Below are 50,670 nucleotides of genomic sequence, written 5' to 3'. Positions count from 1 at the left end.
AACTCCCGTTCGACGTGGGCCTAACGTGGTGCGCCTCCCTCGGTTCCGCAGGGGGCGTTCACATCTCGTTGACCAGATGTGAAACTACGTGACTGTTGTGCCCCAGTCGCGCGCCTTTTGCGCCGGTGGTTAATGCTTTGAATCCGCAAATTTTGCTGCGAACAGGCGCTGAAACGATCGCTTGCGGCGTCAGATGCTGCCGACCGTCTTCAGCCGGACGCGCGGATGGATTTCCGACTGCGACAGGACAGGCGTCTGCGACCGGAAGCGTTCCACGATGCCGCGCACGAACGGGCGGATTGACGCGGATGTGACCAGAACCGGTGCTTCGCCATCGCGCGCCGCCTCCTCGAAGCGTTCACGAATGAGTGTGATGAATTCCGACAGCCTTGAAGGCTGCATAGCCAGCGTGCGGTCGTCGCCCTGGCCGATCAGGGAATCGGCAAAGGCCTGCTCCCATTTCGCCGACATCGCGACCAGCGGCAGATAGCCGGATGGCGTTGTGTGCTGTGCACAAATCTGCCGCGCCAGCCGGGTGCGGACGTGCTCCATGATCTGTGCCGGATTGCGGGTGAAGGCGACGGCGTCGGCCACGCCCTCCAGAATGGTCGAGAGGTCGCGGATCGAAATGCGCTCGGCGAGCAGCATCTGCAGCACACGCTGAATGCCCGACATCGAAATTTGCGCGGGTACCATGTCCTTGAGCAACTCGGCCTGCTCTTTCGGCAATTCCTTCACGAGCTTGGTCACCTCGGCGTAGGAAAGCAGGTCGGCGACATTGGCTTTGAGAAGCTCGGTCAGATGCGTCGAGAGCACGGTCGCCGCGTCGACCACGGTATATCCCCTCACCGCCGCGTCTTCCTTGTGCACGGCATCGACCCAGGTTGCCGGCAACCCGAAGGTCGGCTCGGTGGTGTGGATCCCGGGCAGGTTCACCTGGCCGCCGGCCGGGTCCATGACCATGAACTGGCTCGGCCACAGCTTGCCGGCACCGGCCTCCACTTCCTTGATTTTGATGACATAGGTGTTGGCGTCGCTCTGGACGTTGTCGAGGATGCGTACCGCCGGCATCACGAAGCCCATCTCGATCGCAAGCGCGCGCCGCAGCGCCTTGATCTGCTCGGTCAGGCGGTCGCCCCCGCCGTCGTTTGCATTCACGAGCGGCAGCAGCGCGTATCCCAGCTCGATCTTGAGATCGTCGATCTTCAGCGCGCTCGAAATCGGCTCTTCGGCGGGGGCGGCAGCGGAGGCGGCATTTTCCTCGCGCCGGGTCGCTGCCGCGAGTGCCTTGTGATGCTTGTCGAGGTGGTAGGCGAGCGCGCTCGCCCCGCCTCCGAGAAGCAGAAACGGCAGCATCGGGATGCCGGGCAGAAGCGCCATGATCAGCATGACGCCCCCCGACATGCCGAGCGCCTTCGGATAGCCCGACAGCTGCTTCATCAGCGCCTTGTCGGCGGCGCCGGAGACGCCCGATTTGGAGACCAGCAGGCCGGCCGCGGTCGAGACGATCAGCGCCGGAATCTGGGTGACCAGGCCGTCGCCGACCGTCAGCAACGTGTAGGCCTTGGCGGCATCCAGAAATCCCATATTCTGCTGCGAGACGCCGATGATGATGCCGCCGATCACATTGATGAACACGATCAGAAGGCCTGCGATGGCGTCGCCGCGCACGAATTTCGAGGCGCCATCCATGGCGCCGAAAAAGCCGCTCTCGTCCTCCAGTTCCTTGCGCCGCTTGCGCGCCTGATTTTCATCGATCAGACCGGCGGACAGGTCGGCGTCGATCGCCATCTGCTTGCCCGGCATGGCGTCGAGGTGAAAGCGCGCGGCGACTTCGGCGATGCGGCCGGAGCCCTTGGTGATGACCACGAAATTCACGATGACCAGAATCGTGAATACGATGATGCCGATGACGAAATTGCCCGCCATCACGAAATTGCCGAAGGCTTCGATCACATGCCCGGCGGCCGCCGGCCCCTCATGGCCATGCGCCAGGATCAGGCGTGTGGAAGCCAGGTTGAGCGCAAGCCGCAGCATGGTCGCGATCAGCAGCACGGTCGGGAATGAAGAGAATTCGAGCGGCGTGTGGATGAACAGAGCCGTCATCAGGATCAGAACGGACACCGTGATCGAGACCGCCAGAAACAGGTCGAGGACGACCGGCGGCAGCGGCAGGATCAGGACCACCAGAATGGTCAGAACGCCGGCGGCGAGCAGCAGATCGCCGCGCTTGGCGAGTGACGCAATCTTGCCGATGGCGGGCAGCGTGAAGCGCCCGCGCGATGGAGCAGCCGAAATGTCGGACATCGGAAACCGGAAGACCCCTCAACCCCTAGGCAATATCTGCCCGGTTCATGGTTAGGGAACCGTTAACAAGGGTGCCGTAGCACCGGGGAACAGTTAACATCCGGACCAAAATGGGGAACTTTGATGGCCGAATCGGAAATTGGCGCGTTCGATGCAGCCGCAGCGCAACAGCTCCTGGCCGACGTGTTCGCGCCCTGGGTCCAGGATCTCCAACTGACGATCGAAGCGATTCACCCGCCGGGGACCGAAGGCGGGGCCGGTGCGACGCTGCGGATGAAGTTTTCCGAGCGGCTGTGCCGCGAGGGTGGCGTGATCTGCGGGCAGGCCCTAATGTCGCTCGCCGACACCGCGATGGTATTTGCGGTGGCATCGGCATCGGGCCGCTACCGGCCGATGACCACCGTGGACCAGACCTCGCATTTCCTGAAACCGGCATCCAACGCCGATGTGCTCGCCGATGCGCGGATCGTGCGCATGGGCCGCACCATGGCGTTTGGACAGGTGATGCTGGCATCGGCCTTCGATGTGAAGCCGGTGGCCATGGTGTCGAGCGCCTACGCGCTGATGTAAGTGATCACGCGCTCATCAACGACAGTTGAAAGCGACGGATTTCCTCAGTCTTTCGAGAACCATATCGGGCTTGTTGCATCGCAAGAGGCGGGTCACACGGTCGCCGCGGCTTGAAAGCACCAAAGAAGTGCTTTTAATTTGGGGCTATGGGACCTGCTGCTACCAAAGTCCAAGCCTCCGCGACGCTGCGCTATGTGCTCGCGCCGGATTCGAGCGCCGCAACGGCGCTGCGCAATACCCTCGCCGAATACGGCTTGATGCTGGAAATCATCAGCGAGCTTGCCGCCAGTGCCGGGTCCAATCTCGTCACGCTGCATGCGCTCGCCTACGAGACGGTTCGAAAGCGCACGCGCCTGCCGTCGCGCCTGGTCACGCTGGGACTTCGCGATTTTGCGGCACGGCGCGCCGGAGACGAGGTCGCGGGCATCCCGCTCGATGACAAGCTCTACACCCTCAAGAGCGCGTCCGAATTGTCGATCAGCACCGTGGCCGGCCGCGTCATCGTGCCATTCGACGTCGCCGGCTACACCGATGGCTGGAAAGGTTCGCTGCCCGCCCGCCTGGTTTTTGACCACGGCGTCTTTGAACTCCGGATCGGCGTCAACCCACATATTTCAACCGAGGAGAAGACCATGATTCACGAAGGCATCCTGTCGCGCATGGGCCGTCTCATCGCAGGCGTCACCTATGCCACGATCGAGAAAGCCGAGGGCGCGAACGGCGTGGCGATCGTCGAACAGGCGATCCGCGAAATCGATTCTGCTGCCGAGGAGGCGCGGGCTGAACTTGGAAAATCGCGGGCCGAGGAGCACCGGATCGCGAGCCGTCGCACCGAAATTTCGGAAGAGATCGCAGCGCTCGAGGAGAAGGTCCGCTTCGCTCTCAAGGAGGGCCGCGAGGATCTGGCGAAGGCCGCGGTGGCACGTCAGATCGATCTCGAGTCGCAGGTCGCGGCGATCGAGAAGGCGCTGGCCGATGTGGCGGAGCGGATCGAGGAAGGGCAGCAGGCGATGCAGGCGGTGCTCGCGGCGCGCCGCGAAGCCGAAGCGCGCCTGGCCGATCTCAGGCGCAGCGTCCAGAAACACGATGCCGATGGCGGCACGACCGGGCGACGCTCGTCCCCCGATCTGACCGTGGCGAAGGCGTCTGCGGCCGTCACGCGCGTCACCGGCGTGCCCGGCGGATCCGCGAGCGGCAGCGCCGAACTGGAGGAGCTTGACCGCATGCACCGCGAGCGCGCCATCGCCGAACGGCTCGCTCGGTTCAAGACCACCGGCTGACCCGCCATGCAGCTTCTGCTCGCACCTGAGGCCCAGCCCTTCGCGATCGCGGCGCTGATCGTCCTTGGGCTGACGGCGGTGGAGTTGGCCGGCATGCTCATCGGATATCCGGTGAGCCAGTGGTTCGATCACGCGGCGGATGCCCATGGCGACGGTCACGGCTCGGCATTCGGCGTCCTCGACTGGCTGAATGCCGGCCGTGTCCCAATCCTGATCTTGATTCTGCTCGCGCTCGGCTCCTTCTCGCTGATCGGCTTTGCCATTACCGCGGTCGCGCAGGGGACTGCGATCCCGTTTCCGGCTGCGATATTCAGCGTGCTTGCGCTGGCCGCGACATTGCCCGTGGTGAGAACCACGAGCCGATGGGTCGCGCGCATCATTCCGCGCGACGAATCCTATGCCGTCGACGAATCCGACTTCATCGGTCGTATTGCGGTCGTCACGATGGGCCCGCTCGATGCCGGGCTGCCTGGCCGCGTGAAACTGCAAGACGCTCATGGAAACTGGCATTTCCCGCGCGCCCGCGCCGCCAGGGGGCACGGCCCGATGGCGGTCGGCGCGAATGTGCTGCTGGTCGACCGCGACGGAACGACATTTCTGGCCATCCCGGCTCCTGACGATCTCCTCAATCGCTGACGAGGCTTGCTATGGACACTCTCACTGCGCTGCTGCTTCCCGCCGCAATCGCGGTCGTCGTCATCCTCGCGATCGGACTGATTCTGGCGCGGCTTTACACCCGCTCGACGCGTGACGAGGCCTATGTGCGCACCGGCCTTGGCGGGCAAAAGGTCGTGCTCGATGGTGGCTCGCTGGTTTTGCCGATTTTTCACTCGATCGCACGCGTCAACCTGAAGACGCTGCGTCTTGAAGTCCGGCGCGGCGAGAACGAGGCCTTGATCACCAAGGACCGCATGCGCGTCGATATCGGCGCGGAATTCTACGTCCGCGTCAAGCCGGACGCGTCCTCGATCGCGCTCGCGGCGCAGACGCTGGGCGACCGCACCAACGATGCCACCGAGTTGCGTGAATTGATCGAGGCGAAATTCGTCGACGGCCTGCGCTCGGTCGCCGCCACCATGCCGCTCGATGCGCTGCAGGAACAGCGCATGGATTTCGTGAAGGCGGTGCAGGAGGCGGTGGGCGCCGATCTCCAGTCGAACGGTCTCGAGCTGGAATCGGTGTCGCTGACAAGGCTCGACCAGACCGACATCAAGCACTTCAATGCCAACAATTTCTTCGACGCCCAGGGGCTCGCGGCGCTGACCCGTATCACCGAGGCCCGCAAGAAGGAGCGCAACGAGATCGTGCGCGACACGGAAGTGGCGATCGCGCAGAAAGACCTTGAGGCGCGCGAACGCTCGCTCGCGATCGAGCGAACCAAGCGGGAAGCCGAACTCAATCAGGAGCGCGACATCGCCAACAAGAGCGCGGCGACGCGCGCGGAGGCGGCGCAGGCCGAACAGGCGGCCAAGCGGGCCGAGGAAGAGGCACGGATCGCCATGGAGCAGGCGGTGGCCGAGCGCGAGGCATCCGCCAAGCAGGTGCGCGAGACCGCCAACATCGTCGCCGTGCTGGCGGTGCAGCAGAAGGACACCGAGGCAAAGCGCGATATCCAGATCGTGGCCCAGGAAAGCGCGATCGCGGTAGCCAACAAGAGCCGCGAGGAATCCGAGGCCAAAACCGCGGCCGAGCAGGCGAGGGCGCTCGCCATTGCCGCCGAGGAAAAGGTCACGACCGCGCGCGCGGTGGAGATAGCCGAGCGCGAGAAGCAGATCACCGTGATCGATGCGAAGAAGAAGGCGGAGACCGAGGCGACCGCGGTCACCGTTGCTGCCGAGGCCGAAAAGCAGGCCGCGCTCGATCAGGCCGAGGCAATGCAGACGCTGGCATCGGCAGAAGCCGAAGCCGCGAAGGTCAAGGCCGCGGGCGTGCGCGAGATGGGCAAGGCGACCGCCGAGAACGAGCAGCTTCTGAACGAGGCGCGCAACCGCCTGAGCGCGGCGATCATCGAATACGAATTGATGCGCGAGCGCATCAAGGTCATCCCGCAGGCGCTGGCGGAAGCGGTGAAGCCGATCGAGAAGATTTCCGACATCAGGATTTTCGACACCGGCGGCATGCTGGGTCGTGGCGGCGACGGCAACGGGCATGGCAACGCGGTCGGGCTGGGTGACGGCATCGCGGGGCAGTTGCTTGCCTATCAGGCCAACAAGCCGGTCCTCGATCGGCTTCTGAAGGAGGCCGGCTTTGTCGGCGCCGATCCGATCCAGGCATTGCTCGGCGGGATCGAAACACCGGCAACAGGACCGGTGACCGCGACACTCGGCGATGGCGGGTCGACGCAGACGCCGAAGCCAAAATAGACGTGCGCGCTGCTACCGGCTCAGGCGTGCAATCTCGCGCTTCACGCCGTTGCCGACATCGTCCATGAAAGTGCGCACGCGCGCGGTATCCTTCAGCGAGCGGTGTGTGACGATCCACATCTCGGTAACGAGGTCGGCAACGCGGCCGAGAACGGGGACCAGTTCCCCGTCTTCCGCCGCAAGATAGATCGGCAGGAGCGCGATCCCCAGTCCGGCGCGCGCGGCGGCGTATTGGCTTACGAAGCCGTTGGCGCGAAACCCGAACGTGGCGCGCGGCACCTGCCGCTGCAGAAAGGCCCCCGCCTTTGTCTGCGGCGCGTTGTCGGCCCATCCGATGAGATCGTGGCCGCCGAGAGCGGACAGGATTTTCGGTCGCGAGCGCCGTGCCAGATAATCCCGTGCGGCGAAAAAGCCCCAATGAATATCCGCGATCTTGCGCCCGAACAGATCGCCTTCCGCCGGCCGCGTGGCGCGGATCGCCACATCGGCCTCGCGGCGCGCCATGTCGACCTGACGGTTGTCGACGGACAGTTCGACCACGATGCCGGGGTGCCTATCGCGAAAGGAACGGATCAGCGGCGTCAGCACCTTGAGACCGAGCGTTTCTGAGCAGGTGACGCGCAATTGTCCGCTCAGCCGCGTGTCGCGTCCGGTCAGATCGCGGTCAAGCGCCAGCGCCTCGGTCTCCATCCGTTCGGCCGCTTCTATCAGACGCTGACCGGCTTCGGTCGGGCGGTAGCCGGTGGCGAGACGCTCGAACAGCTTCGCGCCGATCGACGCCTCGATCGCGTTCAACCGCCGGAACATGGTCGAGTGATTGACGGACAGCGCCGTGGCAGCGGCGGCGAGGTTGCCGCTGCGGCCGATGGCGAGAACGAAGCGCAGGTCGTCCCAGGCGAAGGTCATCGAATCTTGCAATTTTGCAAATACGATTGGCAATGCTGCTTATAGAGTTGCGAAGGAGCAAAGGCTAGCTATCCGGCCATCGCAACCGCTTTCTTCAATGGCTGGAGAACCCCCATGACCCACACATCCGAATACGGCGCATTCATCCTGCGTCTTGCCCTTGGCGCCATGTACCTCGCCCACGGGCTGCTCAAGGTTTTCGTATTCACGCTGCCCGGCACGGCGGGGTTCTTCGCCGCGCAGGGCTTTCCGGCCTGGACCGCCTATGTCGTGGTGGCCGCCGAATTGCTGGCCGGCATTGCGCTGATCGTCGGCTTCCAGGTGCGGCTGGTCGCGCTCGCCGGCCTGCCGATCCTGTTCGGTGCGCTTGCCGTGCATCTGCCCAATGGCTGGGTGTTTTCGGCAGCCAATGGCGGCTGGGAATATCCCGGGTTCCTGATCGTTGCCTCGATCGTGCAGGCGCTGATCGGCGCCGGTGCCTATGCCTTCAGTCCGGCATGGACGGGCTTGCGTCCGCTGCAGGCGTGACGGCTATCTCAGGTCCGGAAATACGTGCCGCCCGTTGCCGTCCAGCGGCAGCGGGTCGGCGCGTCTGACGTGTTTCAGGTCAAGTGCGGCGTAGAGATGCGGGAACAGCGCGCCGCCGCGTGAGGGTTCCCATTTCAGTGCGTTGCCAAGCGCGTCCGCGTCGACATGCAGCAGCACCAGATCGTGCTGGCCGCCGAAATGCTTCGCCGCGGTTTCGGCGGCTTGCTCGGCAGTCGAGAAATGGATGTAGCCGTCGGTGAGATCGATGGCGGCGCCGCGGAAGACGCCGCTGCGCTGCGCGTCGGCCCACAGCGAGACGGGGAGGATTTTATAGATGGTGGGCATGGTGCTCTCGTGTCCCGGACGCGGTGCGGCGCGAAGTGAGCACCGCAGAGCCGGGACCCAATCATACCAAATGGGTCCCGGTTCTGCATCGCATCATTGCGCTTCGCTGATGCTGCGACGCGCCCGGGACACGAGCGCGGTCGTGTACTACCCCGCGAACCGCATTTCTCCGCCATGAGGCGGCGTCACCGGCACGCCGTCGTCGGCATATTCGTTGAGCTTGTTGCGCAGCGTACGAATCGAGATGCCCAGGATATTCGCCGCGTGCGTCCGGTTGCCAAGACAATGCTTCAGCGTCTCCAGGATCAGGTCGCGCTCGACATCGGCCACGGTACGGCCGACCAGTGCGCGGGTCACCTGCTCGGCGGCAACCATCGCATGCGTGACCTGCGCGGATGATTGCGGTGCGTTGAGCCGCGTGCCGTCCGGGGTCATGAGCGCGTCGGCGCCGACCTCCGCGCCGCTGGTGAGCAGCACGGCGCGATGGAGCGTGTTCTCCAGTTCCCGCACATTGCCAGGCCAGCAATTGAGCGAGAGTGCCCTGCGGCCCTCCGCCGAGAGCGGTCGCGGCGGAAGCCCGTTGGCTCTGGAATACTTGTCGATGAAATGGTCGGCCAGCGCCTGCACATCCTGAGGCCGTTCGCGCAGCGGCGGAATGCGCAGGTTCACCACATTGAGCCGGAACAGCAGGTCCTCACGAAACGAGCCGGCGCGCGCGGCTTCGGCGAGATTGCGGTTCGATGTCGCGATGATGCGGATATCGATCGGGACAGGCTTCGTCCCGCCGACGCGGTCGATCACCCGCTCCTGAATGGCGCGCAGGAGCTTCGCCTGCAGCCGCACATCCATCTCCGAGATTTCGTCGAGCAGCAGCGTGCCGCCATTGGCCTCCTCGAACTTGCCGATGCGCCGCGCGACCGCGCCGGTAAACGCGCCCTTCTCGTGCCCGAACAATTCGGATTCCAGCAGCGCCTCCGGGATCGCTGCGCAATTGACGCTGATAAAATGCTTCTTCGCTCGCTTCGAGCGGGTGTGCACGTAGCGCGCCAGCACTTCCTTGCCGGTACCGCTTTCGCCGGTGATGAGCACCGAGGCATCGGAGCCCGCGATCTGCTGGGCGAGCCGGACCACATGGCCCATCGACTCATCCCGCCACACCATCTCGCGGTCGTCGTTGGCGACCGCGGCAAGCACGGCGGCAATCATCTCGGGATCCGGCGGAAGCGGGATATATTCCTTGGCGCCGGCATGGATCGCGGCGACCGCCGCCCTGGCGTCGGTCTCGATGCCGCAGGCGACGATCGGTGCATGGATATGCTCGGCGGCGAGCCGCGCCACGAGGCCGGCGATGTCGAGTGCGACATCCACCATCAGTAGATCGGCGCCACGCCCGGACCGCAGCACCGCCAGCGCCTGATCGGCATTGTCGGCGTGGGTCACCGCGGCGCCCTTGTCCATCGCGTATTTGGTGGCGAGCGTGAGCTGGCCCTTGAGTGTGCCGACGATCAGGAGACGCATGGCTTTGAATCCTACGACCTACCGGTTGGAAGAGACCGAATCACGAATCGCGAATAACGAGTAGCGTACAGCGAATGACGAATCGGCGAAGCTCGTGTGATTACCGGCATTTGTGGTCACCAATCGCCGCTCTCAGTTTTCGCAATTTCCATCATCCTTTGTCCGCCTTGATGATTTCCGTCATGGTGACGCCGAGCTTGTCTTCGACCAGAACCACCTCGCCGCGCGCGACGAGGCGGTTGTTCACGTAGATATCGATCGCCTCTCCGACCTTGCGGTCTAGCTCGAGCACCGCACCGGGGCCAAGGCGCAGCAATTCCGAAACGTTCATACGCGAGCGGCCGAGCACCGCGGAGACGCGCACCGGTACGTCGAACAGCGCCTCGAGATCGGCTGCGGTCTTGCCGCCGGATTCCGCGTCGCCCGCGGTCGCGATCGCGATATCGCCTTGCGGCACCCCGCCATTTTCCAGATTTGGGAATGGAACAGTGTCACTCATCGTCGCTGCCTTTCAACTCCGCCTGCACGGGCGCGGCCCGCGCATCGATAAACCGTCGCACCGTTTCGCCGATCCATGCATCGGCGGCCGCCCTGTCGCGGATCATGCCGCCGTCTGCCCATTCGATCCGGCAATCGCCGACAGCGATGTCGGGCTCCGCCAACACCAGCAGCCGGCCGTCAAAGCCGGTCTCGCGGGCGATGCCGGCAAGCCTTAACTGCGCTTCGGCATAAAGGACGTCGTTGAGGCGAACGACCACATGGGGCGTGGTTACGAGTTCGCGGAAGCAGCCGGTCGCCAGCGCCTCGATCTCAGCGAAAGGTTCGCGCGCGATCAGTGCGTCGGCGAGCTTGCGGCCGGTCGCAACTGCGACCTCGACGGCTTCGGCTTCCACCCGAAGTTCGACATTGGCAAGCCCGCGCGTCAGCATGGACAGCGAGTGAGCGATGCTCTCCATCGCCAGCGCGAGCCGCCGCGCATTCTCGCCCGCGGCCTCATGCTGGCCGGCGGCAAAGCCGTTGCGATAGCCGCGGGTCTCCGCCTCGGCGAGCTTCGACTGATGGTCTGCGAGCGGCACCGTGTTCGATGCCTTAGGTGCGGCAAAGTCCAGATCGAACATGAATTTTGCGGGCGCGCTCATCAATAGACTAGCTCCTCATCGCCGCGTTGCTTGGAGATGATGAGTTCGCCTTTCGCCGCGAGATCCTTGGCGAGATTGACCAGCAGCACTTGCGCCTCGTCCACGTCTTTCAGGCGCACCGGGCCCAGATTTGCCATGTCGTCGGCCAGCATCTTGGCGGCGCGCGAGGACATGTTGGTGAAGAAGAACTGCCGCACCGCCTCGTTCGCGCCCTTCAGCGCGACCGCGAGCTTGTCCTTGTCGACGTGACGCATCAGCGTCTGCGCGGAGCCGGCGTCGAGCTTCACCAGATCGTCGAAGGTGAACATCAGCGCCCTGATGCGTTCGGCGGCATCCCGATTGTCTTCTTCCAGCGTGGTGAGAAACCGTGTCTCGGTCTGGCGATCGAAATTGTTGAAGATTTCAGCCATCACCTCATGCGAGTCGCGACGCCGCGTCTTCGAGATATTGGACATGAATTCGGTGCGCAGCGTCTGCTCGACCCGGTCGATGACTTCCTTCTGGACCGACTCCAGCCGCAGCATGCGGTTCACCACGTCGAGCGCGATGTCTTCGGGCAGGATCGAGAGCACGCGCGCGGCGTGTTCCGGCCGGAGTTTCGAGAGCACCACCGCGATGGTCTGCGGGTATTCGTTCTTGAGGTAATTGGCGAGCACGTCTTCCTGGACGTTGGAGAGTTTCTCCCACATGTTGCGGCCGGCCGGCCCGCGAATCTCGTCCATGATGCCGCCGACCCGATCCGCGGGCAGGAATTGCTGCAGAAGCCGTTCGGTCGCCTCGTAATTGCCCATGAGCGAGCCGGAAGCGGAGAGGCGGCTGACGAATTCCAGCAGCAGCTCCTCGACCATGCCCGACTCGACGGTGCCGAGCGTCGACATGCAGATAGAGAGCTGGCGCAACTCGTCATCGTCGAGCAGCCCCCAGATCTTGCCGCCATATTCCTCGCCGAGTGCGAGCATCAGCACCGCCGCCCGCTCCGGCCCGGCCAGGCGGCGGCTCGGCTTCGGCGCCTCGGCCTGACGGCTCGCGAGACCGGCCATGATCTCGGCAAGATCGCTCTGGGTCAGTTCGGATTTTTCCTGCACGCTCGCCATGTCTTGCTACGCCGCCTCATGGAGCCAGTGACGGATGATGGCGACCGTCTCGTGCGGATTGCGATCGGCCAGTTCGCCGACCTTCTGGACGGATTGCGCGTGCACCTGGCCCTGCACCTTGGCGATATCGATCATTGCCGAGGTGTGATTGGAAATCGCCACGTTCTGGTCGCTGCCGACGATTGCGACATTCGGCCCGCCCGATGCGGTGATTGCACCCGCCGCGCCGGCGGTGACATTGGCGCCGCCCGTGAGCAATGCGCCATTTGGCCCGACGATGGTCCCGTCCGGCAGCACGGTTCCTTGCGGCAGGTCTGGCGTTACGATCCGGCGCACCAGCGGGCGGATCACGAAGAACAGGACGATCAGGCCGAGAATGCCCATCACGAGCGTCTCGATGCCGCGCATGATGTCGTCCTTGGTCAGTTCCGGAAAATCGAGCCAGCCTCTCGGGGCGCTCGCGAGATTTTGCGGCAGCTCTGCAAAGCGTAGATTGACGATTTCCACCTGATCGCCACGTCGCTGGTCGAAGCCGATCGCCGAGCGCACCAGCGCCGCGATGCGATCGAGCTCCTCCTTGTCGCGAGGTGCATAGACCGACTCGCCGCTGCCGTTCTTGGTGTAGGTGCCGTCCACCAGGACCGCGACCGAAATCCGGTTGACACGGCCGCCTTCGATCACTTCGGTCTTGGTGGTGCGGGAAATTTCGTAATTTACGATTTCCTCGCTCTTGCGGTTGTCGCTTTTGTTGCCGGCTTCGCCGGGCTTGGCCTGGGCGCCCGGCAGTTCGTTGCCGACCGTCACCTGGCCTTCGCGCGCCTCATGTGAGGCTAGCGTCTCCTCCCGGGTCTGGCTCGATCGGATCACCCGGCCCTCGGGATCGAACTTGTCGGTAGTCTGGGTGATTCGGTTGAAGTCGAAATCGGCGGTCAGCTGGACGCGCGCACGGCCGGGACCAACGACCGACGACACGATATTTTCGACGCTCTCGCGCAGGCGGCGTTCGTAGGCGGTCTTGCGTTCGTCGGCACTGCCGCCCAGGCCGGACAGGTTGTCGTCGGCGCCGTCGGCCAGCAGGCGGCCGCTTTCGTCCACCACCGAGACCCGGGTTGGTTTGAGCCCGTTCACCGCCGACGCCACAAGATGACGGATCGCGCGAACCTGCTGGGCTTCCAGCGAGCCGCGCAGCTTCAGCACGATGGATGCGGACGGCTCCTGTCGTTCGCGGGAAAACAGCGGGCGCTCCGGCAGCACCAGATGCACGCGCGCGGATGCCACCCGGTCGATCGAGCGGATGGTGCGGGACAACTCGCCCTCGAGCGCACGCAAGTGATTGATATTCTGCACAAAGCTTGTGGCGCCGAGGGCGTCGGACTTGTCGAAAATCTCGTAGCCCACCCCGCCGCCCTTCGGCAGGCCCGATTCGGCGAGCTTCATCCGCAGGCGCGTGACGGTATCCTTGGGGACGAGGATGATCGCGCCGTCATTGCGGGTCTGATAGGCGATCGCCTGGCGCTCCAGGTCGCGGACGATGGCCGACGAATCCTCGAAGCTGAGATCGGTGAACAGCGGCGTCATCGGCACCGCGGTCACGCGCAGGATGAGGAAGGCGAAGAAGCCGATCAGCGCGGCCGCGACCGCGGCCATGGCCATGACACGCGTAGCACCGAGAGTCTTTACGAACTCGACCAGACCTTGCACCGAAGAGTCCCCCCAACGCGCGACCCGGCAATATTTGCCGTGCGTATGGTTTCCATTCGGTTAATGCCGTTAACGGATGCGACGCCGGCGACGGATCCCCGCGGGCACGAAAAAGGGCGGGGTGACCCGCCCTCTGCTTCCGCTCCGGTCTGCCAGCCGCTGTCAGTACCAGCGCCGGCACATTTCGTAGCGGCCGAACCCGATATCGGTAACGCAGGGGGCGCGGCGCACCCTCTTGACGGTGGAGACCTTCACCGGCCGCCGGTACACCCGCGGCGCATAGGGGTTGCGCAGGCGTTTCCAGTAATAGCCGCGGACATAGACGTATTTGTAGCCCCGCGGGGTCGAATAGATCGGCTCCCGGAACGGGTAGCCGAGCGTGGTATCGACCGGGGTCCAGGCCGGCCCGCGGGGTGGCGTATAGACCGGCACCGCCCTGAAACCGGGCGGCTCCCAATAGCCGGCAGCGGCGCCGACCGCGAGCTGGCGCGCGGAGGCGGGAATGGTGACGGCGACGAGCGCTGCGAGCGCAAGGACGGTCGGTCGAATTGGCATGAAGGGCTCCGGGACCAGCCGGGGCAGTCTAGCCGGGGGATGGTCGGACTGGAAGCCGATTATCCACATTCCGCGAGGCGAGTGTCATATGTGGCACATGCGCATGCGGCACATGCGGCGGTCGACGATGCAGCGCAACCATGCAATGGAAAGTCGCAGGCACGCTGTTGCAAACGCTGCCAGTGCGATCGCTTGCACGATGTGGTTCGCGAGATCATGAATGAGCAAAGCCGCGGCTGGCGTTCAGCCTTCGCTAACGCAACTTAACCGAAGCTTACTGACGATATTGCTGAATGCGCGTGGTGCGCAGGCCGGCAAGGCCATGTTGCTCGATCGAGAATTGCCAGGACAGGAATTCCTCGGTCGTGAGCGTGTAGCGCTGACAGGCCTCTTCGAGCGAGAGCAGGCCGCCGCGCACGGCCGCGACCACCTCCGCCTTGCGGCGGATAACCCAGCGCTTGGTCGATGGCGGCGGCAGATCCGCGATCGTGAGCGGAGAACCGTCCGGCCCGATCACATACTTGACCCTCGGGCGATGAGGTTCAGTCATGGTTGCACTCACACACTCAACCGACAAACTCATTTGAATGTAGCTTGACCCGCTTAAGATTTGCCTAAGCGCAACATTCAATTGAGAAATGCCAGCGAGCCCCGCGGCGCGCATGGTTTTAATCGCCCGTTAATACGCTGGGATTCGATACGTGTTGCGTCAGGACGCACCGAGCTGACGCACGACGCGCTTGATCTTGTCGAGCGCATGATCGGTGTTGTTGACAGACAGCGTCGGCGGGCTCTTGGACAGGTCGACGGAATCGACAACGCCCTGGATCTCGGTGGAGACCGCAACGCCCTGGCCCGCCGCATCCTTTGCGGTGATCGAGAGCGTATAGTCACCGTCCGGCTGCTTGACGCCCGAATTGTTGCGGCCGTCCCAGACGAAGTTCTGAATGCCGGAATTGAGCGAATAGCTGCCCGTGAATACGGTGGCGCCGGCAGAATTCAAAATGTTGATGGTGGCGGAAGCCGGCTTCGGAGAATTGAAGCTCCAGCCCGCCCCGTCACTGGTCAGTCGCGAGGTCTGGCCGTCGATCGCGACGGTATGACCGACGAAGCCGAGTGCCTGTGTCGATTGCGCGGTTTTCTGCAGCGAGACCAGTGTTTCGAGCTGGGTGTTGGATTTCAGCTGCTGCTCGACCTGCGCGAATTGCACGAGCTGCTGGGTGAACTGGTTGGTGTCCAGCGGATCGAGCGGGTTCTGGTTCTTCAGTTGCGTCGTCAGCAATTGCAGGAAGGTGGTGAAGTTGCTGGCGAGCGTGTCGTTCGCCAGATTGGCCGGCGTGTTGGCATTGACCGCGGCGGTGATGGAGGTGGTGGTCTCTGCGATGGTGGACATGCTGGTCACCTTTGGGATCAGACGCGGATATCGATGCCGCCACGCGCGCCGAGTGCACGGGAATAGCCATTCGCGGCTTGGCTTGGCGCGACCTCGGTATCGTGGATCGCGACACGGGCGCCGCGCGGAAGATCGTCGGAATCACGCCGCTGCTGTGCGAAGCCCTGGTCGCGCAGCGAGAATTCGAGCGCGTGGTCCGATGTCTTCAGACCCGCCTGCTGCAGCGCGCGCTCGAGCGTGGACTGGTCGCGCCTGAGAAGGTCGTATGTATCGGCACGCTCGATGACGAGCCGCGACGTGACATTGCCGTCGCGGTCGATGTCGAGCCGGACGTCGATGCGGCCAAGCTCGGGCGGGTCGAGCCGGATCTCGAATCTTGAATTGCCGGCGCGCGATTGCGCCGCGATTTCGACGGCAAGAGCCTGGAGCGGTACCGCCTGCGCCACGCCGCTCGCTTGCGGCGACGCGGACTGGATCGCGGTTGCATGGGTCGAGACGGGGCTGGCGAGTTGCACGGCCAAGTCGACCGTCGACTTTCCGGCGGGCAGGGGCTCTTCAGGCTTTACCGCCGTTTCAGACGGGGCGCCGGATGGTTCCGGTGTCAGCTCAGGACGGGGCGTCGCGGCGGGGTTGGCAGCTTGCTTGCCAGGTCGGGCCGCTTGACCCTCCGCTTCGTCCGATTGCACCAAAGCCCCGTTGGCGGTTTCCAGGTCGGGCTCGCCGGAGGGCTCTTTCTCGGCCATCGATACGGCCATGATCTGCGGCGGTGCCGTGTCCGGTTGCCCCGGCGGCTGCGGCGCAGCATCGGCACCGGAGCCCGCCGGTTCGCCGGAAGCGGCGGGAAGTGGCACGGTCTGGCCGGGCTGGACTGTCTCGGGTATGTCCACGGCTTGCGGCGCGACGAATTGCGGGGCGGCCGCGCTCGCGCCTGTCGGGATGCCTGCGTCGGCAGGGATCGGCGCCGGGAACGCGTTTGCGACGGGCGCTACCAAAGGCTCGGCGACCGGGACGGCAGCGTCGGCGACCGTCGTCGCAGGCGGCGTCTCAGGTTCTGCCCCCGCAGCCGCCTCCGCAATGACGATTGCTTCTTCGGGTGCCTCCGCGGACGGGTCAGCCCGGCCCGGCTCGGCGGGCGCCGGTGCGTCGCATTCGGGGCTCGATTCGTGCCGGTCCGCGGGTCGGGCGGCCGGGTGAGTCTGCGTTCTTCGCGGCGCGCGGTCGGTCTGATGGGGTTCGGGGCGGGCCTCGCTTTCCATCAGGGCCGCAAAGGAGCCGTGCGCGCGCATGTCCGTCGGCCGCTCCGCGCGGTCCGACTTGGCGGCGCGATGCGACACGAGGGATGTTTCAGGTGTGACGCTGGTCACTGATCCGGCACTCCAGACGAATTCCAGGTGAGAAAAGCGGGTCTGCGGGTTCGCTTTTGCAAGCCATGCGCCAGCGATCCGCCCGAAAAAATCCAGAAAAAACAATCGCCTCCGCTGGAGCGCAAGGGGCTAAACCGGCAAGGGCAGCCGTCACCCGGCAGGAAATTCCTATTTCGCTCCCTATATCGGGTCCGATTGCCTCGGCCTGCGCTAGCCTTGTACAAGCGGGCGTGGAAAGGGCAGCGAAACGCCGACGTTCCAGGGAGTGCGGCACAGGCCGCGGACTTCATGATCAATTCGCTTGGTGTCGACCGCCGGCCGCAGGACACTCGGGTCGTGGTCGCGATGTCTGGTGGGGTGGATTCGTCCGTCACAGCGGCGCTGCTCGCGTCCGAAGGCTACGATGTCGTTGGCGTCACGCTGCAACTGTACGACCATGGTGAGGCCGCGCATCGCAAGGGTGCCTGCTGCGCAGGGCGCGACATCCATGATGCGCGCAACGTCGCGGCAACGCTGGGCATCCCGCATTACGTGCTCGACTATGAAAGCCGCTTCAAGGAAGCGGTGATCGACCGGTTCGCCGAAAGCTATGTCGCGGGCGAGACGCCGGTGCCCTGCATTTCCTGCAATCAGTCGATCAAGTTCCGCGACCTGCTTGACACCGCCAAGGAACTCGGCGCGGCGGTGATGGCGACCGGGCATTACATCGCCTCTCGCGCCCTGCCGGACGGCGGCCGCGCTCTGTATCGCGCGCGGGAAGAGGAGCGTGACCAGAGCTATTTCCTGTTCGCGACCACGCGCGAGCAACTCGACATCCTGCGCTTTCCGCTGGGCGACCTCACCAAGGGGCAGACTCGCGAGGCCGCGCGCAAGTTCGGGCTCTCGGTCGCCGACAAGGAAGACAGCCAGGATATCTGCTTCGTGCCGCAGGGCCGTTATACCGACATCATCGAAAAGCTGATGCCGGGCTCGGCCGATGCCGGCGAGATTGTCGATCTCGACGGCAGGGTGCTTGGCAGCCACAACGGCATCATCCGCTTTACCATCGGTCAGCGAAAGGGCCTCGGCGTCTCTGCCGGCTATCCGCTCTATGTGGTGAGGCTCGATTCGGCGTTGCGGCGCGTGGTCGTGGGTCCCCGCGATGCGTTGCGCACGCGCCGCATCGGGCTGCGCGAGGTGAACTGGATCGGCGACGGCACGCTTGCCGAGGCGCTCGAAGGCGGACGGCGCGAGGTGTTCGTGAAGGTACGCTCGACGCGACCCCCACAGCCGGCCTGGCTGATGCGGGGTGACCAGGGCGTCGCAGTCGAACTGATCGACGGCGAAGACGGCGTCGCACCCGGACAGGCGTGCGTGTTTTACGATGCGCCGGCGGGTCAGGCGCGGGTTCTCGGCGGCGGATTCATCAAGAGCACGCAGCCGGTGACGCATGCTGCGAACGTTGACAATCCGGAAGTCGCAACGGTGTCGACCGCGACCTGATACGGGCATGGCTGGGGAGCTCGATACAGCCACCATCACCAAGGCCTATGCGCGCTGGGCGCCGGTCTACGACCTGGTCTTTGGTGCGGTGTTTGAGAAAGGCCGGCGCGCTTCGATCGAAGCGGCTGAACGCCTCGGCGGACGCGTGCTCGAAGTCGGCGTCGGAACCGGAATTTCGCTTCCGGATTATTCGCGCGACACCAGGCTGGTCGGAATCGACATTTCCGAGCCAATGCTGCGCAAGGCGCAAGCGCGCAAGCGCGACCTTCAGCTCGACAATGTCGAAGCGCTGTCGGTGATGGATGTCGGGCGTCTCGGTTTTCCGGACCAGACGTTCGACGCGGTGGTGGCGCAATATGTCATTACCACGGTTCCGGATCCGGATGCCGCGCTCGACGAGTTTGCCCGCGTCCTCAGGCCCGGTGGCGAGATCATCCTGGTCAACCATATCAGCGCGGAAGGCGGGCTGCGGCGTAGCTTCGAACTGCGATTCGCCCCTGTCGCGCGCCGGCTTGGCTGGCGGCCGGAATTCGAGTGGGCGCGCCTGCAGGCCTGGGTCGACCGCAATCCGCCGATGCGCGTGATCGAGCGAAGGCCGATGCCGCCGCTCGGACATTTCTCGATGATACGGTTCGGCAAGCCGCGCTAGAATTGCCGATTGGCTTTCGCGTTCGAGCATTGTCGTGATCCGGAATGCAGCAAGCGATCCGGATCGCTACGGCGTTTCGCGCGGTGACGGTTGGGTGACGGGTCACAAACCGGTCCGGTGTGTCCTTGATGCGACCACGGCTCCAAATTTAAGTGAACAAAATTGTTCATTTAAATATTGACAAGCTGGGAGGTCAGGCATTAATGCCCCTCGTATGTGAACAATACTGTTCACTGAAATAGAAAGAGCACCCATGACCATTCTTGCGCAACGCAACCGTGCCCTCGTGGAGGCATTCCTCGACGGCACCCATTCCGGCAATCTCTCGGTTATCGACACCACGGTCGCGACTGACATCGTGACTCACGGTTTTCCGTGCGGGCACAACCCCGCCAGTCGCGGCGAATACAAGCAGTTCTTTGCCGAATTCGGCCGTTCATTCAGCAACATGAACTATCGGACGCTGGCCCTGACGGCCGATGAGAATTGCGTCGCCGCGCGCTTTCTCGTGGAAGTGGACCATACCGGCGACTATCTCGGCGTCCCGCCGTCCGGGAAGCGCGTGTCGTTCACCGGCATGGCGCTGTACCGGATTCAGAATGGGATGATCGCGGAAACCTGGCTGCATCTTGATGGCCTGAGTTTCCTTGGCCAGATCGGTGCGATCGTCCCGAGAGCGGCTTGACCGAATGACGGGATGCCGCGGCTGCGGCATCCCGCTTCGGGCAAGGAACAATTTTGGAGGCCTGGCGGTTGGAGCGGCATGGCACGCAATCTCAAAACGGGTGTCGCCGCCGCGACCGCAATTGCACTGCTTTTGCCTTTGACGGCGCTGTGGGCGCAGACCAGCGAGCCGGCGGTTCCTGCGCAACCCGCGCCTCCCAAGCTCGATCCGAGAGCCTGTTCCGACCGCGATCGACTGGCGAGAGGCGACGTGGTGGAGAATGACGGCCCCGCTCCGCAGAGTCAGGAGCTTCTCAGCGACAAACTGGCACGCACTGACGGCGTGATCTGCCCACCGCTTGGGCTGGACCCGCATATCCGGGCGCCTGCGCCACGCACCGGCAGCGACATGCCGGTGATCACGCCACCCGCGAGCCCGGGGGGCGCGCCACCGCCGAAATAGGGGCCGGGCGCGGTTTTTCCGGCACGATTGCTTGACACCTTTTCGAGGTGAACCTTATATCCCGCACGCTTTCGGGCGGTCCGGGTTTGCGGACCCTGCCCGGCCAGGCGGCGGGGTAGCTCAGTTGGTTAGAGCAGCGGAATCATAATCCGCGTGTCGGGGGTTCAAATCCCTCCCCCGCTACCAACAATCCCCCCTCTTCGGAACGCGCCGTGAACAGGCTGCGATCGTCGCCGAGCAGCGCGGCGAGGTTGCCTTTGATCTCAATCGAAAAGCCGCGGGTGTTCGGCGGCGCATGCACGATCACACGGTCGACGATTTTGCGCACCGCCGCGATGGCGTTGTCGCGCCGGCTGTCGTCGTTGTTTGCAAGCACCGCCTGCAGTTCCGTGAGGTCCCGCTCGAAGCCGGCGATCGCGCCCGGATGGAGCGCCACCGGTTTCGGCTTTTCGTCCAACGCGGCCAGTGCTGCTTCAAGCGCGACCCTGTCACGTTCCAGCCGTCTGATCGGTTCGCGGAACGTGGCCGGGTCGTCATCGCCATACATCAGGGCATGCATGGTGCGATCCGTGGCCCGGCGGTTTTCGCCGATCAATCGTTCCAGTCGCGTGCGCTCGCGGTTCGCATTCGCTGCCAGCCGCTGGCGCGCTCGGTTATAGGCTGTGACATAGACCTTGAGCGAGTCGGGGCGGCCGAGCGTCGATGTCAGTCCATTCAGCACCAACCGCTCGATCGCGTCGCGGTCGACCTTGCGGCCGTTGTCGCAGATCCCGCTTTCGCGATGCGCCGAACATTGCACCCGTGCGCTCTTGCCGGCCTTGCCAAGCGACGTCATGCCGGCACCGCAGGTGCCGCAACGCAACAGCCCGGAAAGAGGCCGCGGCGGGCGCCGGTGCAGGTGGGCGGCCATCGGCCGTTCGCGGGCCTTGCGCTCCTGCACGGCGGCAAATGCCGCATCGGACACGATGCGCAGATGCGGAGCGGCTGTGCGCATGATGTCACCTTGCGGATTCGGTCGCGACACCCGCTTGCCGGTCGCCGGGTCCTTGACCATGCGCAGCCGGTTCCAGACGATCTCGCCACGATACAGCGGATTGAACAGGATGCCGCCGCCGCGGGCGCGATTGCCGTTGATCGTCGACGCATTCCAGTGCGAACCGCGCGGCGCGGCGATGCCGTCGCGGTTCAACGCCGCGGCGATCGCGCGCGGCGGCTCGCCTTGCGCATAGGCTTCAAAAATCCGCCGCACGATCGCGGCCTCGGCATCGTCGATCGCAAGCTGTCCCGGCGTCGCGGTCTTGCGATAGCCATAGGCGCGCCCGCCGGTGTGGCGGCCTTCGCGGATCACGCCGGCCATGCCGCGGCGGATATGCGCCACCAGATTTTCAATGAACATTTCGCCCATGAGCGCGCGGAGGCTGCCGTCGATCTTGGTGACCGCACCGCCCTGGCAATGAATTGCAATGCCCCGGAAATCGAGCCGCTTGCGGATATTGTGCCAGTCGCCCTGGTCGCGCGCGATGCGGTCGATTTCGGTGGCGACCAGGACGTCGAAGGCCTTGCTGTCGGCGGCGCGCAGCATCGCCTGCAATTGCGGGCGGTTGGCAATCGACGAGCCCGAGATCGCGCGATCGGCGAACACCTGGACGATGGCGAAGCCCTGGCGCTCGCAAAGCGTCCTGCACAGCGCGACCTGATCCTCGATCGAGCGTTCGTTCTGTAGGTCCGACGAAAAGCGGGCATAGATGGCGGCGCGCATGGGTTCTAATCCCCTAGCGCCGGCGCTGTGCAACCTTGCGAGACGCGGCTTGTTCGGCGGCGCGGTGATCTTCGAGCGCCGTGCCTTCGGCAAGCGCTTCCAGGATGGCGATCTGGTCCGCGGTCAAAGGCGGCCGCGCCGGGGTCGGATGGTCCGGGCGCGGCGATGAGGCAATGAGGCGCGGCCGTGTCATGCCGGCGGCCGTGCCGGGTGCTCGGCAAGGAAGCGATCGACATGCCGTTTTTGAAAGACGCGCAGGCGCCGGCCGCGGCGCACCGCGTAATGTCCGCCATGGGGCTTGAGCAGCCCGCGCGCGATCGCGGTGGCGAGGGCGGCGCGGGCTGCCGTGCGAAACCGCTTGCTGCCTTGCACGGCTCAGCCCCGGTCCGCGGCGAGCGTGCGGGCGCGCCGCGCGGCTGCGGCGCCGTGGGCGGCAATCTGCGACGCGGTCCAGCCGGCAAGCTCCAGATCGGCTTCGGTGACACAGCCGCGATTGGTGGCAAAGACCAGAAAATCATCGGCCATCTGGCCGACGATCTTGGCTTCGGTCCGAAGGCCGGCACGGTCGAGATAGGGCGAATGCGTGGCGACAAGGGCGTAGTCTCGCGAAGCGGGTTTTGACATTGGTTCCTCCATGGCGAGGCGCCAATGTAAGATTTGCTTTCAATTTCTGTCAATAAAGAAAGTAATGCTTTCATTAAGGTGGGGCCTTAGCGGGAGCGTTCTATAATTTGGCTGAGTGATCCGTCTTGGAAAATTAGGTCTCCAAATTGATAGTTGTGTAATTCTTTGATGCCATCTGCTGTTGTTGATCTGGTTCGCCGAAAGGGGCGCCCCCAGCAGGTGGAATGTGCTTGAATTACGGTCATGCCGATAGCTGGCGCACCTTTGCGCTCGCAGGCGGCGCGGGCTTCTTTTGCCGCCGCGACGGGGTCGCGCAGGCTAAGGTGAATCACGTTGACCAGAGGCATGAAGGCGGTAGCGCCTTTGTCGGTCTCAATCTCAAAAGAGGCGCGTATCGGGTCGCTTTGTGCGATCACTGATCTCACAATGAATGTGCGGGCGGCTACATCTTTGCAGTCGGATGTTGGTAGCATGCCGGGGGCTCGGCACATTGGGACCGTGGTGCGCGGCGCGGTGATCCAAACTCTCTTGTTGATATATTCTTTGCATTCAGAGCGCGCCATGAAGCAATCGATGGCGGCATTTTGTCCAAAGCAGCATGTTGTTGCGAGAAGGAAGGGGGTTGCCGCTATTGAAGCAAAAAGGGAGGGTCGCATGCTTTCAATCCATGGTCAGTCGGCACAGATAGCGGCCGATGATCGCCACTTCGTCCAGGTTTCTCTCGTAGGTCTGGTGGCGCGGATTTTCCGGGATGATCATCACGCGCGGCGGTTCGGAATTCGGAATGAGTTCGAGTCGCTTCAGGGTCTGGCCGAAGCCGTCGTTCAGCGCAAAGATGCCGGGCGGCGACGGCATCCGGCGTCCGGTATCGATGAACACGAAGTCTCCGTCGCGAATGCGGGGCTCCATGGAATCGCCCTCGCATTCGACGATATGCACGGCCTTGATGCTGCCGGGCAGGCGGCGGCGCAAAACCTGTTCCGGAATTTTCCATGTGTCGATGATCGGCAAGGCCGCCACCGATCCGTTGCCGACCGGAATCTGGATGTGCTCGGCTTCCTCGGTGCTGCCCATGCCGATGCGCGCGGCGACGCGCGGTATCTCGCCGGCGGGAATGTTGCTGCGCTGGTCGCCCGATAGCGTCGCCCGTGCCTTGGCCTCGGCGGCGTCGAGGTCGGGATCGAAAGACGGAATGATGGCGTCCCGCGCGCCCGGCGCGCGCCCGCGATTGTTGGCGAGCCAGTCAAACGACACCTCGAATTCATCGGATATCTTTTTCAGGTTTTTGGCCGTGATCCCTTTGCCCAATTCCCAATTGCCGACCGCGCCGCGCGTGACCTTGAGCGCCTTGGCGAAGTCCTCCTGGCTCATGTTGTTGATTTCCCGGACCCGCACGATGCGGCGGCCCTGGTCCCGGTCGACGGCTGTCTTCTGCTTGATCATGGCGGCCTGAAAGCTGCCCTTACGGCGGCCCGCTGGCATTGAAAGACTTGCTTGCAATGAATTGAAAGCAATGCTTTCAATTGCGCATGGAACAGGCCTTGATTCGCGCTCTGGAAAAGGTTGGCGGTCCGTCCGGTCTGGGGCGGGCCTTGGGCATTAGCTCGCAAGCGATATCGCAATGGCGACGGTGTCCGGCCGGGCGCGTGCTGGCGGTCGAAGCCAAGAGCGGCGTGTCGCGCCACGAGCTTCGCCCCGACCTGTATCCGCGGCCAGGTGCGCGCGTGGTGGCACGATGATGCGCGCGCGGCCGCTGCCTTGGCTTTGTGGTGCCGGTTGTGTGGGGGCGTTCGCATGCGCGAATCATCGAGAGGCCGCTCGCCGCGGTCAAAGCTTTTCAAGGAACAATCGTTCTTCCAAAAATCTCAAAGAACAAATGTTCTGCCGCGCAAGCTCAGCCGCTTCGGCGTCTGTGTGGTCGCGCTGTGGCCGCACAAGCCGGCGCGCCATCTGGCCGACCGGCTCGGCATCACCGAGGAAAATGCCAATCAGCTTATCCGCGGCGACCGCAAGGTCACCGCGAAGGCGGCGGCTGTCATCAATAACGAAATCATCTGACCCGCGCGCGGCTCTCCGGCGCGCCACCGGAGGCGCGCGATGACACCGCTCAAGGTCCAGCCGGTCACCGACCCTCTCGGCGCGTTTCTGGATGAATGTGCGCGCGGCGATGTTGGGTGCGCGACTCCCGTGAACTTAATGCCCCCGCTCTATTTTCTCTTTTCGCTGTCCGAACTGAAATCATTCGCGGCCGAGGCGCGTGCGCAAGGGCGCGTTGCCGATGCCGAACGGTTCGAGGCCGCGATCGCGCGCTGGGACAGTCGCGTGCAGGCGTCATGGCGCCGCTTCGCGGACCTTGGTGGCGATCGCGTCCAGGCTCTCGCGGCCGGCGGCGAATGTCGCGACCGTTCGTTTGGCCTGCGATGGCGTCATGCCTTTCAGGGCCAGTGTTTCGGTGTGCGACAGCGCCTCTTCGGTCTGTCGGATGATGCGAAGGCCGCCAGCGGGGTTCTGCCGCAACAGGATCGTGATCAGGGCCTCGATTGCCAGCAGGCGCCCGGCCAATTGCACTTCGTAGCTGTCAAGCGGGCTTTCGCTCACGGCGGCTGTCTCCATCGGTTCTGGACGGCGCTTTGCAAGCTTAGCAACTCTGCCGGAGGCGCGCGATGACACCGCTCAAGGCCGGCGTCGAAAGTCGCGATGCGATCGAATGGGTCTTTAGTTCGAGCGCTTCTTCCGGCGCGTCTGAGCGCGCTTGTAGGCCTGCAGCATGCCGTTCGCGAGTTGCTCAAGCTGTGCGTCGCTTATGCGCAACGCGACGCTCTGCGGTGCGTCGGCGGGTCCGTAACCCAGTTCGAGCAGCACTGCATCGTCTGGTGTCACTCCTACGGCGAACGACCGGAGGCGCCAAATGACTATGCGATCCATGAATGTGTCCCGCGACCGTTGTGGTGCTGCCAAGCCTACCACGCGTCTGCCGATCGCCCGCGTGCTGGAGCGCTTCGCCGCGGTGATCATGTTCGCCGTGCTGGTCTACATGCTCGGCATCGTCATTTCGATGCTGGAAGTCTGGCAGCGTCCGCCGCGCGCGGGCGGCATGTCCGGCGTCTCCGCGATCATGCATGCGGCCGCGACCGGCAACCCGCAGGCCGGCACCCGCGAATATCGCCGCGCGCTGCCGGTCGTGATCGGCGCGCCATGCGTGCTGATCGTCCATGGCGCGGATGGGCTCGGCCTCATTTCGTCGCGCATGGTGTGCGCCGGTCAGGTCTGCATCGAGACCGATCTTGCAATCGACCGGCAGGGCCGCGTCGTCTGTACGCCCGAGGCGCCGCGATGAGCGCAAACCCTTTCCTTTCCGTGCGCGGGGGTGTGGCTCTTTCAGCCGCGCATGGGAACGCCGGCGGGGCGATGAAGGACGCCCTCTGTGGTCGCCCCGCCGGCTGTGATTCCTCGAACGATGATGGCTCCGACCGGTTAGCCGGGCTGCCCCTGCGGTGGGCTGAGATTCATCAACAATATGAGCGCCGAGGCGGTGAAAGTCTCGAAGGCCGCAAGCGCATATTTGGCCTGATCCGGCAACGGCTCGCCGCTGGCCTTCGCCGCTTCGCGCACATTGTGCTCCGCGTTGCGCATGACATCGACCAGGAAAGCCGGCGGCTCGTCTGCATGGGATGCGACGCGCGCAAGCAGGGCAAAGACTGTGGCCTCCAGCGCTATCTGGCGCCCCGCGATCTCCGCTACCTCGATGTTCATTTCGTCCCCTCTTTCAAGCTGGAATTGCCGAAGGCTAGCACGCGGGGGCGGTCCCGATGAAACAGTCGCGCCTCATGTCGCTTGTCGAAAGCCTGATCAATATCGCGGTCGGGCTCGGCGTTGCCATGGTGGCGAACGCCATCATTCTTCCGGTGCTCGGCTTTCCGATCACGCTGGCGCAGAACGTGATGATCGCGGCCTTCATGACCGTGGTGTCGATCGCCCGCAGCTACGTGCTGCGCCGGCTGTTCGAGGCGCTGCATATCCGCCATCCGCTGTCGCCTGGGGCGCTGGCGATTGTCGCCGAACGCCGTCGGCAGATCGAGGCCGAAGGCTGGACGCCGGAGCATGACCTTGCGCATGCGCCGGGCGAACTGGCGAAGGCCGGCGCAAGCTATGCGCTGTCTTTGACCGAGCGCGGTGACCTGCCGCCGGTGACCTGGCCATGGTCCGCGGATTGGTGGAAGCCAACCGACCATCGCCGCAATCTCGTCAAGGCCGGCGCGCTGATCCTGGCCGAACTCGATCGCGCGGATCACGCGCGCAAGCGGGGCTTTCGATGAGCGCGCATCGCACCCGCGGCGTGTTCGTGCCGCTGCCCGAGGTCGAGGCGCATCTGGCCTGCGGCTGGAGCATCGTCGATGACCTCATGGTGCGCGATGGCTCCGGCGCCGTGCGGCTCTTAGGGATGGACGAGGTGGTGCTGATGGCACCCCGACCGGACCTGTCCGATCGGGGACACGAAAAGCCGGCGGCGTCGGAAAGCGAAGCGGCATGATCATCGCATCGCTCATCCTCATCCGCGCCGTGATCCTCCTGTGCCTGCTGGCGCTGGCTTTGATCAGCTATCTGGCGGTCGCGCGCGAGACGCGGGGCCGGACGCGGGACCATGAGGTCGAATGATGGCGCGGCTCGCATCGGCGCTCAACGACCTGGTGGCATTCGGCTTCGACGTGCTGGCAAGGCCGCATGACCTGTCGGCGGCGTCGCGGGTGCCGCTTCAGGCCGCGATCGTGGCGCAGCTCGGCGAGCAATACCGCACGCAAGGCCAGTTCCTGCGCGGCGCCGAAACGCTGGTCGCCGCGCTCGATCAGCTCGTGTTCTTTCGCCGCGTCGATCCCGACCTCGCGCCGGCGTGGGAGGCCATTGTTGGCGCGGCGATCGCGGTGACCCGCGCGCAGGCCTGGAAATCGATCGCCTGGGAACAGGAGCACCTGACATGAACCGCGCAACATTGATCGGCCATCTCGGCAAGGACCCGGACATTCGCCGCACGCAAGACGGCCGCCCGATCGCCACTCTGTCGCTCGCCACGTCCGAAAGCTGGCGCGACAAGCAGACCGGCGAGCGCCGCGAAAAAACCGAATGGCACCGCGTCGTGGTGTTCAACGAGGGGCTCTGCAAGATCGCCGAGGGCTATCTGAAGAAAGGCATGCAGGTCCTGGTCGAGGGGCAGATCGAAACCCGCAAATGGACCGACAAGGACGGCGTCGAAAAATACACAACCGAAATCGTGATCCGCGCGTTCGGCGGCCAGATCAAGATGCTCGGCAAGAAGCGCGATGACGATCGCGCCGACGCCGGCGGCGCCGGTTCGTCATCGGAGTCCGGTGCGTCCGGCGGTGCGCGCAAGCCGGCGATGGCCGGTGGCGGATCGCGCGACATGGACGATGAAATTCCGTTCTAGGCGGAAGGAATTGCCTGCGAAGTCTGTAACCAGCCGATGGCGACAACGCAGGGCCTTTGGGGACCATCGGGAGAGGCAGCCGGCCGCTCACCTCAGAGCCGGATGGCAGCCGGGAAAGACCGGCAACACAGTTTTGATGATGGAGGGCAAGTTGATGGCGAAGGCACGGAAGGCCGCGAAGGCCAGGACAAGGACGGCAAAGAAGGCGAAACCGAAGCGCGGCATCTATCAGGCGGCGGATGCGCGCCGCAAGCGGCCGCTGCGCAGGCCCGGCGAAAGCGCGAAGGCGCATCGGGAACGCATCAAGCGCGCGCGCGGTGAAAAGACCGGCGCGTGGCTCATTGATGCTGCCACCGGCAAGCCCTTCTCCGTCACGCCGATGCCGGCCGCCAAGCCCGGCCATCACCCCGGCCAGCCGACCCGCAAGGTCTCCGAGATCAAACTCGGCGCGCGGCACCGGAAAGACTTCGGCGACCTCGCGTCGCTGGCGCGCTCGATCGACGATCGCGGCGGGCTGCTGCAGCCCATCGTCATCACCAAGGACAACAAACTCATTGCCGGCGAACGGCGCTTGCGCGCCTGGCCGCTGACCCGGTTCAAGGCCCAGCCGATCCCGGTTCATATCGTCGATATCGATTCCGTGGTCGCCGGCGAATGGGACGAGAACGCCAAGCGCAAGGATTTCACGCCCTCCGAGGCGGTCGCGATCAAGCGCGCGCTGGAGCCGGTGGAGCGCGCCAAGGCCAAGGCGCGGGTGCATGCCGGCGTCAAGTCGGATGATGCCGGGCGCGCGGCCGACAAGGTCGCCGAATATCTCGGCCGCGACCGCAAGACCATCGCCAAGGCCGAAGAGGTGGTGGCGGCGGCCGAAAAAAATCCGAAGAAATTCGGCGCGCTGGTCGAGCAGATGGACAAGACCGGCAAGGTGTCCGGCGTGCACAAGCGCCTGCAAATTCTGCAGCAGACCGAGGCCATCAAGAAGACGAAGCCCGGCCTGCCGATGAAGGGCAAGGTCGGTGGCGCGGTGATCGATTTCCCCTGGTGGTCGGACGGCTGTGATGTCTCGCAGGAAGAGATCGATGCCGCCGGCCGTTCGTTCCGGCCCTATCCGGCGATGTCCTATGTCGCGGGCAAGGCCTTCATGCGCGACCAGGTGGCGCCGATCCTGGCCGATGATTGCGTGGTCGCGATGTGGGTCACCAACTGGCACATGCCTTACGTGTTCGAGTTCCTCAAACTGCTGGGCTTCAATCGCGACGCCGAAGGCAAGCCGCCGCATGCCACCATCCTCACCTGGAACAAGGTCAGGATCGCGCGCGGCCAGACCTTGCGCGAGGTCACCGAGCATGTCGTCATCGCGCGCCGCGGCAAGGTCACCGTCAATCTCGGCAACGAGACCACGCTGCTGACCGAAGAGCGCCGGGAAAACTCGCGCAAGCCCGATGCGTTCTATGCGCTGTTTGAGAAGGTGTTTCCCTGCAAGCGCTATGCGGACATTTTCTCGCGCGGCGGCCGCGGGCCGCGGTGGGATTGCCATGGCGACCAGATCGGGAAATTCCCGCCGGCGATCGTGCAGGCGGCGACCGATGCGGTCCTGGCCGAGGCCAAGGGTGTGCGCGGCGAGTTGTCCGGCGCGCCGCTGGTGGGCGATGCCGATGACGGCTGGCACCGCAGCGATTCGTTGCTCGGCGCGCTGGTGATGATCCATGACGGCCGCGCGGCCGAAACCGATGTCGACACCGTCACCTTCCTGCAGAAGCACAAGCTGGTGACCGGCGGCGCGCGGCCGAAGCTGACGGCGAAGGGCGTCGTCGAAAAGAACAAGCTTGCCGAAGAGGTCCGCAAGGACCGGCTCGCCGCGCTGCCTTCGTCGATCGACGATCTCTGTCACGGTTACAAGGTCGCGGTCGCGCAGTTCCACGAGGCGGTCCTGGCCGGCGATCGCGATCGCGAAGCGGTCGCGCTGGAGCGGCTCGATCTCCTGCAGGTCAAGGCCAATGGCGGCGATCGTTTCGGCATGGCGGTGGCAAGCTCCGATGCGGAGGCGCTTCGCGCCGGCGCGGCCGCGCCGCTTGGCACCGTGCCGCTATGGGGTCAGCGCGGGCTGTTCCGGGTCATGGTCGACGGCACACCGCATCTGGTGTCCTATGCCGATGATCATTTCGGCATCCATGCCGAGGACCCGGACAAGCCGTTCGTCTCCGAAACCGGCTATCGGTCCATGTTCGTCGACGGCGAGGACCGGCGCGGCAAGACCGTCGACCAGGCGGTGATCGCGCTGATCGATCATGCCATCCGCTTCGATACCAGTTCCGGCAAGGACCGGCCGCGCAAGGGCAAGCTGCCGATGCCGGCCCATGTTTATGTGATGCCGGAAAACGCCGATGGCGGCGCCGATCGCAAATTGAAGCGCCTCTCCGCAAGTGCGGCGCGCAAGCGCCTGATGAGGGATGCGGTCGAAGCGGCGGCCGGAACGGCGCCGGTCGCGCCGGTCGACAATATCCTGGCCGAACTGGAAACCATCGATCGCGGCGGCGATGTCGGCAAGGCGATGCGGGCGCGCCTGGTGAAGGATGGCCTGGTGGTGTTGCGCGGGGCGCGCAAGCGGCCCGAATTGACTGCGGTCGGCGCCGAGCGGTTGCGGGAATTGCGGCTGGCCGCGGCGCCGCAAGCGTCCGAACCGGTGCAGGCCGATATAGAGGACGCGATCGCGGCGCAGGCCGCGCCCGCCGAAGCGCAGGCGGCCGCGTGATGGCCAGAATGGATGGTCCGCTGATCTATGACGAACGCCCGTCCGGCCGCATCGAGGTGCGGCTCGGCAAGCGCATCATCGGCGTGGTGACGCCGTGGCCCTATGGACAGCGCAAGCAGGCGCATTGGGTGCTGGCGCTGCCGCGCGCGGACGGCACGCCCATCGTCGTGCCGCGCGGCGCGCCATCGGTGCCTTCGGCATGCCGCGCGCTCGCCTTCGCCGCCGAGGAATGGTTCGCCGGCGCCGGTGACGATTTCTCCGGCCTGGTGCGGCGGCTGCGGGCGCAGCGCGAGGATTCGATCCGCACCCGCGATCTGGAGGCGCTCCATGGATAGGGCCGGGCTCATGCCGCGCGGCTGGCGGCCGATCGAAAGCGCGCGCAAGGACGGCACGCTGTATCTGCTCCTGGTGCGGCAGGACCTCGATCGCGGAAGCAGCAACAATCCGACCGAGGACCAGCTCGTCTATCGCACCATCGGCCACAACAATTTCGATCGTGACGGCGAGGATGTCTGGTGCTTTGCCGGATGGTCCTGGTCGCATGACATGTTCGTGCAGGGGCGCGGCGCGCCCATCGCTTGGCAACCGATGCCGGACGCCAGGTGATGACCGTCTATGTCGACGACATGCACGCGGTCCCGATGGGCGAATTCCGCGGCATGAAAATGTCGCACATGATCGCCGACACCGAGGCCGAGTTGCATGCGATGGCCGCTTCGATCGGCGTTCAGCGGCGCTGGTATCAGGGCGACCATTACGACATTGCGCTGTCCAAGCGCGCGCTGGCGATCAGGGCCGGCGCCGTTCCAGTCCCGCTGCGGGTGCTGGCGCGCATGGCGATGAACCGCAGGCGTGGGCGGCCGCTCGGCACTCCGGAGGAGGCCGCGGCCGCGCTCGGCGAAACGGTGCAATTGTCGATGCCGCTCGGCGCGTTCGATCGCGCCATCGCGGCCGCGTCGTCAAAGCTGCAGCGCGATCGATTTGTGCGGGAGGTGCAGGCACGCTGGCCGGGCGCCGAGGTGATCACAGTGCGGGATGGTCGCTAATAGGAAAATGACAACCATGTTCAAGCTACCCGCTGAGGCGCACACCATCCGACTCTGCAAGGTTGTTCGTAACGAATTGATCTTGTGTGAGCCGGTGATCTTCCACGGTGGTGCGCCTGCCGTGGATACGATCCTGCGCCGCGCTGCATTAGGAGGTAAGGTTGGGCCGCTCGGCGAGACCGGCGACTATTGGGCCGATTTGATGGACGCCGACGCCGACAACCTTGTCGAGACGATCGCGCTCGACCGCGGCTCATGGAACGCCATCAAGAACAAATGGGCGCGTTGTAAGATATGGGCGCCGCTGCGGGAACGCGCTCGCGCCATCGGACTTCGCGGCTAATCGGGCGAAAACGAAAATGTCCCGCCCCGCGCATCTGACCGCCGATATCCTCGACCTCTTGTCGCGCGTGGTGGTGTGCCCGTCCGGCTGCTACCTCTGGACCGGCGGCAATTCCGGCACCGATCGGGCGGTGCGCGGCTCGAATTACCCGCGCTGCAATAGGCCCGGCACCCGCACGGCGATGGCGGCGCATCGCCGGGTGTTCGAATTGTTCAACGGCCCGATCCCGGACGGCTTCACCGTCGATCACGTCTGTGCGGAATGGGTCGCCGATCCGTGGCTGTCGCGGCTGTGCGTGCGGCCGGAGCATCTGGAGGCGATCAGCGGCGCCGAAAACACCCGGCGCATGATCCGGCGGCGGCGCCGCACCCATCCGCTGGAATTCATCGAGCCGCCGCAGCTCGTCATTCCCGATGCGCCGGTATTGCTGGCGCCGGGCGAAAGTGCGGAGGATTTCGCCGATGCCTACTGATCTGCCATCGCTCGCTTTGTCGGTCCGGCAGCCCTGGGCCTGGGCCACCGTGCATGTCGGCAAGCCGCTGGAGAACCGCTCGGCCGCGATGGTGCGGCATCTTCATCCGCTTCGCGGCCGGCGCGCGATCCATGCCGCCAAGGGCATGACCCGCGAGGAATACGAAGACGCGCGCGAATTCATGCGCGGGCTCGGCGTCGAATGTCCCGCGCCGGCCGACCTCAAGCGCGGCGGCATCATCGGCTCGGTCGACGTGGTCGGCGTGGTGTCGCGCAGCGACAATCCCTGGTTCTTCGGTCCGCGCGCGCTGGTGCTGGACGATCCGCGGCCGTGCGAATTCGTCCCGGCGATCGGCGCGCTCGGATATTTCGCCTGGTCGCCGGCCGATCCGTCGATCGTGCCGGGGCCGGCGCGCTGGATGCTGCCGCGCGCGGATCATTCGTCACCGGATTTGTTCGGGGGCGGGCGATGATCGTTCTCACGAATTGTAACATCGGCGCTGCAAGGCTTTCTCGCATCGTGCGTCGCGATCGGCGCGCAACTTGTTCAATGTTCATCGTGTCAAGTTTTTCGAATTTTCGGTCTCAACGCCTGCAGCGCAAGGGTTTGCTGAACGCGAATGATGCTCGCGACGAAAATCGTGGAAGTCGATTTGCTAGACTGTCGTTCTCATCATCAAAGGAGAGCGATATGCCAAGACTTCGCGCGATGTCAGCCAAGCAACGGGACATGTTGTTGTCGTTTTATCGTGACGGCGAGGCGATCGATATCTGTGATTTCGATGGTGACTTCGGCTGGCACAATCGGGAGCGGGTGATCGATGCGCTGGTCCGGCGTGGCTATCTAACCGAACATTGCGCTGTTACCGATAGCGGCCGGAAGGCGCTCGGCGTGTCATGACCGATCCCGCCCCGCAACCTGCCGCGCGCGCAACGCCGGTCTTTGGCGAGGCGTCCTGCCGCGCGTCGCTGAGCTGGGGCGACCTGATCGCGTGTCCGCGCTGCGCGCTCGCCAAGGACAAGGACGATCCTTCGCCGCTGCCATGCCGGGCGCGCGCGATCAGTCTGTCGATGATCATCGATGCGCTCGCCCACCAGGCGCAGGCGATCGAGACCGGCCAGGTCGCGGCCAAGCATGCCGGCTACCGGCAGTTTGCCCATCACGGCGAGCTTGAGCGGGCGCAGCTGTTGCGCGCCGGCGCCAAGCTGCTGGCGCTGATCAAGGACGATGAGGTGTTGCGTGCGCGTCTGCTGACTCCAAAACAAAAACCCGAGACGACATAGCGCAATGCTTGAAGCGGCACTCTCCTATGCCCGGCTCGGCTGGCCGGTGTTTCCCTGTCACCCTGAAACCAAGCGGCCGCTGGTGAAAAGCGATGTTGCGGGCGAGGGCGGGTTGAAGCTCGCCAGCACGGACGAGGCGCAGATCTGCAAGTGGTGGGGAAAATGGCCGCACGCCATGATCGGCGTGCCGACCGGCGCGCCGATCGGCGCCTTCGCGGTCGACCTGGACGCCGGCACCGACAAGAAAACCGGCAAGGTATTTACCGCTGCGGGCTTGCGTGCGGCACTCGCCGAGGCGCTCGGCGCAGCCTTGCCGGCGACGTGGGAGGCCGTCACGCCGCGCGGCGGCGAGCACATCTTCTATGCGCCGCCGGCCGGCCGGCCGATGCCCGGCAATCGCACCGGCGTGATCCCGCGCGTCGATATCCGCGGCGATGGCGGCTATGTGGTGGTGGCGCCCTCAAAGCGAGCGGATGGCGCGGCCTACACATGGCGCACCGGCCCGCACAGCGGGGCACTGGCGCAAGCGCCGTCCGAATTGATGGACATGGTGCTGCGGGAGGGTCAATGGGCGCCCGAGGCGTCGCCTGCGGATTTGCCGGCAAATGTGGCGAGCGCACCGGTCGCGGCCTTCACGCCGGCGGTCGACGAGGGCGTGCGCGAATACGCCGCCAAGGCGCTGCATGCCGAATGCGAAGCGGTGGCGCGCACCGGTGAAGGCGGCCGCAACCAGGCGCTGAATATCGCCGCGGTGCGGATGGCCGAACTGGTGGCGGCCGGCGCGCTCGATCAGGCGCTGGTGCAGCGCAGGCTCGAAGAGGCGGCCGCGCAGAACGGGCTGACCAAGGATGACGGCATGCGCGTGGTCCGCAACACCATCCGCTCCGGTTTCCGAAAGGGGCTCAAGCAGCCCCGGGATCTCCGCGCCATTCGCGACAATGTCGCGCGCCGCAAGGAACGCGCGGCGCGCGGCGAATCCTCCTTCTCCTATGATCCGCGGCCGGAGCCGCCGCCCTATGACGAGGTCGGTGCGTTTGATGATCCGCCCGCGTTGCCATCGCCTTCGCCCGCGCCGCGCGCGCCCTCCGCCGCGGCAGCAGAAAATTTCGGCGCATCCTCCCAGTCGGGAGGATCGGACCGGCCAGGCGATCGGGCAGGTCATGGCGATACCGATGGCCGCACCGGCGCCGGCCGCCGCGCCACCGACCGGCGCGGCGCGGGCCGGCGCGATTTCACGCCGGCGGAAAAAGCCGATCTCGACAGGCGCCTGGCATTCTTTCCGCAGACCGATCTCGGCAACGCCGAGCGGTTTCGCGAACGCATGCGCGGCCGCATCCTGTGGTGCGCGCCGATCGGCTGGCTGTACTGGTGCGGCACATACTGGATGGCGGACGGCGCCAATGAAATCGTCAAGGCGGCCGAGCATGAGGTGGCGCGCTCGATCCAGGACGAGGCCGATGCCATTGCCGGCACCGATCGCGACGTGCTGGTCAGCTCGAAAAAAATCGGGCGCAAGGACGAGCAGGAAATCGTCGAAACCTTCCTGTCGGATATCCTGCGGCAATGGGGCCGCGTCACCGAAGGGCGGCAGCGGCTGACCGCGATCGCCGACCGCGCGCAGGCCTTCCTGGCGGTCGATCCCGCCGACCTCGACGCCGATCCCTATGCCGTCAATGTGCGAAACGGCACGCTGCGCATCGTCAAGGTCGACGGCAAGCCGCAAATCAAATTCGCGCCGCATGCGCCAGGCGACCTCATTACCAAGATCGCCAATGTCGCCTATGACCCGCTGGCCGATTGTCCGCTCTATGACCGCTTTCTGGAAGAGGTGCAGCCCAAGGCCGATGCGCGGCGCTTCCTGCATCAATGGAAGGGGCTGTCGCTCACCGGCGATGTCACCGAGCAGCGGCTGTGCGTGTTCTGGGGCAAGGGCAAGAACGGCAAATCGGTGTTCGAGGACACCCACGCCTTTGTCGCCGGCGATTATTGCGAGACCGTGCCGATCGAGACCTTCCTGTCCGAAGGCAAGGGCCGCAATGCCGGCCAGGCCACGCCGGACCTCGCGATCCTGCCCGGCGTGCGCATGCTGCGGACCTCGGAACCGAAACGCAACGCCGCTTTGGACGAGGGCCTGATCAAGCTCGCGACCGGTGGCGAGCCGATCCAGGCGCGGCATCTCAACCGCGACTATTTCAAGTTCTATCCGCAGTTCAAGCTCACCATCTCCGGCAATTACCGGCCGAAGATCGAAGGCGCCGACGAGGGCATCTGGCGGCGCATGATCCTGGTGCCCTGGACCTATACGGTGCCCAAGGACAAGCAGGACAAGACGCTCACCGCCAAGCTGCGGGGCGAGGCGTCCGGCATTCTCAACCGCGTGCTGGACGGCTTGCGCGACTGGATGGGCGGCAACGGCCTTGCTGTGCCCGACGATGCGGATGCGGCGACGCGCGAATACCGCTCTGATTCCGATCCGCTCGGGCGCTTTCTCGAAGCCTGCACCGAACCGGACCCGCAGGGCCGCGTGCAATCCTCGACCCTGCATGCGGTGTTCTGCGCCTGGGCCGACGCCAACGGCTCCAGCAAATGGAGCGGCCGCGGCTTCTCCCTGGCGATGAGCGAGCGCGGCTTTCACAAGAAACAGTCGGACGTGATGTGGTGGCTCGGCTTGAAGCTCGTCAAGTTCGTCAACGATTTTGTCGACGAAAGCGGCAAGCCGCGCGCCGCCAGGCGTGACGACGAGCCCGGCGAAGGGGCGGGCGGCGCGGCGGGCGATGACGAGATCGGGGTGTTCTAGGTGATTCGGTTTTTCGTGCTTGTGATTCGCCTGATCGCGGCAAGCTCCCATCCTCCCATTTTTGGGAGGATGGCCGGTCTTGCAAGCCGTTGATCGCGTTGGCTTTGGGAGCTTGAGGGAGGAATGGGAGCTTTTTTTCACCATCGGACTCACTGTGCGCGTGTGCGCGTGCGCATGCGTGAGCCGTCATGGCAGACAAGCTCCCAATCCTCCCGATCCTCCCAAAATATTGGTTTTGTCCTTTGTTTATCGGGGTTTCCGGATTTGGTGCTCGATCGCGCCAAGCTCCCACAAGCTCCCATGATCCTCCCGGTCCTGATCGGACGGATTTTCTCTCAAAATTGCGATGCCTGCCCTTGGGGAATTTCCCCGAGGGTTGCCGTGCGCTCGATCATGAAAGGGGTGCCATGAAGCCGAAACTGAAAAACGCCATTCCCGTGCTGGCCAAGCTTGCGGCGGATCATGCCGCGCGGGAAATGTCGGAGCACGAAGCGATGCCGCGCAAGCTCGGCAGGGAAGATCGTCGATGCTGGTATCTGCTGACAATCGAACGGCGCCGCGAGAATACGGTTTCAGCCCATCTGATCGGGCGCGGGATCAGGGTCTATGTGCCGGAGCAACCGAAGTGGACACCTCGGGGCCGAACCAAACAACGCGAGCCGATGTTTCCGGGATATGCGTTTGCGCGCATTGATTACGAGAATGAATGGCCGCGCGTGCGGTCGCGCCCTGGTGTGATCGGTGTTCTTAAGGATGCGAAGACTGGGCTTCCCATCGTGGTTCGGGAAAGCGATCTGGTGCGGGTTACGGATATTGAGCGTGCGGCGCTTGATACACGGAAGCGGAGCAGCTTTGCCGTCGGCGATCGGGTGCGTGTGCGTGACGGCTCGCCATGGTCCGACCTGGACGGTCCGATCTGGCGGCTTGCGGAGAAGGACCGAATCGTTGTTCTACTCCATGTGTTGGGGCGCAGGGTCAAGGTCGAACTGCCCGAGCGCGAGATCGAAGCGATTTAGACCTCAAGGCATCGAAGCCGCGTAATTTTTCGGTTGGGCTGAACCATCACCGGGGTCTGGACGTGACGACGGCGGGCAACCGCTACAAACAAGGCCGGTAGCCGCGAAGCGGCCCGACCGTTTGGAGAAGAATTGAGCCCCGGCCGAATCGGCGCGGGGCTTTTTCGTTTCCATGGGTATAGGTCCTAGACACTCACCTCGGAGACGACCATGGCAACGGCCGGCGGAAAGCGCCGGCGACCATGGGCGTCACGGGTCCTTTCGGGAACCTAACTAGATGCGGGCGGCAACAGCGCGGGGTTTCGCTAGCTGGGCCTCCGAAAAATAAGGTTAAGCCGGTTAAGCCGGTTAATCGCGCCGTTAAACGATGGCACCGAAAACCGCACATTTGCAGGTCGAATACCGGTTAAGCGCCGAGCTTAATCCGTATATCGCCAACGCGCGTCTGCATTCCAATGCGCAGGTCCGCAAGATTGCGGCCTCGATCGAGCGCTTCGGCTTCAACAATCCGATCCTGATCGATGCCGGCGACACCATCGTCGCCGGCCACGGCCGGTTGATGGCGGCGAAGCTCTTAGGTCTGGCCGAGGTCCCGGTCATCCAGCTCGGGCACCTGACCGATGCCGAGCGCCGCGCCTATACGATCGCCGACAACCGCATTGCCGAGGACGCGAAATGGGACATGGCGCTGCTGGAGCGGGAATTGCGCGCCGTCGTCGCCGAAGGCATCGATGCGGTGCAAGTCGGTTTCAGCGACGCCGAAATCGAGCGCCTGTTGCGCGATGCGCAGGGCGGGTCGGGCCGCGATCCGAACCAGGCGCCGGCCATCAAGCCTGATCCGGTCAGCCGGCCCGGTGACCTCTGGCGGATGGGAGGCCATCGGTTGCTGTGCGGCGATTCCACCGCCGCTGCGGATGTATCGCGTGTGCTCGGCGGCGAGCGGCCGAACCTCATGGTGACCGATCAGCCCTATGGTGTGAATTACGATCCGAACTGGCGCAATGAAGCCGCGCGGACCTCGCCTGGCATGGGCAACCGTATCGGCGCCGGCGCCATCGGCAAGGTGCAGAATGATCATCGCGCCGATTGGCGCGAGGTCTGGAAACTATTTCCCGGTCACGTCGCCTATGTGTGGCACGGCGGATTGCACAGTGCGACCGTGCAGGCATCGCTGGAAGCCGCGGGCTATCAGGTCCGCGCGCAGATCATGTGGCTGAAGCAGCGCCTTGTCATCTCCCGCGGCCACTATCATTGGCAGCATGAGCCCGCGCTCTATGCGGTGCGGGATGGCGAAGATGATGGATGGCGCTTCGTGCCGGAACACGAGGTCGCGGCCTATGCGGTTCTCAAGGGCGAAACCGCCGACTGGCATGGCGGCCGCAAGCAGTCGACCGTCTGGGAAATCGAGCACGTCAAGTCCGAGACCGGGCATGGCACGCAAAAGCCGGTCGAATGCATGCGCCGGCCGATGATCAACAATTCGTCGCGCGGCGATTGCGTGTTCGAGCCGTTCTCCGGCTCTGGCACCTCGATCATCGCCGGCCAGATGTGCGAACGCCGCGTGCTGGCGATCGAGATCGACCCGGCCTATGTCGACGTCGCGGTGCGGCGCTGGCAGGACTTCACCGGCGGCCACGCCATTCTGGATGGCGACGGCCGCACCTTCGCTGATATCGCCGCGGCGCGCGGCGTGGCGCTGGCCGCCTGATCCGCTTTCCGATGCCCGATATCCTCGAAATGTCGCCGACCGAATATGCGCGGCACCGCGGCGTCACGCCGCCGGCGATTTCGCGCATGCTTCGCGCCGGCAAGATTCCGTTTCGCCAGGTGGGCAGCAAAAAACTGATCGATGCCGCCGCTGCAGACCGGGCGCTTGGCGAAACACAAGAGCGCGTCGATGTTCCTGACGACGATGCGGCCGCCGCATCATCGGGCGCCGGCGGCTTCGCCGGCGCCGAGCCGTCCGGCCTGACCAGGGCCAAGACCGCGACCGAAGTCTATAACGCGCGCATCCGCCAGCTCGAATTCGAGGAACGCATCGGCAAGCTGCTGCCGGTCGAAGGCGTGATGCGCGCCATGGAGAAATGCGCCGCGGCGATCGTGCGCGACCTCGATCAATTGCCGAATTTCGCCGAGGACCTTGCGACCGCCTTCACTGCCGGCGGCATTCCGGCGGTTCGCGCCAGGCTCAAGGAAATCGCGCGCGGCACCCGCATCGTCCTGGCCGAAACCATGCGCGTGACCGCCGCGCCCGCTGAACCGAAAGCCGATCACCGCTCATGATGCCGGCGTTACGCACATTCGCCGAACCGCTGCCGCTGATCGCCGGCATTCTGGCCGGCATCTTCATGCCGCCGGCGCCAATGACGCCGTCGGCCTGGGCCGCGCAGCATTTCGTGCTGCCGGATGGCGAATACAAGGGCCGCACCATCGATCTGTCGCGCACGCCGCATCTGATCGAGCCGATCGATGCGCTGGGGCCGGACGCGCCGGACAACGAGGTCGCGGTGATGAAATCCGCGCAATCGGCCTTTACCACGGCGCTGCAGATCGTGATCGGCCATTCGATCGACCGCGATCCCTGCGACATGATGGTGGTGCAGCCGACCGACTCGGCGCTGGCGGATTTCAATTCGCAAAAATTGAGCCGCGCGATCGAGGGGTCGGCGGCGTTGCGCGCCAAGGTCCGCCCGCAGACCGCGCGCTCCGGCCAGGCGTCGACCACCTATGAGAAGAAATTCTCGCCGGATTGTTCGCTGTTCCTGGCGCTGTCGACCTCGACCGCGGATTTGCGCTCCAAAACCATCAAGAAGGCGTTCTGCGACGAGATCGACGAATATCCCGATGACCTGAATGACCAGGGCGATCCCCTGGACATGATCAAGGCGCGGCAGATCACCTTCCTGCGGTCTGGCACCTGGAAGCGCGCCTATTTTTCCACGCCGACCATCAAGGATGCGTCGAAGATCGAGGCCAAGCACGCCGCCGGCGACCAGCGGCGCTGGACCATGACCTGTCCGCATTGCGGTCATGACGGGCTGGTGTTCGAATTCGGCGGCCTCGAATTTGAAAAGGTCGCTCCGCACAAGGCGCGCTATATTCCGAAATGCTGCGGCACTGTGATCGAGGGCTGGCAGAAGTTTTCAGTCTATCTCACCGGCCGATGGGTGCCGAGCGTCGCGGGCGAGGGCCGTTACAAGTCCTATCATTTCGACGCGCTGTCATCGCCGTTCGTGCCCTGGGATGACGTCGCCAAGGACTTCGTCGACGCCGGCGACGATCAGTCCAAGCTCAAGACCTTCTACAATCTGACGCTGGGCCTGCCCTTCGAGATGCGCAGCGAGGCGCATGATCCGAAGCGGCTCATGGAACGCTGCGAGGATTATCAAGACCACGTCGTGCCGGCGCGCGGCCTGTTGTTCACCTGTGGCGCGGACGTGCAGCATTCCGGCATCTGGGTCGAAGGCGTGGCGTTCGCATCCAATGGCGAGTCCTGGAGCGTGTTTCACGATTTCCTGGAGGGAGAGACAACAGATCCCCGCGGTGGCGCCTTCGCCAAGCTTGCGGCGCTCTATGACCGCGCCTTTCCCGACGCCTTCGGCGGACGCCGGCGTTTCGATGCCATGGCGATCGACGCTGGCGACGGTGGGCGGTCCAATCAGGTCTATGCGTTCTGCCGCAAGCGGCCGCTGGCTTATGCGATCAAGGGCGTATCCGGCTGGACCGCACCGGCGATCGGCACGCCGAGCCAGGTCGACGTCAAGGACAACGGCAAGAAAATCCGGCGCGGTGCCACGCTCTGGCCGGTCGGCACCTGGTCGCTCAAGGCGACCTTCTATTCCAATCTCGGCAAGGACGGCCGCAAGGCCGGCGAGCCCGAGGACCCGGACGGCTATTGCCATTTCCACAAGGGCTGCGACGAGCGCTTCTTCAAGCAGATGACCTCGGAAACCCTGGTCAAGAAAAAGGTGCGCGGCCGCACCATGCAGGAATGGGTCCCGCACAGCCCGAACCATCTGCTGGACGCGCGGGTCTATGCGTTCGCGATGGCCGAACATTGCGGCCTGACCCGCATGACGCCGGAGCAATGGGCGCGGCTGCGCCAGGTCCGTGGCGTGCCGCAGCAGCTCAACGCGCCGGATTTGTTTGCGTCCGATGCGGCCAAGATCGCCGCGATCGACGCCGGCGGCGATGATGTCGCTGCGCCCGCGCCGCATCGGTCGGTGCTGACGAAAAAGAAGCGCGGCTTGCGCATGCTCAATCGAGGGATGTCCTAAGTGAGCGCGATCACTCTTTCGTCCGCGCAGGCGCATCTGGACGCCTGGCTCGCCGCGTCGATCGCGGTGGCCGCCGCGCAATCCTATGAGATCAGCACGCCGACTGGCACCCGCAAGCTTACCAGCGCGGATGCCGCCGAGATTCGCAACATGATCGTGTTTTGGGAGACGCGGGTGAACCGCCTCTCCGGCGTGGGGCGCAAGCGCCTGCGCTATTTTGTTCCGTCATCGGACTAGATCGCCGACCATGCAAGTCAAAGCTTCGCGCCGCGGTTCGGTCAAGATCGAGCCGACATTGATCGATCGCGTCGTCAATTATGCGTTTCCGACGCTTGGTCTGCAGCGCATGAAGGCGCGCGCCCTGCTCACGGTCGCGACCGGGCTGCAGGGCGGTTATGAAAGCGGCAAGCGCAGCCGGCGCGCCACCAAGCGCTGGCGGCCGACCGGACAATCTGCCGATGCCGATATCATTCCGGATTTGCCGGATTTGCGCGCGCGCTCGCGCGACCTGGCGCGCAACAATCCGATTTCGTCCGGCGCGATCGCAACGAACGTCACCAGCATCGTCGGCGACGGCTTGATGCTGCAGGCATCGATCGATCCCGAGCCGCTCGGCATCACGCCCGAGCGCGCCGATGAAATGGAGCGCGAGCAGGAGCGGGAATGGGACCTGTTCTGCAAGTCGCTTGATTTTACGCGCGGTCAGCACGCCGATGAATTGCAGACGCTCCTGCTGCGCTCGGCGCTGGAATCGGGCGACGTGTTCGGCGTTCGGCGCTATCGCAGAGACCCTGGCGATGTGTATGGCACCAAGCTGCAGGTGGTCGAAGCCGATCGCTGCAGCAATCCCGAGCGGACGCCGGACACGCTGACCCTGGTCGCCGGCGTCGAGGTCGACAGCGATGGCGTCCATACCGGATATCATTTTGCCGATCGCTTTCCTGGTCCGATCGCAAAAGAAATCAAGTGGACACGCGTTCCGGCACGCGATCGCGACGGCCGCGTTCTGGTCATCCATCTGTTTGATCGGTTGCGCGCCGACCAGACGCGCGGCGTGCCCTATCTCGCGCCGGTTATCGAACATCTCAAGCAATTGAGCACCTATTCCGAAGCCGAGGTGATGTCGGCGGTCGTGTCGGCGATGTTCACGCTGGCGATCGAAGAGCCGGAGGGCGCGGATACCGAGGATGAGCAGCCGTCATTCGGCGATCGCCGGCCTGACGACGAGTCGAACGAGGTCGGGCTCGGCGCCGGCGCAATTCTGAGTCTGAACGCCGGACAGAAACCGCATGTCGTCAATCCTGGCCGTCCGAATGCGCAGTTCGATCCGTTCGTCCAGGCCTTCCTGCGGCAGGTTGGCGTGGCGCTTGAGCTTCCATTCGAACTGCTGATCAAGCATTTCACCGCGTCCTATTCGGCAAGCCGCGCCGCGCTGGAAATGGCCTGGCAGTTTTTCCGCAAGCGGCGCTCGTGGCTTGGCCGGCGGGTGATGGACGTTCTTTACGAGTGGATGATGGAAGAGGCGTGCGCCGGCGCAAACCCTCGCCTGGTGCGACCAGGCTATTTCGAGAATCCGATTCTGCGGCAAGCCTATCTCGGTGCCAACTGGATCGGCCCGGTGCGCGCCAGCATCGATCCGCTCAAGGAATCCAACGCCGACAAGCAGGACATCGAACTTGGCGTGAAAACGCGCGAGCAGGTCTGCATGGAGCGCACCGGCGGCGAGATCGAGCGCAAGGCTGCGCAGCTCGTCAAAGAGGACGCGTTGCTGGCCGGCCGCGCCAAGGCGCCCGCGCCGCCTGGTGGGCCGCAAACACCGCCGCCGCCGGTCGACGACGCGGGCGATAGCGACGATGACACCGAGGACGAAACGCGAAGGAGCCGCGCATGAGTGATCCATTCCATTATCACCAGATTTTGTCGCGCTTCTATAATCGCGCGCTGCTGCTGCGACCAACCGAGGCCGAAACAATTTCGTCATTTTTGCTGTCGCGCGAATTCGGCGCGCGCCGCCGCAGCGGCAGCGAGTCGGATGACAAGACCGAAACGCGGCAATATTTTCCGGCCGCGCGCCGCGACGATGGGTCGGTTGAGGCGCACTCGCCGCGAACCTCGCGCTTTTACGGCAACGTCCCGTTTGAGACCGATGAACAGGGCAACCGCGCGCCGACGCCGTATCGCCGCACCAAGGAAGGCGTGGCGCTGATCACGCTGGTTGGAGAATTTGTCAATCGCGGTGCCTGGATCGGCGCGTCGTCCGGCCTCATTTCCTATGAAGGTTTCAAATTCCAGATGTTGAGCGCCGCGCAGGATTCCAAGGCGAAGGTGATCCTGCTTGATCTTGAAAGCCCCGGTGGCGAAGCGGTTGGAGCATTCGAGGCGGCCGCCGTGGTGCGCGAGGTCGCCAAGATCAAGCCCGTTGTGGCGCTGGTCAACGGCATGGCGGCGTCTGCTGCCTATGCGATCGCGTCCGGAGCGTCCCGCATTGTGACGATTCCGACCGGCATCTCCGGCTCGATCGGCGTCGTGATGATGCATCTCGATATTTCCAAGGCGCTTGCCGAGCAGGGTGTCAAGCCGACACTGATTTTCGCCGGCGCGCACAAGGTTGATGGCAATGCATTTGAGCCGTTGCCGGAGGATGTTCGCGCCGATTTTCAGCGCGAGATTGATGGATTTTACGGTCAATTCGTTCAAACCGTTGCGGCTGGCCGCAAGGGTATGAGCGACAAAGCGATCCGCGCCACCGAAGCGCGGGTGTTCAAGGGCCAGGAAGCGGTTGACGCCGGCCTGGCCGATTCTGTCGGGACCTTCGAGGAGGTGCTGGCGGAATTGTCTCGCGGCTCGACTTCCGGCCGCTCCACGCAACCCATCGACCCGAAAGGACCACAGATGGACAACACGACGGGCGCGTCCGCGAGCCTTCCTGCGGACATTTCTCTCGACACGCTCAGGGCCTCGCATCCGACGCTGGCGGCGTCGCTCATGCAGGCTGGCATGGACGCCGAGCGCCAGCGCATCGCTGGTATCGAGGCCGTGGCTCTGCCGGGCCACGAGGCGCTGATCGCCGAAATGAAGGCGGACGGCAAGACGACGCCGGAACAGGCGGCGGCTCGCATCGTGCAGGCCGAGCGTGCCTTGCGCGAAACGCGCGCGCAGGGCGTCCGCGATGTCGAGACGGTCACCGGCGCGCTTAAATCCGCGCCGACTGTCGCGGGTCCGGTCGATCCCAGGCCCGGTGCTGTGGCAGCGACGCCGGATGGCTGGACGGCCGAATGGAAAGCGAGCGCCGAGTTGCAGGAGCGGCACGACACGGCCGAGGCCTATGTGAGCTATCAACAGGGCGTGGCCAGCGGCCGCATCCGCATTCTGTCGCGCAAGTCGGCGTAAGCATCCGGGCGCGGGCGTCCGTTCTTTCAGATCAACAATCCGAATCCACGTCTTCAACAGGGTGGCCTGCGCTGGTGCGCGGGTCGCCCGCTATAGGAGCTTTGACTCATGACGACTTTGGCAGCGGACGCCGGGCGCTCTTTCGAGCTTGGCGATGTCCAGGAATATCCGATGATCGGCAGCGACATCATCTTTGCTGATGCTGCTGTCGGCCAGGTGGTCGCGACCGGGCTGGCGCGCCCGCTGGTGGGCGGCGATGTGTTTCTCGGCTTTGCCGAGCGCAAGGTCGACAACGCGGCCGGCGCCGCCGGCGATCGCCGGGTCCGCGTTCGGAAATGCGGTCAGGTTGAGTTGCCGGTCGCCGGTGCGGTGATCACCGATCCGGTCGGTACTCCGATCTATGCAACCGATGACAACGCTTTTACGTTCTCTCCTGTCGGCGGCACCTTTGTCGGCAAGCTCGCGCGTTTCGTATCGTCGGGCATCGTCGTTTGTGCGTTCAACGTCCTCGAGATGCGCGACCCCCACGCGGGTCTGCTTGCTGAATTGGCCTCGACTTCGATCACGACCGATGTGCAGGACACCGGCAAGGTGATCTGCTGTGACACTACGGTCGTGCACACGCTCGGCGCTACCGCTGTCGGCGGTGTCGTGCGCTTTCTCAATATCGGCGCGTTCGGCGCGGTACAGATTTCTTTGTCCCCGAATGCGAATGACAAGGTCCAGGGTCCGAACATCGCCGGCGCCGACAATACCGACCTGATCAATACGCTCGCGACTGCCCAGCGGGGCGATTATATCGACCTCTTGTTTGGTCAGACCGATGGTCCTGTCGTGCTGAGAAAGCGCGGCATCTGGGCGACCGCGTAACGGCTCAAGTCCGCAACCCCCACTTCAACCGGTGAGCGGCTGAGCCGCTCCACAATCGGAGCTTCGCACCAATGGCTGCAGAGAAACTGTTGACGAGCACGTCGATCATCTCGGCGCTCTATCATCGCCTGACGATCGGTGACACGTCCTGGGTCAATCGCTACGCGATGAAGATCGACTCCAACCAGGAGATCGAGAGCTATGCCTTCCTCGGCATGGCGCCTACCATGCGTGAATGGATCGGCGGCCGTCAGGCCAAGGGTCTTTCCGAATATTCGTTCCAGGTCCGAAACAAGGACCACGAAGCCACGCTGGAGGTTCTGGTCAAGGAGCTTCGGCGTGACAAGAGCGGTCAGATCAGGCTGCGCATCAATGATCTGGCGCGGCGCGTGCTGTCCTATCCGGCCAAGCTGGTGTCGACGCTCATGCAGAACGGCGAGTCGCAGCTCTGCTATGACGGCAGCTATTTCTTTGATACCGCCCACGTGTCGGGTAAGTCGGGAAGTCAGGCGAACAAGATTCAGGTCGATATCTCCGAGCTTCCGGTCGGTGCGGACAACCACGGCTCGGTTTCGGTGCCGCATGTGCTGGAATTCCAGCAGGCTGTTCTCAAGGGCGTTCAGCAATTGCTGGCGCTGAAGGACGATCAGGGCGAGCCGCTGAACGAAGGCATGCGCACCTTCGAGGTCATGGTGCCGACCTCGATGTGGGCCATCGCGCAGGCGGCGCTCGCGCTGCCGGTGCTGTCGCAGGGTCAGGCGAATATCATTCCGGCCATGAGCGATTTCAAGATCGTGCCGGTTGTCAATCCGCGGCTGACTTGGACCACCAAGTTTGCGATCGTTGCGACCGATGGCGAGACCAAACCCTTCATCATCCAGGAGGAGGTCCCGCTCGGCGTCGATGCGATCGCAGAAGGTTCCGAACTGGAATTCAAGGAAAAGAAGCACTGGTATGGCGTCGACTGGACCGGCGAGGTCGCCTTCGGCCTCTGGCAGCACGCCGTGCTGGTCGAGCTGATCTAGCTCTGTCCGCCAATCCGCCGCGCGGGTCTTTCGGGGTCGCGCGGCTCGCCCATCCTGATACGGAGGTTCGCGAAAATGCACATGTTCAAAGTGACTGGTCCCGCGCGCATTGGTGCCGGCGTCGCTGTGCTGCTCAACGAGGCGCAGTTTTCCATTCGGGAACACAATGTCGAAGTTGTGCGAAAGGATAAGGCCGGCGTGATGGTGCGCGGAAAAATTCCGCTCGAATTTCGGCATGATGAGGTGATCGGCCTCAATGAATTGCCGAAGAATATGATTGAATCTTTGGTGCCGCTCGATCCGCCGAAGACCGAAACCGAGCGGAAGGCCGTTGCGCGTCATACCGAGCGCGAAGCTGCGGCGAAAAAGAAGCGCGACGATAAGTAAAGGCCGGGCCGCCCCCCGATGGTCACCGCCGCCGCGCAATCCGTGTACGATCTCGCCTTCGCGAATCCGTTATTCGCGAAGGCCGCGATCTATACGCCGCCGGGTGGCGGCGACGGCATTGCATGCCGCGTACTGATCGGCCGCGCCGACGCAACAATGGGCGGCATCTCTGGCCGACCGCTGGTAAAGGGCGGCACGCTGGATGTGCGATCCAGTGAGGTTGCGCTGCCGGTGCGTGGCGGCACCTTCGCGATCGCTGGCGGGGAGACCCTCAAAGTGATTGGGGACCCCGAGGCGGCCGATGACGAGCGCCTGGTCTGGACCATGACGGTGGCGTGATGCGACTGCGCATTGCCTTGACGCATGACATCAACGGATGGTCGGAGCGCAAGCAGCAGGCAGTCCGGCGCGGGTCCATGGTGGGTGCTCGGCGTTTTCGGGCGCGCCTCAAGCTGGCCTTGCGCGATGATGTCCGCCGCGCCGGACTCGGCGATCGGGTCGCGAATACATGGCGTGATGAACTCTATCCATCGGGCGGCAAGCTTTCGATGCGGCCGACGGTGTTTGCCTGGACCAAGGCGCCGGAGATTGTCCGGGGGCACACCGATGGCGTGCCGATCCGGGGCAAGAGCGGCAACTGGCTGGCGATCCCGACCGAAAACACGCCGCGCAAGGGCCGCCGTCTGGCGACGCCGCTGGAGGTCGAGGGCATCTTCAATCAGGACCTGGTGGTCTTCAAGGGCCGCGGCGGCCAGGCGCTCGCCTTTGTCAATGTCATTCGCGCCAAGAGCGGCCGCGGTTTTCGCCGCGCCACCAAGCGGCGGACCAGGGACGGTCGCGACAATGAAATGGTGCTCATGTTCGTGATGGTCAAGCAGGTGACGCTGCGCCCGAAATTGAACTGGCAGCGCATCGCCGGTGATCTCGGCCGGGTCTGGCGCGACTATATCGGCCAGGAAGCGGCGCGCGCCCTCAACGCATCATGACCCGGACCGAACGTGCGATGCGCGCGATGGTGACTGCGCTGCAGGCCAGTGCGGATGCGGATGGCTCCGCGCTTCCGTCCGTGGTCCTGCGCAATGAAGACCTGCTGTCGCGCATGGATGAGTCGCATAGCGACGGCGTGCGCCGTTATCTGAATGTCTGGGACGGCGACGGCGCGGTGTCGGACGAAACCCTTGGTGCCGATCTCGTCGAGACGATCGAGGATGACGACGACGAAGATGCAGCGTTGGGCGGCGCCTATCAGATTGAGCATCGTCCGCGCATTGAATTGATCTGCGAAGGTGGCACGCAGGATGCGCGCGAGGCCGCCTTCGATGCGGCGCTTCGCGAAATTCACGATGTGTTGCGCGGGAGCGTGCTCGAAGGCGAGCGGCATTACCTTGGCGGCGCGGTCGACTGGTCCGGTATCGAAAGCATCGCCCGTGCCGGCTCCGGTCTTGTCACGGACGGCGTTGCCAATGTGAAGGCCTGCGAAATTACCGTGCTGCTGGAATTCACCAGTGCGCGTCCGTTCTAGGAGACGTTCCATGAGCAAGGAAGCGAAAGCGGCGCCGCGTGAGCGCGCGTCGCATATTGTGCTGCTGGCGGATGCGGATCATCGCCGCGCCGGCACGGTGCTGGAGGCGAGCGATGATCTGATCGCGCGTCTGGACGAAAACGGCGTCGGCTATCGCGCCGCCACGCCGCAGGAACGTCGCCTCGGCGGTTTTGCCGACTAACTTTAGGAGAGACACATGCCGACCGCCGCGGCCCCGAAGGGCAAGCTTGCCGAACTGGCGCTGAAAGACGAGACCACCTATGGCACGGCCGCCACGGGCAATTACCAGAAAACCCTGATCTATGAGGACAGCCTCGACGATCCGGAGGCCTACGAGCCGGACCCGATTCTCGGCGCGGCGCAGCACAATGCGCGCGATCCGCACGACCAGGTGGTGGGCCTGCCGGCCGGGGTGTCCGGCAATATCGTGGTGCCGCTCGATCTCAATCATCTGTGGTTCTGGTTGAAGGGGGCGTTCGGCGCGCCGGTCACGACCGGGTCCGGCTCCGATTACGTCCACACCTTTGCCTCCGGCGGCGAGGTGCTGCCGCACCGGACCATCGAGCGCAAGGCGGCGACGTCGCTCTTCTTCCAGCATACCGGGGCGCTGGTGAATTCGCTGGCCTTCGAGGCGTCGCGCCGCGCCGGCTATGACCGCGTCACCGTGGGGTTGCTGGGCCGCAAGCAGGGCAAGATCACTTCGACCGGCGCAGGCACGCCGCCTGCCATGCTGGCGCGCGATCCGGTGCTGGCGTTTCTGCCGGTGCTCAAGATCGACACCGTCGCGGTCGCCGATGTGATTTCGGCGAGCCTGACTTTCGACAATGGTGCCGCGCCGCAGGATTATCTGGGCGACAGCGAAGGCCGTCCGACCGGACACGACCTCGACAATGATGCCAGCCTGACCGGGCAAATCCGGCTGCGGTTTCGCACCGCGGCGATGTACGATCTGGCCAAGGCCAAGACCTTCTTTGCGCATGAATTGCTGTGGCAGAAATCGGCGACCCGTTCGCTGTCGCTGCAGGCGCCGCGGGCGCGGCTGGAGCCCGCCGGCGTCCCGGTCACCGGGCCGGGGCGCATCGAGCAGAGCTTCAATCTCGTCGCCTCGCAATCGTCATCGGCGGCGATGTTTACCGCCGTGCTCAAGAACGCGCTGGCCGCGGCGTCCTATGCTTAGGCTTCGCAAGGGCCGGCCGGCCTTTCGGGAGGTGCCGCTCGGCGGCGGTGCCTCCATTCGCGTGCGGCCCGCGCAGCAGGCCGATGTCGACGAATGCTCGGCGCGCGCGCAACGCGACATGATGGGGCTGGTGTCCGGCAGTGAATCGG

63 protein-coding genes and 1 tRNA gene are annotated in these 50,670 nt (G+C 64.6%); 43 read left to right on the top strand and 21 right to left on the bottom strand.

Annotation, left to right across the window (positions count from 1 at the left end; translation table 11 throughout):
• Positions 1 to 189: 189 nt before the first annotated feature.
• Positions 190 to 2,307: a flagellar biosynthesis protein FlhA gene (flhA, locus tag AB7F49_RS20935; RefSeq protein ID WP_428525883.1), complete on the bottom strand. Its 2,118-nt coding sequence runs from the start codon at positions 2,305 to 2,307 to the stop codon at positions 190 to 192.
• 123 nt (positions 2,308 to 2,430) lie between these two features.
• On the opposite strand from flhA, the gene AB7F49_RS20930 reads away from it, so the two are divergent.
• From AB7F49_RS20930 to AB7F49_RS20915, 4 genes are all read left to right on the top strand, one after another.
• Positions 2,431 to 2,877 (top strand): PaaI family thioesterase, encoded by a 447-nt coding sequence (locus AB7F49_RS20930; RefSeq protein WP_428525881.1) that lies wholly within the window; start codon positions 2,431 to 2,433, stop codon positions 2,875 to 2,877.
• A gap of 146 nt (positions 2,878 to 3,023) precedes the next feature.
• Positions 3,024 to 4,157, top strand: coding sequence for a PspA/IM30 family protein (locus tag AB7F49_RS20925; protein WP_428525879.1), 1,134 nt, complete (start codon positions 3,024 to 3,026; stop codon positions 4,155 to 4,157).
• A gap of 6 nt (positions 4,158 to 4,163) precedes the next feature.
• Complete coding sequence (locus tag AB7F49_RS20920) at positions 4,164 to 4,793, top strand: OB-fold-containig protein (RefSeq protein WP_428525877.1); 630 nt, start codon at positions 4,164 to 4,166, stop codon at positions 4,791 to 4,793.
• An 11-nt stretch (positions 4,794 to 4,804) separates the two neighbouring features.
• Entirely contained in the window at positions 4,805 to 6,520 is a 1,716-nt protein-coding gene (locus AB7F49_RS20915; RefSeq protein WP_428525875.1) for a flotillin family protein, read from the top strand.
• A 12-nt stretch (positions 6,521 to 6,532) separates the two neighbouring features.
• On the opposite strand, the gene AB7F49_RS20910 is transcribed toward AB7F49_RS20915, so the two are convergent.
• Complete coding sequence (locus AB7F49_RS20910; protein ID WP_428525873.1) at positions 6,533 to 7,426, bottom strand: LysR family transcriptional regulator; 894 nt, start codon at positions 7,424 to 7,426, stop codon at positions 6,533 to 6,535.
• A gap of 114 nt (positions 7,427 to 7,540) precedes the next feature.
• On the opposite strand from AB7F49_RS20910, the gene AB7F49_RS20905 reads away from it, so the two are divergent.
• On the top strand, positions 7,541 to 7,954 hold the full coding sequence (locus AB7F49_RS20905) for a DoxX family protein (RefSeq protein ID WP_428525871.1): 414 nt from the start codon (positions 7,541 to 7,543) through the stop codon (positions 7,952 to 7,954).
• A gap of 3 nt (positions 7,955 to 7,957) precedes the next feature.
• On the opposite strand, the gene AB7F49_RS20900 is transcribed toward AB7F49_RS20905, so the two are convergent.
• The 10 genes from AB7F49_RS20900 to AB7F49_RS20855 form a co-directional block, all read right to left on the bottom strand.
• Entirely contained in the window at positions 7,958 to 8,299 is a 342-nt protein-coding gene (locus tag AB7F49_RS20900; RefSeq protein ID WP_428525869.1) for a DUF952 domain-containing protein, read from the bottom strand.
• A 147-nt stretch (positions 8,300 to 8,446) separates the two neighbouring features.
• Positions 8,447 to 9,817, bottom strand: a complete 1,371-nt coding sequence (locus AB7F49_RS20895; protein WP_428525867.1) for a sigma-54-dependent transcriptional regulator — start codon at positions 9,815 to 9,817, stop codon at positions 8,447 to 8,449.
• Between the two features lie 151 nt (positions 9,818 to 9,968).
• Positions 9,969 to 10,316, bottom strand: coding sequence for a flagellar motor switch protein FliN (fliN, locus tag AB7F49_RS20890; protein ID WP_428525865.1), 348 nt, complete (start codon positions 10,314 to 10,316; stop codon positions 9,969 to 9,971).
• Positions 10,309 to 10,956, bottom strand: a complete 648-nt coding sequence (gene fliH / locus AB7F49_RS20885) for a FliH/SctL family protein (RefSeq protein WP_428525863.1) — start codon at positions 10,954 to 10,956, stop codon at positions 10,309 to 10,311. The genes fliN and fliH overlap by 8 nt, the downstream gene beginning before the upstream one ends.
• Positions 10,956 to 12,050 carry a flagellar motor switch protein FliG gene (fliG, locus tag AB7F49_RS20880; RefSeq protein ID WP_428525861.1) on the bottom strand — a complete coding sequence of 365 codons (1,095 nt, stop codon included), beginning with the start codon at positions 12,048 to 12,050 and terminating at the stop codon, positions 10,956 to 10,958. The genes fliH and fliG overlap by 1 nt, the downstream gene beginning before the upstream one ends.
• A gap of 6 nt (positions 12,051 to 12,056) precedes the next feature.
• Positions 12,057 to 13,751, bottom strand: a complete 1,695-nt coding sequence (gene fliF / locus AB7F49_RS20875; protein ID WP_428525859.1) for a flagellar basal-body MS-ring/collar protein FliF — start codon at positions 13,749 to 13,751, stop codon at positions 12,057 to 12,059.
• Positions 13,752 to 13,913: 162 nt separating this feature from the next.
• Positions 13,914 to 14,306: a hypothetical protein gene (locus AB7F49_RS20870; RefSeq protein ID WP_428525857.1), complete on the bottom strand. Its 393-nt coding sequence runs from the start codon at positions 14,304 to 14,306 to the stop codon at positions 13,914 to 13,916.
• Positions 14,307 to 14,580: 274 nt separating this feature from the next.
• Positions 14,581 to 14,856 (bottom strand): DUF1153 domain-containing protein, encoded by a 276-nt coding sequence (locus AB7F49_RS20865; protein ID WP_086088690.1) that lies wholly within the window; start codon positions 14,854 to 14,856, stop codon positions 14,581 to 14,583.
• Between the two features lie 159 nt (positions 14,857 to 15,015).
• The gene (locus AB7F49_RS20860) at positions 15,016 to 15,699 is read right to left on the bottom strand and encodes a flagellar hook assembly protein FlgD (protein WP_428525855.1); all 684 of its coding nucleotides are present in this window, start codon (positions 15,697 to 15,699) and stop codon (positions 15,016 to 15,018) included.
• 17 nt (positions 15,700 to 15,716) lie between these two features.
• Positions 15,717 to 17,063, bottom strand: coding sequence for a flagellar hook-length control protein FliK (locus tag AB7F49_RS20855; RefSeq protein ID WP_428525853.1), 1,347 nt, complete (start codon positions 17,061 to 17,063; stop codon positions 15,717 to 15,719).
• A 288-nt stretch (positions 17,064 to 17,351) separates the two neighbouring features.
• On the opposite strand from AB7F49_RS20855, the gene mnmA reads away from it, so the two are divergent.
• The 5 genes from mnmA to AB7F49_RS20830 all read left to right on the top strand — a co-directional run bounded on the left by mnmA (position 17,352) and on the right by AB7F49_RS20830 (position 20,506).
• Entirely contained in the window at positions 17,352 to 18,545 is a 1,194-nt protein-coding gene (gene mnmA, locus AB7F49_RS20850; RefSeq protein ID WP_428525851.1) for a tRNA 2-thiouridine(34) synthase MnmA, read from the top strand.
• Positions 18,546 to 18,552: 7 nt separating this feature from the next.
• Positions 18,553 to 19,194, top strand: a complete 642-nt coding sequence (locus AB7F49_RS20845; RefSeq protein WP_428525850.1) for a class I SAM-dependent methyltransferase — start codon at positions 18,553 to 18,555, stop codon at positions 19,192 to 19,194.
• A gap of 253 nt (positions 19,195 to 19,447) precedes the next feature.
• Positions 19,448 to 19,879: an ester cyclase gene (locus AB7F49_RS20840; RefSeq protein ID WP_428525848.1), complete on the top strand. Its 432-nt coding sequence runs from the start codon at positions 19,448 to 19,450 to the stop codon at positions 19,877 to 19,879.
• A 78-nt stretch (positions 19,880 to 19,957) separates the two neighbouring features.
• A complete protein-coding gene (locus AB7F49_RS20835) occupies positions 19,958 to 20,320 on the top strand; it encodes a hypothetical protein (RefSeq protein ID WP_428525846.1) in 363 nt (120 codons plus the stop codon).
• 109 nt (positions 20,321 to 20,429) lie between these two features.
• Positions 20,430 to 20,506, top strand: a tRNA-Met gene (locus AB7F49_RS20830).
• On the opposite strand, the gene AB7F49_RS20825 is transcribed toward AB7F49_RS20830, so the two are convergent.
• From AB7F49_RS20825 to AB7F49_RS20800, 6 genes are all read right to left on the bottom strand, one after another.
• Positions 20,463 to 22,079 (bottom strand): recombinase family protein, encoded by a 1,617-nt coding sequence (locus AB7F49_RS20825; protein ID WP_428525885.1) that lies wholly within the window; start codon positions 22,077 to 22,079, stop codon positions 20,463 to 20,465. The two genes, AB7F49_RS20830 and AB7F49_RS20825, sit on opposite strands and share 44 nt — an antisense overlap.
• Before the next feature lie 13 nt (positions 22,080 to 22,092).
• Complete coding sequence (locus AB7F49_RS20820; RefSeq protein ID WP_428525844.1) at positions 22,093 to 22,272, bottom strand: hypothetical protein; 180 nt, start codon at positions 22,270 to 22,272, stop codon at positions 22,093 to 22,095.
• Complete coding sequence (locus tag AB7F49_RS20815; protein WP_428525842.1) at positions 22,269 to 22,451, bottom strand: hypothetical protein; 183 nt, start codon at positions 22,449 to 22,451, stop codon at positions 22,269 to 22,271. Before AB7F49_RS20815 ends, AB7F49_RS20820 begins: the two co-directional genes overlap by 4 nt.
• A gap of 3 nt (positions 22,452 to 22,454) precedes the next feature.
• Entirely contained in the window at positions 22,455 to 22,703 is a 249-nt protein-coding gene (locus AB7F49_RS20810; RefSeq protein WP_428525840.1) for a hypothetical protein, read from the bottom strand.
• Between the two features lie 86 nt (positions 22,704 to 22,789).
• Positions 22,790 to 23,359, bottom strand: a complete 570-nt coding sequence (locus AB7F49_RS20805) for a hypothetical protein (protein WP_428525838.1) — start codon at positions 23,357 to 23,359, stop codon at positions 22,790 to 22,792.
• A 4-nt stretch (positions 23,360 to 23,363) separates the two neighbouring features.
• Positions 23,364 to 24,185: a LexA family transcriptional regulator gene (locus AB7F49_RS20800; protein WP_428525836.1), complete on the bottom strand. Its 822-nt coding sequence runs from the start codon at positions 24,183 to 24,185 to the stop codon at positions 23,364 to 23,366.
• A gap of 47 nt (positions 24,186 to 24,232) precedes the next feature.
• Here AB7F49_RS20800 and AB7F49_RS20795 point away from each other — a divergent pair, with 47 nt between their 5' ends.
• Complete coding sequence (locus AB7F49_RS20795) at positions 24,233 to 24,442, top strand: transcriptional regulator (protein ID WP_428525834.1); 210 nt, start codon at positions 24,233 to 24,235, stop codon at positions 24,440 to 24,442.
• A 175-nt stretch (positions 24,443 to 24,617) separates the two neighbouring features.
• Positions 24,618 to 24,761: a hypothetical protein gene (locus tag AB7F49_RS20790; RefSeq protein WP_428525832.1), complete on the top strand. Its 144-nt coding sequence runs from the start codon at positions 24,618 to 24,620 to the stop codon at positions 24,759 to 24,761.
• A gap of 273 nt (positions 24,762 to 25,034) precedes the next feature.
• Here AB7F49_RS20790 and AB7F49_RS20785 read toward each other — a convergent pair whose 3' ends face one another.
• Both AB7F49_RS20785 and AB7F49_RS20780 read right to left on the bottom strand, forming a co-directional pair.
• Positions 25,035 to 25,301 (bottom strand): hypothetical protein, encoded by a 267-nt coding sequence (locus tag AB7F49_RS20785; RefSeq protein ID WP_428525830.1) that lies wholly within the window; start codon positions 25,299 to 25,301, stop codon positions 25,035 to 25,037.
• A 117-nt stretch (positions 25,302 to 25,418) separates the two neighbouring features.
• Positions 25,419 to 25,628 (bottom strand): hypothetical protein, encoded by a 210-nt coding sequence (locus tag AB7F49_RS20780; RefSeq protein ID WP_428525828.1) that lies wholly within the window; start codon positions 25,626 to 25,628, stop codon positions 25,419 to 25,421.
• Here AB7F49_RS20780 and AB7F49_RS20775 point away from each other — a divergent pair.
• Positions 25,612 to 26,040: a hypothetical protein gene (locus AB7F49_RS20775; protein WP_428525826.1), complete on the top strand. Its 429-nt coding sequence runs from the start codon at positions 25,612 to 25,614 to the stop codon at positions 26,038 to 26,040. The genes AB7F49_RS20780 and AB7F49_RS20775 overlap by 17 nt on opposite strands.
• Positions 26,041 to 26,177: 137 nt before the next feature.
• On the opposite strand, the gene AB7F49_RS20770 is transcribed toward AB7F49_RS20775, so the two are convergent.
• Positions 26,178 to 26,456, bottom strand: coding sequence for a hypothetical protein (locus tag AB7F49_RS20770; RefSeq protein ID WP_428525824.1), 279 nt, complete (start codon positions 26,454 to 26,456; stop codon positions 26,178 to 26,180).
• Positions 26,457 to 26,512: 56 nt separating this feature from the next.
• Here AB7F49_RS20770 and AB7F49_RS20765 point away from each other — a divergent pair, with 56 nt between their 5' ends.
• From AB7F49_RS20765 to AB7F49_RS20620, 30 genes are all read left to right on the top strand, one after another.
• Complete coding sequence (locus AB7F49_RS20765; RefSeq protein WP_428525822.1) at positions 26,513 to 27,019, top strand: DUF7220 family protein; 507 nt, start codon at positions 26,513 to 26,515, stop codon at positions 27,017 to 27,019.
• Entirely contained in the window at positions 27,016 to 27,234 is a 219-nt protein-coding gene (locus AB7F49_RS20760; protein ID WP_428525820.1) for a hypothetical protein, read from the top strand. The genes AB7F49_RS20765 and AB7F49_RS20760 overlap by 4 nt, the downstream gene beginning before the upstream one ends.
• Complete coding sequence (locus AB7F49_RS20755) at positions 27,231 to 27,359, top strand: hypothetical protein (RefSeq protein ID WP_428525818.1); 129 nt, start codon at positions 27,231 to 27,233, stop codon at positions 27,357 to 27,359. Before AB7F49_RS20760 ends, AB7F49_RS20755 begins: the two co-directional genes overlap by 4 nt.
• Positions 27,356 to 27,679, top strand: coding sequence for a hypothetical protein (locus AB7F49_RS20750; protein ID WP_428525816.1), 324 nt, complete (start codon positions 27,356 to 27,358; stop codon positions 27,677 to 27,679). Before AB7F49_RS20755 ends, AB7F49_RS20750 begins: the two co-directional genes overlap by 4 nt.
• Positions 27,676 to 28,143: a single-stranded DNA-binding protein gene (gene ssb / locus AB7F49_RS20745; RefSeq protein ID WP_428525814.1), complete on the top strand. Its 468-nt coding sequence runs from the start codon at positions 27,676 to 27,678 to the stop codon at positions 28,141 to 28,143. The genes AB7F49_RS20750 and ssb overlap by 4 nt, the downstream gene beginning before the upstream one ends.
• Before the next feature lie 154 nt (positions 28,144 to 28,297).
• On the top strand, positions 28,298 to 30,895 hold the full coding sequence (locus tag AB7F49_RS20740; RefSeq protein ID WP_428525812.1) for an MT-A70 family methyltransferase: 2,598 nt from the start codon (positions 28,298 to 28,300) through the stop codon (positions 30,893 to 30,895).
• The gene (locus AB7F49_RS20735) at positions 30,895 to 31,230 is read left to right on the top strand and encodes a hypothetical protein (RefSeq protein ID WP_428525810.1); all 336 of its coding nucleotides are present in this window, start codon (positions 30,895 to 30,897) and stop codon (positions 31,228 to 31,230) included. Before AB7F49_RS20740 ends, AB7F49_RS20735 begins: the two co-directional genes overlap by 1 nt.
• Positions 31,223 to 31,501: a hypothetical protein gene (locus tag AB7F49_RS20730; RefSeq protein WP_428525808.1), complete on the top strand. Its 279-nt coding sequence runs from the start codon at positions 31,223 to 31,225 to the stop codon at positions 31,499 to 31,501. The genes AB7F49_RS20735 and AB7F49_RS20730 overlap by 8 nt, the downstream gene beginning before the upstream one ends.
• Positions 31,501 to 31,941, top strand: coding sequence for a DUF4031 domain-containing protein (locus AB7F49_RS20725; protein WP_428525806.1), 441 nt, complete (start codon positions 31,501 to 31,503; stop codon positions 31,939 to 31,941). The genes AB7F49_RS20730 and AB7F49_RS20725 overlap by 1 nt, the downstream gene beginning before the upstream one ends.
• A 16-nt stretch (positions 31,942 to 31,957) precedes the next feature.
• The gene (locus tag AB7F49_RS20720) at positions 31,958 to 32,284 is read left to right on the top strand and encodes a hypothetical protein (RefSeq protein ID WP_428525804.1); all 327 of its coding nucleotides are present in this window, start codon (positions 31,958 to 31,960) and stop codon (positions 32,282 to 32,284) included.
• Between the two features lie 16 nt (positions 32,285 to 32,300).
• A complete protein-coding gene (locus tag AB7F49_RS20715; RefSeq protein WP_428525802.1) occupies positions 32,301 to 32,756 on the top strand; it encodes an HNH endonuclease signature motif containing protein in 456 nt (151 codons plus the stop codon).
• Positions 32,746 to 33,228 (top strand): hypothetical protein, encoded by a 483-nt coding sequence (locus tag AB7F49_RS20710; protein WP_428525800.1) that lies wholly within the window; start codon positions 32,746 to 32,748, stop codon positions 33,226 to 33,228. Before AB7F49_RS20715 ends, AB7F49_RS20710 begins: the two co-directional genes overlap by 11 nt.
• Positions 33,225 to 33,656 carry a hypothetical protein gene (locus AB7F49_RS20705; protein ID WP_428525798.1) on the top strand — a complete coding sequence of 144 codons (432 nt, stop codon included), beginning with the start codon at positions 33,225 to 33,227 and terminating at the stop codon, positions 33,654 to 33,656. Before AB7F49_RS20710 ends, AB7F49_RS20705 begins: the two co-directional genes overlap by 4 nt.
• On the top strand, positions 33,653 to 34,039 hold the full coding sequence (locus AB7F49_RS20700; RefSeq protein WP_428525796.1) for a hypothetical protein: 387 nt from the start codon (positions 33,653 to 33,655) through the stop codon (positions 34,037 to 34,039). The genes AB7F49_RS20705 and AB7F49_RS20700 overlap by 4 nt, the downstream gene beginning before the upstream one ends.
• Positions 34,040 to 34,043: 4 nt before the next feature.
• Positions 34,044 to 36,836 carry a phage/plasmid primase, P4 family gene (locus AB7F49_RS20695; protein WP_428525794.1) on the top strand — a complete coding sequence of 931 codons (2,793 nt, stop codon included), beginning with the start codon at positions 34,044 to 34,046 and terminating at the stop codon, positions 36,834 to 36,836.
• 407 nt (positions 36,837 to 37,243) lie between these two features.
• Complete coding sequence (nusG, locus tag AB7F49_RS20690; RefSeq protein ID WP_428525793.1) at positions 37,244 to 37,852, top strand: transcription termination/antitermination protein NusG; 609 nt, start codon at positions 37,244 to 37,246, stop codon at positions 37,850 to 37,852.
• A 367-nt stretch (positions 37,853 to 38,219) separates the two neighbouring features.
• The gene (locus tag AB7F49_RS20685; protein ID WP_428525791.1) at positions 38,220 to 39,560 is read left to right on the top strand and encodes a site-specific DNA-methyltransferase; all 1,341 of its coding nucleotides are present in this window, start codon (positions 38,220 to 38,222) and stop codon (positions 39,558 to 39,560) included.
• 11 nt (positions 39,561 to 39,571) lie between these two features.
• Positions 39,572 to 40,135: a hypothetical protein gene (locus tag AB7F49_RS20680; protein ID WP_428525789.1), complete on the top strand. Its 564-nt coding sequence runs from the start codon at positions 39,572 to 39,574 to the stop codon at positions 40,133 to 40,135.
• Complete coding sequence (locus tag AB7F49_RS20675; RefSeq protein WP_428525787.1) at positions 40,132 to 42,129, top strand: phage terminase large subunit family protein; 1,998 nt, start codon at positions 40,132 to 40,134, stop codon at positions 42,127 to 42,129. The genes AB7F49_RS20680 and AB7F49_RS20675 overlap by 4 nt, the downstream gene beginning before the upstream one ends.
• Positions 42,130 to 42,366: a DUF6148 family protein gene (locus AB7F49_RS20670; RefSeq protein WP_428525785.1), complete on the top strand. Its 237-nt coding sequence runs from the start codon at positions 42,130 to 42,132 to the stop codon at positions 42,364 to 42,366.
• Between the two features lie 10 nt (positions 42,367 to 42,376).
• Positions 42,377 to 44,020, top strand: coding sequence for a phage portal protein (locus AB7F49_RS20665; RefSeq protein ID WP_428525783.1), 1,644 nt, complete (start codon positions 42,377 to 42,379; stop codon positions 44,018 to 44,020).
• Positions 44,017 to 45,519: a S49 family peptidase gene (locus AB7F49_RS20660; protein WP_428525781.1), complete on the top strand. Its 1,503-nt coding sequence runs from the start codon at positions 44,017 to 44,019 to the stop codon at positions 45,517 to 45,519. The genes AB7F49_RS20665 and AB7F49_RS20660 overlap by 4 nt, the downstream gene beginning before the upstream one ends.
• Before the next feature lie 108 nt (positions 45,520 to 45,627).
• Positions 45,628 to 46,389, top strand: a complete 762-nt coding sequence (locus AB7F49_RS20655) for a hypothetical protein (RefSeq protein ID WP_428525779.1) — start codon at positions 45,628 to 45,630, stop codon at positions 46,387 to 46,389.
• Positions 46,390 to 46,460: 71 nt separating this feature from the next.
• Complete coding sequence (locus AB7F49_RS20650; protein ID WP_428525778.1) at positions 46,461 to 47,414, top strand: Mu-like prophage major head subunit gpT family protein; 954 nt, start codon at positions 46,461 to 46,463, stop codon at positions 47,412 to 47,414.
• Positions 47,415 to 47,540: 126 nt separating this feature from the next.
• Positions 47,541 to 47,801 (top strand): hypothetical protein, encoded by a 261-nt coding sequence (locus AB7F49_RS20645; protein ID WP_428525776.1) that lies wholly within the window; start codon positions 47,541 to 47,543, stop codon positions 47,799 to 47,801.
• 18 nt (positions 47,802 to 47,819) lie between these two features.
• Positions 47,820 to 48,140, top strand: a complete 321-nt coding sequence (locus AB7F49_RS20640) for a head-tail joining protein (RefSeq protein WP_428525775.1) — start codon at positions 47,820 to 47,822, stop codon at positions 48,138 to 48,140.
• On the top strand, positions 48,140 to 48,787 hold the full coding sequence (locus AB7F49_RS20635; RefSeq protein WP_428525773.1) for a DUF6441 family protein: 648 nt from the start codon (positions 48,140 to 48,142) through the stop codon (positions 48,785 to 48,787). Before AB7F49_RS20640 ends, AB7F49_RS20635 begins: the two co-directional genes overlap by 1 nt.
• Positions 48,784 to 49,323 (top strand): hypothetical protein, encoded by a 540-nt coding sequence (locus AB7F49_RS20630; protein WP_428525771.1) that lies wholly within the window; start codon positions 48,784 to 48,786, stop codon positions 49,321 to 49,323. Before AB7F49_RS20635 ends, AB7F49_RS20630 begins: the two co-directional genes overlap by 4 nt.
• A 10-nt stretch (positions 49,324 to 49,333) precedes the next feature.
• Positions 49,334 to 49,525, top strand: a complete 192-nt coding sequence (locus AB7F49_RS20625; protein WP_428525769.1) for a hypothetical protein — start codon at positions 49,334 to 49,336, stop codon at positions 49,523 to 49,525.
• Between the two features lie 15 nt (positions 49,526 to 49,540).
• Positions 49,541 to 50,521, top strand: coding sequence for a phage tail tube protein (locus tag AB7F49_RS20620; RefSeq protein ID WP_428525767.1), 981 nt, complete (start codon positions 49,541 to 49,543; stop codon positions 50,519 to 50,521).
• Positions 50,522 to 50,670: the final 149 nt, after the last annotated feature.

Source organism: Pseudorhodoplanes sp., from assembly GCF_050250235.1.
GTDB lineage: Bacteria > Pseudomonadota > Alphaproteobacteria > Rhizobiales > Xanthobacteraceae > Pseudorhodoplanes.
The sequence above is the reverse complement of the archived record's forward strand: the minus strand, read 5'-3'. Positions and strand labels throughout refer to the sequence as shown.

Excerpts from the sequence above, each read along its gene's own strand:
- AB7F49_RS20655 (WP_428525779.1), top strand. The coding sequence starts at position 45,628 with ATGACGACTTTGGCAGCGGACGCCGGGCGCTCTTTCGAGCTTGGCGAT.
- AB7F49_RS20805 (WP_428525838.1), bottom strand. The coding sequence starts at position 23,359 with ATGCGACCCTCCCTTTTTGCTTCAATAGCGGCAACCCCCTTCCTTCTC.
- AB7F49_RS20800 (WP_428525836.1), bottom strand. The coding sequence starts at position 24,185 with ATGCCAGCGGGCCGCCGTAAGGGCAGCTTTCAGGCCGCCATGATCAAG.
- AB7F49_RS20775 (WP_428525826.1), top strand. The coding sequence starts at position 25,612 with ATGACTATGCGATCCATGAATGTGTCCCGCGACCGTTGTGGTGCTGCC.
- flhA (WP_428525883.1), bottom strand. The coding sequence starts at position 2,307 with ATGTCCGACATTTCGGCTGCTCCATCGCGCGGGCGCTTCACGCTGCCC.
- AB7F49_RS20635 (WP_428525773.1), top strand. The coding sequence starts at position 48,140 with ATGCGACTGCGCATTGCCTTGACGCATGACATCAACGGATGGTCGGAG.
- AB7F49_RS20660 (WP_428525781.1), top strand. The coding sequence starts at position 44,017 with ATGAGTGATCCATTCCATTATCACCAGATTTTGTCGCGCTTCTATAAT.
- AB7F49_RS20725 (WP_428525806.1), top strand. The coding sequence starts at position 31,501 with ATGACCGTCTATGTCGACGACATGCACGCGGTCCCGATGGGCGAATTC.
- AB7F49_RS20795 (WP_428525834.1), top strand. The coding sequence starts at position 24,233 with ATGGAACAGGCCTTGATTCGCGCTCTGGAAAAGGTTGGCGGTCCGTCC.
- AB7F49_RS20665 (WP_428525783.1), top strand. The coding sequence starts at position 42,377 with ATGCAAGTCAAAGCTTCGCGCCGCGGTTCGGTCAAGATCGAGCCGACA.
- AB7F49_RS20810 (WP_428525840.1), bottom strand. The coding sequence starts at position 22,703 with ATGTCAAAACCCGCTTCGCGAGACTACGCCCTTGTCGCCACGCATTCG.
- fliG (WP_428525861.1), bottom strand. The coding sequence starts at position 12,050 with ATGGCGAGCGTGCAGGAAAAATCCGAACTGACCCAGAGCGATCTTGCC.
- AB7F49_RS20925 (WP_428525879.1), top strand. The coding sequence starts at position 3,024 with ATGGGACCTGCTGCTACCAAAGTCCAAGCCTCCGCGACGCTGCGCTAT.
- AB7F49_RS20760 (WP_428525820.1), top strand. The coding sequence starts at position 27,016 with ATGAGCGCGCATCGCACCCGCGGCGTGTTCGTGCCGCTGCCCGAGGTC.
- AB7F49_RS20910 (WP_428525873.1), bottom strand. The coding sequence starts at position 7,426 with ATGACCTTCGCCTGGGACGACCTGCGCTTCGTTCTCGCCATCGGCCGC.
- AB7F49_RS20865 (WP_086088690.1), bottom strand. The coding sequence starts at position 14,856 with ATGACTGAACCTCATCGCCCGAGGGTCAAGTATGTGATCGGGCCGGAC.
- AB7F49_RS20620 (WP_428525767.1), top strand. The coding sequence starts at position 49,541 with ATGCCGACCGCCGCGGCCCCGAAGGGCAAGCTTGCCGAACTGGCGCTG.
- AB7F49_RS20715 (WP_428525802.1), top strand. The coding sequence starts at position 32,301 with ATGTCCCGCCCCGCGCATCTGACCGCCGATATCCTCGACCTCTTGTCG.
- AB7F49_RS20780 (WP_428525828.1), bottom strand. The coding sequence starts at position 25,628 with ATGGATCGCATAGTCATTTGGCGCCTCCGGTCGTTCGCCGTAGGAGTG.
- AB7F49_RS20825 (WP_428525885.1), bottom strand. The coding sequence starts at position 22,079 with ATGCGCGCCGCCATCTATGCCCGCTTTTCGTCGGACCTACAGAACGAA.
- AB7F49_RS20640 (WP_428525775.1), top strand. The coding sequence starts at position 47,820 with ATGGTCACCGCCGCCGCGCAATCCGTGTACGATCTCGCCTTCGCGAAT.
- AB7F49_RS20685 (WP_428525791.1), top strand. The coding sequence starts at position 38,220 with ATGGCACCGAAAACCGCACATTTGCAGGTCGAATACCGGTTAAGCGCC.
- ssb (WP_428525814.1), top strand. The coding sequence starts at position 27,676 with ATGAACCGCGCAACATTGATCGGCCATCTCGGCAAGGACCCGGACATT.
- AB7F49_RS20720 (WP_428525804.1), top strand. The coding sequence starts at position 31,958 with ATGTTCAAGCTACCCGCTGAGGCGCACACCATCCGACTCTGCAAGGTT.
- AB7F49_RS20740 (WP_428525812.1), top strand. The coding sequence starts at position 28,298 with ATGGCGAAGGCACGGAAGGCCGCGAAGGCCAGGACAAGGACGGCAAAG.
- AB7F49_RS20625 (WP_428525769.1), top strand. The coding sequence starts at position 49,334 with ATGAGCAAGGAAGCGAAAGCGGCGCCGCGTGAGCGCGCGTCGCATATT.
- AB7F49_RS20835 (WP_428525846.1), top strand. The coding sequence starts at position 19,958 with ATGGCACGCAATCTCAAAACGGGTGTCGCCGCCGCGACCGCAATTGCA.
- AB7F49_RS20905 (WP_428525871.1), top strand. The coding sequence starts at position 7,541 with ATGACCCACACATCCGAATACGGCGCATTCATCCTGCGTCTTGCCCTT.
- AB7F49_RS20920 (WP_428525877.1), top strand. The coding sequence starts at position 4,164 with ATGCAGCTTCTGCTCGCACCTGAGGCCCAGCCCTTCGCGATCGCGGCG.
- AB7F49_RS20705 (WP_428525798.1), top strand. The coding sequence starts at position 33,225 with ATGATCGTTCTCACGAATTGTAACATCGGCGCTGCAAGGCTTTCTCGC.
- AB7F49_RS20650 (WP_428525778.1), top strand. The coding sequence starts at position 46,461 with ATGGCTGCAGAGAAACTGTTGACGAGCACGTCGATCATCTCGGCGCTC.
- AB7F49_RS20840 (WP_428525848.1), top strand. The coding sequence starts at position 19,448 with ATGACCATTCTTGCGCAACGCAACCGTGCCCTCGTGGAGGCATTCCTC.
- AB7F49_RS20845 (WP_428525850.1), top strand. The coding sequence starts at position 18,553 with ATGGCTGGGGAGCTCGATACAGCCACCATCACCAAGGCCTATGCGCGC.
- mnmA (WP_428525851.1), top strand. The coding sequence starts at position 17,352 with ATGATCAATTCGCTTGGTGTCGACCGCCGGCCGCAGGACACTCGGGTC.
- AB7F49_RS20765 (WP_428525822.1), top strand. The coding sequence starts at position 26,513 with ATGAAACAGTCGCGCCTCATGTCGCTTGTCGAAAGCCTGATCAATATC.
- AB7F49_RS20710 (WP_428525800.1), top strand. The coding sequence starts at position 32,746 with ATGCCTACTGATCTGCCATCGCTCGCTTTGTCGGTCCGGCAGCCCTGG.
- AB7F49_RS20730 (WP_428525808.1), top strand. The coding sequence starts at position 31,223 with ATGGATAGGGCCGGGCTCATGCCGCGCGGCTGGCGGCCGATCGAAAGC.
- AB7F49_RS20700 (WP_428525796.1), top strand. The coding sequence starts at position 33,653 with ATGACCGATCCCGCCCCGCAACCTGCCGCGCGCGCAACGCCGGTCTTT.
- fliN (WP_428525865.1), bottom strand. The coding sequence starts at position 10,316 with ATGAGTGACACTGTTCCATTCCCAAATCTGGAAAATGGCGGGGTGCCG.
- AB7F49_RS20895 (WP_428525867.1), bottom strand. The coding sequence starts at position 9,817 with ATGCGTCTCCTGATCGTCGGCACACTCAAGGGCCAGCTCACGCTCGCC.
- AB7F49_RS20695 (WP_428525794.1), top strand. The coding sequence starts at position 34,044 with ATGCTTGAAGCGGCACTCTCCTATGCCCGGCTCGGCTGGCCGGTGTTT.
- AB7F49_RS20870 (WP_428525857.1), bottom strand. The coding sequence starts at position 14,306 with ATGCCAATTCGACCGACCGTCCTTGCGCTCGCAGCGCTCGTCGCCGTC.
- AB7F49_RS20680 (WP_428525789.1), top strand. The coding sequence starts at position 39,572 with ATGCCCGATATCCTCGAAATGTCGCCGACCGAATATGCGCGGCACCGC.
- AB7F49_RS20630 (WP_428525771.1), top strand. The coding sequence starts at position 48,784 with ATGACCCGGACCGAACGTGCGATGCGCGCGATGGTGACTGCGCTGCAG.
- AB7F49_RS20860 (WP_428525855.1), bottom strand. The coding sequence starts at position 15,699 with ATGTCCACCATCGCAGAGACCACCACCTCCATCACCGCCGCGGTCAAT.
- AB7F49_RS20930 (WP_428525881.1), top strand. The coding sequence starts at position 2,431 with ATGGCCGAATCGGAAATTGGCGCGTTCGATGCAGCCGCAGCGCAACAG.
- AB7F49_RS20755 (WP_428525818.1), top strand. The coding sequence starts at position 27,231 with ATGATCATCGCATCGCTCATCCTCATCCGCGCCGTGATCCTCCTGTGC.
- AB7F49_RS20820 (WP_428525844.1), bottom strand. The coding sequence starts at position 22,272 with ATGACACGGCCGCGCCTCATTGCCTCATCGCCGCGCCCGGACCATCCG.
- fliH (WP_428525863.1), bottom strand. The coding sequence starts at position 10,956 with ATGAGCGCGCCCGCAAAATTCATGTTCGATCTGGACTTTGCCGCACCT.
- AB7F49_RS20900 (WP_428525869.1), bottom strand. The coding sequence starts at position 8,299 with ATGCCCACCATCTATAAAATCCTCCCCGTCTCGCTGTGGGCCGACGCG.
- AB7F49_RS20750 (WP_428525816.1), top strand. The coding sequence starts at position 27,356 with ATGATGGCGCGGCTCGCATCGGCGCTCAACGACCTGGTGGCATTCGGC.
- nusG (WP_428525793.1), top strand. The coding sequence starts at position 37,244 with ATGAAGCCGAAACTGAAAAACGCCATTCCCGTGCTGGCCAAGCTTGCG.
- AB7F49_RS20735 (WP_428525810.1), top strand. The coding sequence starts at position 30,895 with ATGGCCAGAATGGATGGTCCGCTGATCTATGACGAACGCCCGTCCGGC.
- AB7F49_RS20915 (WP_428525875.1), top strand. The coding sequence starts at position 4,805 with ATGGACACTCTCACTGCGCTGCTGCTTCCCGCCGCAATCGCGGTCGTC.
- AB7F49_RS20770 (WP_428525824.1), bottom strand. The coding sequence starts at position 26,456 with ATGAACATCGAGGTAGCGGAGATCGCGGGGCGCCAGATAGCGCTGGAG.
- AB7F49_RS20675 (WP_428525787.1), top strand. The coding sequence starts at position 40,132 with ATGATGCCGGCGTTACGCACATTCGCCGAACCGCTGCCGCTGATCGCC.